The sequence below is a fragment of the Comamonas sp. genome, assembly GCF_009360615.1.
Taxonomy (GTDB): domain Bacteria; phylum Pseudomonadota; class Gammaproteobacteria; order Burkholderiales; family Burkholderiaceae_C; genus Comamonas.
Genome location: NZ_SPEY01000103.1, coordinates 1 through 56,000 on the forward strand (window position 1 = coordinate 1; position 56,000 = coordinate 56,000).

Annotated in this window: 53 protein-coding genes (1 of these 53 running past the window's edge); 19 read left to right on the plus strand and 34 right to left on the minus strand. The window is 64.4% G+C overall.

What is annotated here, in order from left to right:
* From E2583_RS22115 to E2583_RS22155, 9 genes are all read right to left on the minus strand, one after another.
* Positions 1-910: carotenoid 1,2-hydratase (locus E2583_RS22115; RefSeq protein ID WP_291598705.1), on the minus strand; the 910-nt coding region annotated here is incomplete at its 3' end.
* Between the two features lie 55 nt (positions 911-965).
* Positions 966-1,403, minus strand: a complete 438-nt coding sequence (locus tag E2583_RS22120) for a VOC family protein (RefSeq protein ID WP_291598707.1) — start codon at positions 1,401-1,403, stop codon at positions 966-968.
* A gap of 86 nt (positions 1,404-1,489) precedes the next feature.
* Complete coding sequence (locus E2583_RS22125) at positions 1,490-4,063, minus strand: FtsX-like permease family protein (protein ID WP_291598808.1); 2,574 nt, start codon at positions 4,061-4,063, stop codon at positions 1,490-1,492.
* A gap of 71 nt (positions 4,064-4,134) precedes the next feature.
* Positions 4,135-4,869: an ABC transporter ATP-binding protein gene (locus E2583_RS22130; protein WP_291598708.1), complete on the minus strand. Its 735-nt coding sequence runs from the start codon at positions 4,867-4,869 to the stop codon at positions 4,135-4,137.
* Between the two features lie 37 nt (positions 4,870-4,906).
* Positions 4,907-5,914 (minus strand): tRNA (adenosine(37)-N6)-dimethylallyltransferase MiaA, encoded by a 1,008-nt coding sequence (miaA, locus tag E2583_RS22135; RefSeq protein ID WP_291598710.1) that lies wholly within the window; start codon positions 5,912-5,914, stop codon positions 4,907-4,909.
* 126 nt (positions 5,915-6,040) lie between these two features.
* Positions 6,041-7,363: a sulfatase-like hydrolase/transferase gene (locus tag E2583_RS22140; RefSeq protein ID WP_291598711.1), complete on the minus strand. Its 1,323-nt coding sequence runs from the start codon at positions 7,361-7,363 to the stop codon at positions 6,041-6,043.
* Positions 7,364-7,379: 16 nt separating this feature from the next.
* Positions 7,380-8,378: a tripartite tricarboxylate transporter substrate-binding protein gene (locus E2583_RS22145; RefSeq protein WP_291598712.1), complete on the minus strand. Its 999-nt coding sequence runs from the start codon at positions 8,376-8,378 to the stop codon at positions 7,380-7,382.
* A gap of 116 nt (positions 8,379-8,494) precedes the next feature.
* Positions 8,495-9,670, minus strand: coding sequence for a multidrug effflux MFS transporter (locus E2583_RS22150; RefSeq protein WP_291598713.1), 1,176 nt, complete (start codon positions 9,668-9,670; stop codon positions 8,495-8,497).
* A 158-nt stretch (positions 9,671-9,828) separates the two neighbouring features.
* A complete protein-coding gene (locus E2583_RS22155) occupies positions 9,829-10,692 on the minus strand; it encodes an alpha/beta fold hydrolase (protein ID WP_291598714.1) in 864 nt (287 codons plus the stop codon).
* Between the two features lie 184 nt (positions 10,693-10,876).
* Here E2583_RS22155 and E2583_RS22160 point away from each other — a divergent pair, with 184 nt between their 5' ends.
* Positions 10,877-11,752: a methylglyoxal synthase gene (locus E2583_RS22160; protein ID WP_291598716.1), complete on the plus strand. Its 876-nt coding sequence runs from the start codon at positions 10,877-10,879 to the stop codon at positions 11,750-11,752.
* A gap of 16 nt (positions 11,753-11,768) precedes the next feature.
* Here E2583_RS22160 and E2583_RS22165 read toward each other — a convergent pair whose 3' ends face one another.
* The 4 genes from E2583_RS22165 to E2583_RS22180 all read right to left on the minus strand — a co-directional run bounded on the left by E2583_RS22165 (position 11,769) and on the right by E2583_RS22180 (position 15,631).
* On the minus strand, positions 11,769-12,134 hold the full coding sequence (locus E2583_RS22165; RefSeq protein ID WP_291598718.1) for a DUF5329 domain-containing protein: 366 nt from the start codon (positions 12,132-12,134) through the stop codon (positions 11,769-11,771).
* 210 nt (positions 12,135-12,344) lie between these two features.
* Complete coding sequence (locus E2583_RS22170) at positions 12,345-13,511, minus strand: GGDEF domain-containing protein (RefSeq protein WP_291598720.1); 1,167 nt, start codon at positions 13,509-13,511, stop codon at positions 12,345-12,347.
* A gap of 536 nt (positions 13,512-14,047) precedes the next feature.
* Positions 14,048-14,500 carry a cupin domain-containing protein gene (locus E2583_RS22175; RefSeq protein ID WP_291598722.1) on the minus strand — a complete coding sequence of 151 codons (453 nt, stop codon included), beginning with the start codon at positions 14,498-14,500 and terminating at the stop codon, positions 14,048-14,050.
* Between the two features lie 189 nt (positions 14,501-14,689).
* A complete protein-coding gene (locus tag E2583_RS22180) occupies positions 14,690-15,631 on the minus strand; it encodes a Bug family tripartite tricarboxylate transporter substrate binding protein (RefSeq protein WP_367158608.1) in 942 nt (313 codons plus the stop codon).
* Positions 15,632-15,784: 153 nt separating this feature from the next.
* Here E2583_RS22180 and E2583_RS22185 point away from each other — a divergent pair, with 153 nt between their 5' ends.
* Entirely contained in the window at positions 15,785-16,096 is a 312-nt protein-coding gene (locus E2583_RS22185) for a hypothetical protein (protein ID WP_291598725.1), read from the plus strand.
* Between the two features lie 18 nt (positions 16,097-16,114).
* Entirely contained in the window at positions 16,115-18,820 is a 2,706-nt protein-coding gene (locus E2583_RS22190) for an HAD-IC family P-type ATPase (RefSeq protein WP_291598727.1), read from the plus strand.
* Positions 18,821-18,920: 100 nt separating this feature from the next.
* On the opposite strand, the gene gdhA is transcribed toward E2583_RS22190, so the two are convergent.
* On the minus strand, positions 18,921-20,267 hold the full coding sequence (gdhA, locus tag E2583_RS22195) for an NADP-specific glutamate dehydrogenase (RefSeq protein ID WP_291598730.1): 1,347 nt from the start codon (positions 20,265-20,267) through the stop codon (positions 18,921-18,923).
* 523 nt (positions 20,268-20,790) lie between these two features.
* Here gdhA and E2583_RS22200 point away from each other — a divergent pair.
* Both E2583_RS22200 and E2583_RS22205 read left to right on the plus strand, forming a co-directional pair.
* Positions 20,791-22,284, plus strand: a complete 1,494-nt coding sequence (locus tag E2583_RS22200; protein WP_291598732.1) for an MFS transporter — start codon at positions 20,791-20,793, stop codon at positions 22,282-22,284.
* On the plus strand, positions 22,281-22,982 hold the full coding sequence (locus E2583_RS22205; RefSeq protein WP_291598734.1) for an aspartate/glutamate racemase family protein: 702 nt from the start codon (positions 22,281-22,283) through the stop codon (positions 22,980-22,982). The genes E2583_RS22200 and E2583_RS22205 overlap by 4 nt, the downstream gene beginning before the upstream one ends.
* A gap of 119 nt (positions 22,983-23,101) precedes the next feature.
* Here E2583_RS22205 and E2583_RS22210 read toward each other — a convergent pair whose 3' ends face one another.
* The 3 genes from E2583_RS22210 to E2583_RS22220 all read right to left on the minus strand — a co-directional run bounded on the left by E2583_RS22210 (position 23,102) and on the right by E2583_RS22220 (position 26,627).
* A complete protein-coding gene (locus tag E2583_RS22210; RefSeq protein ID WP_291598736.1) occupies positions 23,102-23,977 on the minus strand; it encodes a MurR/RpiR family transcriptional regulator in 876 nt (291 codons plus the stop codon).
* A gap of 84 nt (positions 23,978-24,061) precedes the next feature.
* Positions 24,062-26,278: a DNA mismatch repair endonuclease MutL gene (gene mutL, locus E2583_RS22215; RefSeq protein ID WP_291598738.1), complete on the minus strand. Its 2,217-nt coding sequence runs from the start codon at positions 26,276-26,278 to the stop codon at positions 24,062-24,064.
* 100 nt (positions 26,279-26,378) lie between these two features.
* On the minus strand, positions 26,379-26,627 hold the full coding sequence (locus E2583_RS22220; RefSeq protein ID WP_291598740.1) for a hypothetical protein: 249 nt from the start codon (positions 26,625-26,627) through the stop codon (positions 26,379-26,381).
* 382 nt (positions 26,628-27,009) lie between these two features.
* On the opposite strand from E2583_RS22220, the gene E2583_RS22225 reads away from it, so the two are divergent.
* Complete coding sequence (locus tag E2583_RS22225; RefSeq protein ID WP_291598742.1) at positions 27,010-27,663, plus strand: DedA family protein; 654 nt, start codon at positions 27,010-27,012, stop codon at positions 27,661-27,663.
* Between the two features lie 106 nt (positions 27,664-27,769).
* Here E2583_RS22225 and E2583_RS22230 read toward each other — a convergent pair whose 3' ends face one another.
* The 3 genes from E2583_RS22230 to tsaE all read right to left on the minus strand — a co-directional run bounded on the left by E2583_RS22230 (position 27,770) and on the right by tsaE (position 30,208).
* Positions 27,770-27,985, minus strand: a complete 216-nt coding sequence (locus E2583_RS22230) for a glycine zipper 2TM domain-containing protein (RefSeq protein WP_291598744.1) — start codon at positions 27,983-27,985, stop codon at positions 27,770-27,772.
* Between the two features lie 184 nt (positions 27,986-28,169).
* The gene (locus E2583_RS22235; protein ID WP_291598746.1) at positions 28,170-29,690 is read right to left on the minus strand and encodes an N-acetylmuramoyl-L-alanine amidase; all 1,521 of its coding nucleotides are present in this window, start codon (positions 29,688-29,690) and stop codon (positions 28,170-28,172) included.
* Positions 29,687-30,208, minus strand: a complete 522-nt coding sequence (gene tsaE / locus E2583_RS22240) for a tRNA (adenosine(37)-N6)-threonylcarbamoyltransferase complex ATPase subunit type 1 TsaE (protein ID WP_291598748.1) — start codon at positions 30,206-30,208, stop codon at positions 29,687-29,689. Before tsaE ends, E2583_RS22235 begins: the two co-directional genes overlap by 4 nt.
* Before the next feature lie 12 nt (positions 30,209-30,220).
* Between tsaE and queG the strand changes: the two genes are divergently transcribed.
* Positions 30,221-31,261: a tRNA epoxyqueuosine(34) reductase QueG gene (queG, locus tag E2583_RS22245; RefSeq protein ID WP_291598750.1), complete on the plus strand. Its 1,041-nt coding sequence runs from the start codon at positions 30,221-30,223 to the stop codon at positions 31,259-31,261.
* Between the two features lie 55 nt (positions 31,262-31,316).
* Here the strand turns inward: queG and E2583_RS22250 are convergent, their stop codons facing one another.
* The gene (locus tag E2583_RS22250) at positions 31,317-32,225 is read right to left on the minus strand and encodes an AEC family transporter (protein ID WP_291598752.1); all 909 of its coding nucleotides are present in this window, start codon (positions 32,223-32,225) and stop codon (positions 31,317-31,319) included.
* 235 nt (positions 32,226-32,460) lie between these two features.
* Between E2583_RS22250 and E2583_RS22255 the strand changes: the two genes are divergently transcribed.
* Entirely contained in the window at positions 32,461-33,441 is a 981-nt protein-coding gene (locus tag E2583_RS22255; protein ID WP_291598753.1) for a tripartite tricarboxylate transporter substrate binding protein BugE, read from the plus strand.
* Between the two features lie 81 nt (positions 33,442-33,522).
* Here E2583_RS22255 and E2583_RS22260 read toward each other — a convergent pair whose 3' ends face one another.
* Complete coding sequence (locus E2583_RS22260; protein ID WP_291598755.1) at positions 33,523-34,563, minus strand: NAD(P)H-quinone oxidoreductase; 1,041 nt, start codon at positions 34,561-34,563, stop codon at positions 33,523-33,525.
* 111 nt (positions 34,564-34,674) lie between these two features.
* On the opposite strand from E2583_RS22260, the gene E2583_RS22265 reads away from it, so the two are divergent.
* A complete protein-coding gene (locus tag E2583_RS22265; protein WP_291598757.1) occupies positions 34,675-35,559 on the plus strand; it encodes a LysR family transcriptional regulator in 885 nt (294 codons plus the stop codon).
* A 106-nt stretch (positions 35,560-35,665) separates the two neighbouring features.
* A complete protein-coding gene (gene xerD / locus E2583_RS22270) occupies positions 35,666-36,622 on the plus strand; it encodes a site-specific tyrosine recombinase XerD (protein WP_291598758.1) in 957 nt (318 codons plus the stop codon).
* 6 nt (positions 36,623-36,628) lie between these two features.
* Here the strand turns inward: xerD and E2583_RS22275 are convergent, their stop codons facing one another.
* A complete protein-coding gene (locus E2583_RS22275; RefSeq protein ID WP_291598761.1) occupies positions 36,629-37,285 on the minus strand; it encodes a molybdopterin-dependent oxidoreductase in 657 nt (218 codons plus the stop codon).
* 223 nt (positions 37,286-37,508) lie between these two features.
* Between E2583_RS22275 and E2583_RS22280 the strand changes: the two genes are divergently transcribed.
* Positions 37,509-38,513, plus strand: coding sequence for a tripartite tricarboxylate transporter substrate binding protein (locus tag E2583_RS22280; RefSeq protein WP_291598762.1), 1,005 nt, complete (start codon positions 37,509-37,511; stop codon positions 38,511-38,513).
* 82 nt (positions 38,514-38,595) lie between these two features.
* On the opposite strand, the gene E2583_RS22285 is transcribed toward E2583_RS22280, so the two are convergent.
* The 3 genes from E2583_RS22285 to E2583_RS22295 all read right to left on the minus strand — a co-directional run bounded on the left by E2583_RS22285 (position 38,596) and on the right by E2583_RS22295 (position 42,145).
* Positions 38,596-39,882 (minus strand): EAL and HDOD domain-containing protein, encoded by a 1,287-nt coding sequence (locus E2583_RS22285; RefSeq protein WP_291598764.1) that lies wholly within the window; start codon positions 39,880-39,882, stop codon positions 38,596-38,598.
* 35 nt (positions 39,883-39,917) lie between these two features.
* Positions 39,918-41,177, minus strand: a complete 1,260-nt coding sequence (locus E2583_RS22290) for an EAL and HDOD domain-containing protein (RefSeq protein WP_291598765.1) — start codon at positions 41,175-41,177, stop codon at positions 39,918-39,920.
* A gap of 161 nt (positions 41,178-41,338) precedes the next feature.
* Complete coding sequence (locus tag E2583_RS22295) at positions 41,339-42,145, minus strand: ferritin-like domain-containing protein (protein ID WP_291598767.1); 807 nt, start codon at positions 42,143-42,145, stop codon at positions 41,339-41,341.
* 50 nt (positions 42,146-42,195) lie between these two features.
* On the opposite strand from E2583_RS22295, the gene E2583_RS22300 reads away from it, so the two are divergent.
* Positions 42,196-42,720, plus strand: coding sequence for a gamma carbonic anhydrase family protein (locus E2583_RS22300; RefSeq protein ID WP_291598769.1), 525 nt, complete (start codon positions 42,196-42,198; stop codon positions 42,718-42,720).
* Between the two features lie 30 nt (positions 42,721-42,750).
* Positions 42,751-43,758 carry an Hsp33 family molecular chaperone HslO gene (locus E2583_RS22305; protein WP_291598771.1) on the plus strand — a complete coding sequence of 336 codons (1,008 nt, stop codon included), beginning with the start codon at positions 42,751-42,753 and terminating at the stop codon, positions 43,756-43,758.
* Positions 43,759-43,865: 107 nt separating this feature from the next.
* Here the strand turns inward: E2583_RS22305 and E2583_RS22310 are convergent, their stop codons facing one another.
* The 5 genes from E2583_RS22310 to E2583_RS22330 form a co-directional block, all read right to left on the minus strand.
* The gene (locus E2583_RS22310) at positions 43,866-44,408 is read right to left on the minus strand and encodes a hypothetical protein (protein WP_291598773.1); all 543 of its coding nucleotides are present in this window, start codon (positions 44,406-44,408) and stop codon (positions 43,866-43,868) included.
* Positions 44,377-44,655: a septum formation initiator family protein gene (locus E2583_RS22315; protein ID WP_291598775.1), complete on the minus strand. Its 279-nt coding sequence runs from the start codon at positions 44,653-44,655 to the stop codon at positions 44,377-44,379. The genes E2583_RS22310 and E2583_RS22315 overlap by 32 nt, the downstream gene beginning before the upstream one ends.
* 73 nt (positions 44,656-44,728) lie before the next feature.
* Entirely contained in the window at positions 44,729-46,015 is a 1,287-nt protein-coding gene (gene eno / locus E2583_RS22320) for a phosphopyruvate hydratase (protein WP_291598776.1), read from the minus strand.
* Between the two features lie 435 nt (positions 46,016-46,450).
* Entirely contained in the window at positions 46,451-47,308 is an 858-nt protein-coding gene (kdsA, locus tag E2583_RS22325; protein WP_291598777.1) for a 3-deoxy-8-phosphooctulonate synthase, read from the minus strand.
* 151 nt (positions 47,309-47,459) lie between these two features.
* On the minus strand, positions 47,460-49,121 hold the full coding sequence (locus E2583_RS22330) for a CTP synthase (RefSeq protein WP_291598779.1): 1,662 nt from the start codon (positions 49,119-49,121) through the stop codon (positions 47,460-47,462).
* A 113-nt stretch (positions 49,122-49,234) separates the two neighbouring features.
* Here E2583_RS22330 and coaBC point away from each other — a divergent pair, with 113 nt between their 5' ends.
* The 4 genes from coaBC to E2583_RS22350 all read left to right on the plus strand — a co-directional run bounded on the left by coaBC (position 49,235) and on the right by E2583_RS22350 (position 52,440).
* Positions 49,235-50,461, plus strand: a complete 1,227-nt coding sequence (gene coaBC / locus E2583_RS22335) for a bifunctional phosphopantothenoylcysteine decarboxylase/phosphopantothenate--cysteine ligase CoaBC (RefSeq protein ID WP_291598780.1) — start codon at positions 49,235-49,237, stop codon at positions 50,459-50,461.
* A 23-nt stretch (positions 50,462-50,484) separates the two neighbouring features.
* The gene (locus E2583_RS22340) at positions 50,485-51,003 is read left to right on the plus strand and encodes a hypothetical protein (RefSeq protein WP_291598782.1); all 519 of its coding nucleotides are present in this window, start codon (positions 50,485-50,487) and stop codon (positions 51,001-51,003) included.
* Positions 51,004-51,150: 147 nt separating this feature from the next.
* Positions 51,151-51,600: a dUTP diphosphatase gene (gene dut / locus E2583_RS22345; RefSeq protein WP_291598784.1), complete on the plus strand. Its 450-nt coding sequence runs from the start codon at positions 51,151-51,153 to the stop codon at positions 51,598-51,600.
* A 30-nt stretch (positions 51,601-51,630) separates the two neighbouring features.
* Entirely contained in the window at positions 51,631-52,440 is an 810-nt protein-coding gene (locus E2583_RS22350; RefSeq protein ID WP_291598786.1) for a hypothetical protein, read from the plus strand.
* Positions 52,441-52,446: 6 nt separating this feature from the next.
* Here E2583_RS22350 and E2583_RS22355 read toward each other — a convergent pair whose 3' ends face one another.
* Genes E2583_RS22355 through E2583_RS22365 form a run of 3 tightly spaced genes read right to left on the minus strand, consistent with a single transcriptional unit; the run spans position 52,447 to position 54,948 of the window.
* Positions 52,447-53,934, minus strand: coding sequence for a sensor histidine kinase (locus E2583_RS22355; RefSeq protein WP_291598788.1), 1,488 nt, complete (start codon positions 53,932-53,934; stop codon positions 52,447-52,449).
* Between the two features lie 5 nt (positions 53,935-53,939).
* Positions 53,940-54,611 carry a response regulator transcription factor gene (locus E2583_RS22360; RefSeq protein ID WP_291598790.1) on the minus strand — a complete coding sequence of 224 codons (672 nt, stop codon included), beginning with the start codon at positions 54,609-54,611 and terminating at the stop codon, positions 53,940-53,942.
* Positions 54,612-54,639: 28 nt separating this feature from the next.
* Positions 54,640-54,948 (minus strand): PepSY domain-containing protein, encoded by a 309-nt coding sequence (locus E2583_RS22365; protein ID WP_291598810.1) that lies wholly within the window; start codon positions 54,946-54,948, stop codon positions 54,640-54,642.
* A 279-nt stretch (positions 54,949-55,227) separates the two neighbouring features.
* Here E2583_RS22365 and E2583_RS22370 point away from each other — a divergent pair, with 279 nt between their 5' ends.
* Together E2583_RS22370 and E2583_RS22375 are read left to right on the plus strand one after the other, a co-directional pair.
* Positions 55,228-55,611: a PepSY domain-containing protein gene (locus E2583_RS22370; protein ID WP_291598791.1), complete on the plus strand. Its 384-nt coding sequence runs from the start codon at positions 55,228-55,230 to the stop codon at positions 55,609-55,611.
* A 273-nt stretch (positions 55,612-55,884) separates the two neighbouring features.
* Positions 55,885-56,000, plus strand: partial view of a glycine zipper 2TM domain-containing protein gene (locus E2583_RS22375; protein WP_291598794.1) — the beginning only. 505 nt of this gene lie beyond the right edge of the window; only the first 116 of its 621 coding nucleotides appear in the window; the start codon lies at positions 55,885-55,887; its stop codon lies beyond the right edge, outside the window.

Genomic DNA, 56,000 nt, shown 5'->3' on the forward strand with positions numbered 1-56,000 from the left:
CCTGATCGGCGCCAAAGATTTGCGCGCTCTGGTTCGGTGCGCGAAATGAGCCGCCTGCCCAGAGTGCCGATCCATTGCGTCGGCGCAGATGAAAGGCCGTGAGGGCGCTGCCGTCATCGAGATTCATGCCGATCCAGTCCCAGCCTTGGGCTTCCGGGTCCATGATGGCAGCGCTGCATTCATGGTCGAGCCAGGCGCGGTTGTGTGCGCTGGCTTGCACAGGCAGCGACTGGCCGGCCACGGTGATGGAGCCGCCGACCCTGAGCTGGGGCTGGCTGTAGTAATAGCTGGCCTGTTCCTCTCGTGGGCCTTTGCGTGACAGACCGTTGCTCCCCTGCAGCAGCAATGGCTGCGTGCTGTCAAATTCAAGATCCAGCGTGAAGTCCTTGGTTGTCAGCAAAGCCTGGTAACGGCTGGCCTGCGCGGCGCTTTGGCCTTGCACGGGGCGACGCTGGAGATACCAGTCGTTGATACGCACATCGGTATCGCTCTCGCTGGCTCCGGCCAGGCCCAGGCCCGCGCGCGCCATGCGCTGGTCGTGGCGCAGCTTGTGGCCCTCGACATCGCACAAGGCCGCATGGGCAAAGATCAGCTGCTTGGCCGCGAGTGTCGATTGCAGGCTTTGGGCGGCTTCGATGCGCGAGCGAAAGAAGGTCAGCTGAAAGCCCCAGGGCCTGCCGCCGGCCTGCAGCCGGCCGGTGATGTACCACCATTCGGTCTGCAGCTCGGGATGGCTGCCGAAGTCGCGCGGAAACTGCAGGGGCTTGAGCGGCAAGGCCGAGGCTGGCAGAGGCCGGCCGAGGCCGGCCCACCCCAGACCGGCTGCAGCCAGCGTCTGCAGGGACTGCCTGCGTGACAGGGCACGAGACGACGGTTGCGGGAGCTGGGAGGTCGCTGGCTGGTAAGGCATGGCCCATTGTCGCCCAGCCGCATGCCCCAATGCCGGAGCAACCGGTGTTCGGTCCTCAGCCGATATCGATCAGGGGAACGATCACCATCCAGCTGACCCCGAAGCGGTCGGTCACCATGCCGAAACGGCGGGCAAAAAATGTGGTGTCCAGCGCCATCTGTACCGTGCCGCCCTGGCCGATGGCGGCAAAGATGCGATCCGCCTCCTTCTCGCTGGGCGCAGTGATGGACAGCGAAAATCCTTTGAAGTCCGGCTTGCCGCCATTCATGCCGTCGGAGGCCATGATCTGCGTCTCGCCGATCTGGACATTGGCATGCATGATCTTCTCGGGGTCCACCTGTCCCGGCCCGCACCCTTGCTGGCCTGATGACTCGGGCGGCGGAGCATCCTTGTAGCGCATCAGCATGGTGATCTCGGCGCCCAGAGCGGCCTGGTAGAAATCCAGAGCCTCTTCGCAGCGGCCATCGAAAAAGAGATAGGGCTGGACTTGCATACGAACTCCTCGCGGCGTTGAAGGTTTCATTGTGCGCTGCGCCATGGAGCATCTCGTGAAAAACGCTGTCGGGGGCGCAGTTATAGCTACCAGTCTTCCTTCACAGCCAGCACCGCATCGGCACTGGCGGCCCGGCGTCCGGCCAGCCACGCGGTGACGACGCCGGCCAGCACCACGGCAGCGCCCAGTGCCAGCAGGCGTAGCATAGGCAGGCGAAGCTCCATGGTCCAGTGAAAGCTCTGCGGATTGACCACATGCACCAGGATCATCGCCACGCCCAGGCCCAGCAGCGTGCCGGCGATGGTGCCCAGCAGGGTCCAGGCCAGACCCTCGGCGGCAACCACGCTCAGCACATTGCGGCGTGTCAGGCCCAGATGGGCGAGCAGGCCGAACTCCTTGCGCCTGGCCAGCACCTGGGCGCTGAAGCTGGCGGCTATGCCGAACAGGCCTATGCCGATGGCCACGGCCTGCAGCCAGTAGGTGACGGCAAAGCTGCGATCGAAAATGCGCAGAGAGCGTTCGCGCAGCGCCTGGCTGCTGACAAATTCCAGCGCCGGGAGCGGCTGCCCTGGCGTGCCGAGGGCCTGTTCTATCGCCGCTTGCAGAGCGGCGTCAGGCAATGCTCCGGGGGACTCGGGCCAGACGGCAATCTCGCTGACCAGCGCCGCATTGCCTGCTTTGCCCACCAGTGCCAGATAGTCCTGCCAGTCCAGGGCGACGGCACCGAACTGACGCACATAGTCGCGCCACACGGATGCTATGTAAAAAGAAGCTGTTGACGCTTTCTGGTCATTGGTTTGAAGGCTGAAAGCCTTGGAAAGCAGCGGCCAGGTGTCGCCGGGCTTCAGACCATAGAGCTGGGCCACGGCTTCGCTGATGTGCACGGCAATGCCCGGGCGCGTTTCGTGGATGGGGCCCTCGACCCAGGGCAGCTGCATGGCCTGCTCGCCCCGCAGCGGGCGAATCAGGAGGCTGATGGCCGGGCGCTCGGGGCTCAGTACCAGCTGGCTGCTGCGCATGGCCTGGGCACGCGCTATGCCGGGCAGCAGCTTCAGGCGCTGCGCCGCATCGGCCGGCAGCAGGGCAGCATCGACACGGCTGGAGCCGCCTGCCGCGCGTACATACAGGGGAGCGGGCAACACGGCATCCAGCCACTCCATCATGCTGCCGCGAAAGCTGGTGACCATCACCGTCAGGGCTACGGCCAGGCTCAGGCTGGCCACCACGCCGCCTACGGCCACGGTGGTGGCGTGGCGCATGCGCCGCGCGCGCTCCAGTGCCAGCATGGCCAGCGGCTGGCGCGAAAAGGCGTTGGGTACCAGTGCCAGCACCGCACCCAGCAACCAGGGCAGGGCTGACATGCCGCCCAGCAACAGCAGGCCCACGGCCATATAGGCCGCCAGCGGGATATCTGCGATCGGCGGCATAAAGGCCAGCACCAGGCTGGCTGCGAGCAGTGTGACAGCGGGCCAAAGGCGCGGAGCGCTCTCGTGCGTGCTGCCCAACCCCTTGAGCGTGGCCGCAGGTGGCAGATCCATGGCGGCGCGTGCTGGCCACCAGGCGCCGGCCAGCGTGGCGGCAAGGCCCAGCAGACCGAAGATCAGCGCTGCCGCAGGACTCCAGTGCAGGGCGGGCTGTACGCCGGCAAAGAATCCGCCGCCCAGATCGCCGCCCAGCACCTGCAGCGCCAGCCAGGCCAGTGCCGTACCCAGCGCAATACCGGCCAGGCTGCCCAGAGTCCCCAGCGCCAGCGCTTCCAGCAGCACCAGTGCCATGCGCTGGCGCGGTGTGGCTCCGAGCACGGCCAGCAGCGCAAACTGCGGCGCGCGCTGAGCCACGCTGAGCGCCAGTACCGAGAACACCAGAAACGCTCCCGTGAACAAGGCCACCAGCGCCAGCACCGTGAGGTTGACGCGGTAGGCGCGCGACATCTCGCCCACGCGCTGCTGATCGTCGCTGGGCTGCTGGATCAGCATCTGGTCTTGCCAGGCAGCCAATGCGTGCAGGGCGACGCTGACCTGGCTGCGGCTGGCGCTGTCGGTCAGCAATAGATCCAGCCGGTCGATGCGGTCAAACAGGCCGAGCTTCTGCTGTAGTGCGGCAATGTCCATGACTGCGACCGGTGCGCCGCTGGCGGCGACCGTGCCCGCAATGCGCAACTGCTGGGCCTGGCCGTTGAGCAGCCATTGCATGGAGGCGTTGACGGCCTGCTCAGGACTCAGGCGCAGGGCCTGCAAGGCGGCGGCATTGAGAAACACGGCGTCGGGTGCAAACAGATCGAGACGGTCACCGCCCTCAAACAAACGCGGCATCAGTGCCGGGGCGACAGGGGCTAGCTTGAGGGCATCGCTGCCGAGCACGCGCAAGCTCACGCCCTGCGCTGCCCCTTGCGTGCCGCGCGTCTGCGGGTCTGCGCTGCTGCCGGGCAGCCACACCGTGGTTTCGACCCAGGGCACGGCGCTGGCGATGCCCGGGGTCTGCGCCACCTGGGGGTAGAGCGCCAGCGGCAGGCCGCCCTGCATGGCGTGCAGCTGCAGATCAGGCTGGCCGTTGACGCTGCGCACCGCCCTGGAGAATTCGTCCAGTGCGGACTGGTTGATCACATGGACGGCAAAGCCCAGCGCCACGCCCAGCATGATGGCAATCAGCGCCGTGGCCATACGCCAGGGGTGCTGGCGCAACTCCTGCCAGGAGAAGCTGGTCAGCAGCAGAAGAAGCGGGGCGCGTGAAGTCACAGGCTTAGCGCGCTTTGCTGCGATGTCGAGAGCTCGGCCTGCATGCCGCCGGCCGTCAGCCGCAGCACGCGGTCGGCGCGTCTGGCCGCTTCTGCGGAATGGGTGACCAGTACCAGCGCCGTGCCGTTTTCGCGGGTTTGCTGCAGCAGCAAATCCATGATCTGCTGAGCGGTGGACGGGTCCAAATTGCCCGTGGGCTCATCGGCCAGCAGCAGAGGCGGTGAATGCACCAGGGCGCGCGCTATGGCAACGCGCTGCAACTGGCCGCCGCTGAGCTGCTGGGGCAGGCGCTGGCCCAGACCTGCAAGTCCCACGGCTTGCAGCACCTGCTGCACGCGCTGCTGACCCTGGTCATCCATGCGGCCCAGCAGCATCAGGGGCAGGGCAATGTTCTGCGCCACATCGAGATGGGGCAGCACATGAAAGGCCTGGAACACAAAGCCCAGGTGCGCGCGCCGCCAGACAGCGCGCCGGGCTTCATCGAGCATGGACAGATCCGTGCCGCTGTGCAGAATCCGGCCCTGTTGCCAGCTGTCCAGCCCGGCCAGACAGTTGAGAAAGGTGGACTTGCCCACGCCGGAGTTGCCGACGATGGCGACAAATTCGCCGGCCGTGATCTCGCAGCTCACCCGCGCGAAGACCGTGGTCTGGGTGTGGCCGTCGCCGTAGCGTTTGGCAAGGTCGCTGACCTGGAGCAGCGGGCGGGCGTGGGATGAGACGGTGGCAGCCATGCAGCGATCTTAACGATGGACGCCGCTGCGGCCTCCCTCAGCCTGCGGCCTGCCGTGCTGCGTCGATGGCCGCCAGGGCCGCATCCAGCAGCTGCCGCTGGGCGCCGGGCGCATCGCAGGCAATCGCATGGCGCTGGGGCATGGAGCGCAACCAGGTGATCTGGCGCTTGGCCAGCTGGCGTGTGGAGGCGATGCCGCGCTCGCGCAGGCCCGCCATGTCCAGGGGTTTGCCGGGATCGGCCTCCAGAGCGTCCAGCACTTCCCAGGCCTGGCGATAGCCCACGCAGCGCATCGAGGGCAGGTCCAGATGCAGATCCCCGCGCGCGCGCAGGCTGCGCACTTCGTCGAGAAAGCCTTGCTCCAGCATCAGATCAAAGCGCAGCGCAATGCGCTGGTGCAGCCAGGCTCGCTCGGCAGGCTCCAGAGAGAAAAGCGTTGCAAGTCCCATCTGTTCGGCAGGGCCCGTCTTTTTCCTGGTCGTGTGGAAGCTTGAAAGCGGTTGACCCGAGACATGCCAGACCTCGAGTGCGCGCTGGATGCGCTGGCTGTCGCCGGGGGCCAGGCGTGCTGCCGTGACGGGGTCCACCTCGGCCAGTCTGGCATGCATGACGGGCCAGCCCAGCTCGGCGGCCTGCGCGTCCAGCATGGCGCGCACTTCGGGGTTGGCCGCAGGCATATCGTCCAGCCCGTCCATCAGCGCCTTGAAGTACAGCATGGTGCCGCCCACCAGCAGAGGTATGGCCTGGCGGGAACGGATTTCGGCAACCAGGGTCTGCGTGTCCCGCACGAACTCGGCTGCGCTGTAGGCCTGCAGCGGATCGATGATGTCGATGAGGTGATGCGGGACAGCGGCCAGCTCTGCAGCGGTGGGCTTGGCCGTTCCGATGTCCATGCCTTTGTAGACCAGGGCCGAATCCACGCTGATGATCTCGGCCTTCTGACCGCGTTGCGCCAGCCGCTCGGCCAATGCCAGCGCTGCCGCCGTCTTGCCCGAGGCAGTGGGGCCGGCAATGGCGATACAGGGCAGGGCGTGGGCAGCAGTCATGGGGCGGAATCCGTACAGGTCAAAGCACAAGAACCAATGACCGTCGGTCATTGGTTCTTGCGGGTTGTGAAGGATAACGCAGCCTGCCGCCTTGCGGCTGCGGCGGGACTTAGTGACCTGCCTAGCCTAGCCCTGGCTCAGCCTTTCCGGCACATAGCGGTCTGCCTGGATATCGGGCGAGAGGCCGTGGCTGTAGCTTTCGGCCGTGACGGGCAGCAATTGCTCGTTCCACTCCTCCCATTGCCTGCGCAGACTGGCAAAGATTTCTGGCTGATGCTCCTTGAGATTGGCGCGCTCGCGGGCGTCCTCCTCCACATTGAACAAGAACTCGTTGTCGTTGATCTTGAGGTATTTCCAGGGCCCCTGGCGCACGGCACGCTGGGCCTGTGATTTGTAGCGCCAGAACAGGCTGCGCTCGGTGTGGGCCGCATGGCCCTCCAGGATGGGCAGGATGTTTTGGCCATCGCTGGGGAAGTCGGGATGCGGCCTGGCACCTGCCGCGGCTAGCAGCGTGGGCAGCCAGTCAAAGCTGGCGGTGACCTGTTCCTGAACCTGGGGCTGGATGCGGGCGCTCCAGCGCAGCAGGGTGGGCACGCGGATGCCGCCTTCCAGCAGCTCGGTCTTCTGGCCCGTGAAGGGCCAGGTCTTGGAAAAGCGTTCGCCGCCGTTGTCGCTGGTGAAGATGACGATGGTGTTGTCGGCCTGACCGGTGTCATCAAGCGCCTGCAGCACCTGGCCCACAGCCTTGTCCAGGGCCTCGACGATTTCGCCATATTTCTTCAGGCTGCCGCCGTCATAGTGGAACAGATCCTTGATGCTGTGCGCGACATGCTCGTCGTCGGGCCCTTCCCAGGGCCAGTGCGGTGCCGTGAAATGCAGAGACAGGAAAAAAGGCTTGTCCTGGCCATTGCGCTCATGGACATAGCGCGTGGCCTCGTCCCCCAGGATATAGGTGTAGTAGCCTGTACGCTCCACGGGCTCGTTGCCTTGCCAGAGGTCGCGGCCGAACTCTGCGCCCACGCCGGGCTTGTGCGTGAAGTAGTCGATGGCACCGCTGTGGTTGCCGAAGAAGTAGTCGTAGCCGCTGCGCTGCGGGCCATAGGCAGGCGGCTTGCCCAGATGCCATTTGCCGATCAGTGCCGTGTCGTAGCCGGCCTGCTTGAGCAGCGATGGCAGCGTGGGATGGTCGGCCGGAAGGCCAAGCTGCGCGCCATGACGTGCCAGCGGTTCTTCAAGCCCGGCCTGCAGCCGGTACTGATAGCGCCCGGTGATCAGCGCAATGCGGGTGGCCGAGCAGACGGCCGAGTTGGCATAGGCCTGATTGAAGCGCACGCCCTGGGTGGCGAGCCGGTCCAGATGCGGGGTCTTGAAATCGGTGGCGCCATAGACGCCCAGGTCGGCCCAGCCCAGGTCGTCGGCCAGGATGAAAACGATATTCGGTGCGGTCATGAGTGCATCGCCCTGCTTATTCGATGACAAAGCCGGAGTTGGCGATCACGGGACGCCACTTGGCGACTTCGGCCACGCGCAACTGCTCCAGTGCCTGCGGCGTGCGCGGGTCGGGCTGCAGGGACAGCTCCGCCCATTTGGGCTGCAGCTTGGGGTCGAGCAGCGCGTGGTTGACGGCGCGGTTGACGGCGGCAATGGCCTCGGGCGAGGTGCCTTTGCGTGCCCACAGGCTGTACCAGCCGCTGCCCGTGGCCTTGGGGTAGCCGGCTTCGGCAAAGGTCGGCACATCGGGCAGTTCGCGGCCGCGCTGGCTGCCGAAAGTGCCCAGAATGCGGACCTTGCCTTCCTTGTGCAGCGGCGCCAGCTCGCTGGTGGTCTGGATGGCCGAGGCCAGCTGGCCGCTGATCAGATCGGTCATCATGGCCGGGCCACCCTTGTAGGGCACATGCACGATATTGACGCCGGCCGCTTCGCCCAGCAGCAGACCGAAGAAATGCGGCAGGCTGCCCACGGCGGGGCTGCCGAAGTTGGCTTTTTCAGGGTTGGCCTTGAGCCAGGCCACATATTCCTGAATATTGCGCGCCGGATGCTTGGCGGGGACGGCCAGCCCGAACTGGAAATGCGCGAGCAGACCCACGGGAGAGAAGTCGCGTGCAGGGTCGTAGCCGGGCTTTTTGTAGACGATCTGCGAGAGCACCGGGGTGATCAGCGGTGCGATCAGATAGGTGCCGCCGTCGCTGGGGGCGTTGAGCAGCGTCTGCGCGGCAATCTGGCCGTTGGCGCCTGGCTTGTTGTCCACCACCACATAGTGGCTCTTGCCCAGCTGTGCGGCGATGCTTTCGGCCAGTACGCGTGCCAGCAGATCGATGCCGCCGCCTGCGCCAAAGCCCACCAGAATGCGGCTGGCCTGAGGAACGGCGGAGCTCTCGGCGGCCTTGGCCAGAGAGTGCAAGGAAAAGCCAGCAGAGCTGGCGGCGAGCAGCGATTGCTGCAGGAAGGAGCGGCGGGAATGCATGGCTGGAGATCACAAAAGTGCGGCGCGTGGGCCAGTCCAGGCATTCTCGAAAAATCTCTATAAAAAGAAAAATAATAAAAATTGGTTTTTAAATAACACAATCATCTTATTTCAAATCATGATTTGCTGATGCCAAAACGCTGTACCAGCGTCCATGCGGTGACGGCCGTGCAGACCGACCAGAACCAGATGCCGAAGGCCAGCGGCATGGTCGAGTCTGCATCCAGATGCAGACCCAGCCAATGCCCCATGGCAAAAGCCATGAGCATCATCACCAGGCCGTTGATGGCCGAGGCCGTACCCGCTGCCTGGGGGAAAGGCGCGATGGCATTGCTTTGTCCGCAGGGCATGTGAATGCCGTGGGCGACCTGGTAGAGACAGAAGGGCAGGGCATAGGCCCAGATGCTGCGCAGATCGGCCAGGGCCGCCAGGCCCATGATGGAGCCGGCCGTCAGCGACAGCACCCCCGCTACGGCCACGGCGCGCTTCACGCTCATGCTGCGCAGCAGACGGCGGCAGGCAAAGGTGCCGGCGATGTAGCACAGCGCATTGCCGCCCATCATCATTCCGTACTGCGTGCGATCCATATGCAGCACGTTGATATAGGTGAAGGAAGAGGCCGCCAGATTGGTGAACAGGCCCGCATAGCTGAAGCAGGTCAGCAGGTTGTAGGCCTGGAACATGGGGTTGCGCACAATGCGAGACCAGGTGCGCAGCAGATTGCCCGCCTGCAGCGCCTGCGGGTTGCGCTGGGGAATCGACTCCGTGAAGCGCAGCACCACGAGCAGCCAGGCCAGGCAGCCCATGAAGGCCTGGGCCAGCATGGTGGAGCGCCAGCCCAGCCAGCCCACGAGCAAGCTGCCGCTGATGGGCGCCAGAAAGGCCAGCACGCCCAGGCCCGTCAGTGCCTTGGACATGACTTGAGCGCCCATATGCGGGGCATAGAGATCGCGGACCACGGCACGCGCGCACATTACACCGGCGCCCAGGGCTGCGCCCTGCAGGCTGCGCCAGGCAATCAAGGCTTCCATGCTCTGGGCGCTGGCGCAGCCCAGCGCGGCGATCACATAGCCGCTGATGCCCAGCAGCAGGACGGGGCGGCGGCCCAGCCGGTCCGACAGCGGGCCCCAGAGAATCTGCGAGCAGCCAAAGGCCAGCAAAAAGCCGGTCAGTGTCAGCTGGGCCTGGGAGACATGGGCGCCAAAGCCTTGCTGCAGCTGAGGCAGGGCGGGCAGATAGAGATCGGTTGCCAGCGGCTGAAGGCCTAGCAGCAGCCCCAGTGTGAGAATCACGAAAACTGCAGATTCAGGAGCACTCTTCGCTTGCTCATCAAGGGATTGAGCGGGATTTGGCTTTGAATTAAGGGCAGGCGGAGCAGACATAGCCAGACAGACTATCAGAGCCTGTCGATTGATCCGTATGCTGACGAGACAGTATGTGGCGATGTCGCTCAGCGTGGATTCAGGCCGAACAGCTCATGCAGTGCCTGGCGATATTGCACCAGTGCCCTGGACTGGGTGTTGTGATGGCTGGCGCCCTCGACCAGGATCAGGCGCTTGGGCTCGCGTGCGGCATCGAACAGCTGCTGGCCCAGCCGGGCCGGAATCAGCGGGTCGGCCGTGCCGTGCACGACCAGCAGCGGCGAGCCGATGTCCGCCACCCTGTCGACCGAATTGAAGCGTTGCGTGATCAGCCAGTTCACGGGCAGCCAGCCCCAGCGCATGGAGTCGAAGACATCGGGAATGCTGGTGAAGGTGGACTCGACCAGCACCCCGCTTTCGTCCTTGACGGAGCTGGCCAGATCGATAGCGACGGCGCCGCCCAGCGAGTGGCCGAAGATATAGCGCGGCCTGCCCGCAGCCTTGCGGCCCAGCCAGTCCCAGGCAGCGCGCGCGTCCTCCGCGGCCGAGGCCTGCGAGGGCAGGGCCGCGCTGCTCTTGCCAAAGCCGCGGTAGTCCACGGCGAGCACGGAAAAGCCCATGGCCTGCAGGCGCCGTATGCGGGGCGAGGAGCCTGTCACGTTCCAGCGCGCCCCATGCAGAAACAGCAGCAGCGGGGCACGTGCATCGCTGGAGGGCATCCAGAGGGCATGCAGCCTGGCGGCGCTGCCGTCGCGGCTGCGAAAGTCTATCCATTGCTCCCGCATGCCGGTCGTGTCGGCTCCAGGCCAGCTGCGGTCGCTGGGCTGGAAAATCCAGACCCGCTGCCGGGCATCGATCTCGCGCATGCCCCAGCTCGCAAGTGCCACCGCCAAGGCCAGACCGAGTGCTGTCGCGATGCGGCGGGGACTCCAGAAGCGTGAGGACGTGGGCATGGGAAGGAGAGCGATGGAAGAGGGCGGCTGTCAAGTGCTGTGCAAGTATGGCTGTCTGACCCGGTCCCAGTCATCTGGAGGGCATGAATTGGCGATATTCTTGCAGGTGCTTCAAATCGCAGATGCATAGCGGGTTGCACAGAGTTTGCGAACGTTTGAAGCTTGTCTGAAGGATTAGTTCACTATGCCGATCTGCCTGGGTCTTGCCGCCAACAAACTCCACCACCAAACCGAGGATGCGGCGCTGTTTGCCCTGCTGCGCGCCTGCGAGGCCGGGATTCGCGAGCTCAAGCTGGGCTTTCATACCGTAGGCCGCACCTATGACGCCATCACGGCGGCGAGCATGCTCCAGGGCTACAAAGGTCTGGTGCGCTACCCCTATGGCCGCGAGGGCGGTCTCATGAGGCTGGTGGCCGAGGTGGTCGGCATGGAGGGGGACGAGCGCACTCTCGATGGCGCCATTTACCTGATGGACCCGGTGGACCCCTCGTCCATCTTCCCCGAAGCCCTGGCCTTGAAGCGCCAGTGCGTGATTCACGGCAAGCCTTTTCTTTCCACCGTCGCCTCCACGCGGGACTGGATCGAGATGGAGCGCATTCACGCCGGTCTGGTGCGTGACCGCCATGCCGACCGTTTTCACGACTATGAGAACCAGACGCTGGCGCTGATCGCCCACGATGCCATGAAGCCCACCATGCTGGACTTTGCTGCGCGCAACTTCGAGCTGCTCAGCCGCTACCGCCGCCGCGTGGGCACGGGCACCACGGGTCAGAAGCTCAACGAGATGGCCTGGAGCAAGGGCTGGCCTGCCGACAAGCCCTGGGTGGATCGTTACAACAGCGGCCCGCTGGGCGGCGATGCGCAGATTGCCGATCTGGTGCTGGAAAAGCGCTGCCACCGCGCCATCTTCTTCGAAGACCCGCATGTGGCACGCCAGCACGAAGCCGATATCCAGCTGCTGGAGCGCGCCGTGACCACGGTCACGCACGATGCCGTCTGCAGCACCTCGCCCCAGGTGGCGCAGCGCTGGTGCGATGCGGCCGTCAAGCGTGCGGGCTGAGGCGAGCCGCTGAGCGCTACTGGCGGCTGCGGTAGCGCTTGAGTTCGGCCTGCAGCCAGCTGGCGCTGGATTCAGCTTCCTTGCCGCTGCAGCGCACCAGATAGGGCTTTTGGCTGATGCTGCTTTGCGTGCCTGCGCGGGCAATGAAGTCCTCGGCCGTCTCCACCCAGCCCTTTTTGAGCAGGTAGTCGTATTTGCTGCGCAGATGCTCGGCGGCCTTGTGGCTGTCATGCCAGCTGCCGTTGCGCTGGAACTCGCAGCCCGAGTTTTCGAGATGGCCGATCAGGTGCTCGATCTCCTGAGTGGCCCCAGGTGCGGGCGATGCGGCAAGGCTCAAGGCGCTGACTGCAGACAGCAGCAAGGCGATCATGGTGTGCTTCATGGAGCATGATCGTACAAAAGTCGGGATGGCGCATAGGCCCTGATACGGGGCGCGGGCCTCCGGCACCGTTTCACATGGCCTCGTACATTGCCGGATGTGTGCCCGCACGGCTGTCTCGCAAGCCTCCGGGGCGATCTGGAGAGATCCTGGCGGGACCCCGCCGTACCCTGCAGCACGTGACGGACATCGGCGTTTGCCGGGGCCGGGGAATCATTCGTGCTGCGGTGCAGAGGGAAACGGGGTGAGCTCCATCCGGTCTCGCCCCTTGCGCTTCGATGCGTAGAGGGCCTCGTCGGCCCGCTTGAGCCAGTGCGACAGCTCCATGTCGGGCTGATCGAACAGGGAGGCGCCGATGCTCAGTGAGACCGGCTCCGGCGTTGCGAACAGCGTGCGCGCCTGCTGCGCGAACGCTTCGCGCAGGTCCCGGCCCAGTGCCTGAGCGGCGGCACCGGAGGCGCCGCTCAGCAGTATCACGAACTCGTCACCGCCCAGCCTCGCGGCCAGCGCGCCGTGAGGCAGCGCGCTGCGGATGAGGTCGGCAAGGGTGACCAGCAGACGGTCTCCGGCATCGTGACCGTGCAGGTCGTTGACCTGCTTGAAGTGGTCTATGTCTATCAGCAGCAGGGCGCCAGGACTGGCCGGCGAGGCCTGCTTGAGCCGCTCCGGAGCGCGCAGATAGAGCGCGCGACGGTTATCCAGGGCCGTCAGCGGATCCCGGGCGGCGATCTGGGCAATGCGTTCCTCGCGGCGATGGCGCTCGGTGCCGATCATGGACATTGCGAGCAGCATGATGGCCATCGCTCCTTCCACCAGCGAGACCAGGATCACGGTGCCGCGAAAGCCGGCCAGGTGGACAAAAGTGTCCAGGACCACGGGCGAGGCGGCCTTGAGCAGGTAGAACAGTCCGTGCGCCAGCAGCACGAAGCGCAGCTGCGCTGCCCCCACGCTCAGCGTACCGTCCTGCGGGCGCAGAAGCAGGCCGGCGCGCAAGGTGATGATGGCGATGAGCAGCGACTGTATGCCCAGCATCGCCCGGGACCACCAGGGGCCTTCGGGCAGAAACAGCACCGCCAGCCAGACGACGACCAGCAGCCACCAGGCGCGCGGCAGCCGGGTATGTGTGAATCCGGCGACGCCGGCCAGGAACAGCCAGTGGGCGGCGATCAGCATGCCGTTGGGAAACCAGATGCCGAACAGCACATGGCCGCGCGAGCGCAGCAGGGCCAGCACGCAGCCCACGGCGATGATGGCAAACCCGGCGCTCCAGAGGATCAGCGAGCGTTCTCGTACACTGGTCCATTCGGAGGCCAGGTACAGCGCCGAGGCGGCAGCCATGGCCGAGGTGAGGACGAGCAGGGTGAAGGGGTCGAGAGCCATGGACGATGAATGTACCGGCGCAGGCGCCCCCGTGCGAGAGACCGCTGGCCGGAATCCATGCGCGGGAGCGTATGGCCGGCACGCCGAAGGACAGGGCATTGCAAGGCAATGGCGCCACACGAGCCGAATTGTCGCAGGGGGATTCTCAGGCATCTCCTGTGGGTCGGGGAAAGCCGGGGGAATCGGGTCGAGCGGGTCTGAGAAGAGGACGCCCGGCACTGCTCCCGAGGCGTTCCGCAGGTCTTCCTCGCTGACGGGGCGCATACGGGCCGCCTGCGCTATGGCTGCGCCAGGCACCGGGGCGCTAGCCAGGAACCCGCGCGGCGTCGGCAGACAGGCTCCGTCCACGGCTGCCGCGCAATATCCGCGTGCGGTGCGCAGTGGCGTACGCTGCCGGGAACCCGGGAGCCGTGATGCAGGCGGCGAGAGTCCCGCGATAGCGTTCTGACACCGTGCATGCCGCCAAGGATAAGGATTCGACCAGGACGGAACATGGATGCCGTGCCGCTGCGCTGCTGATCACCGCCGTGCGGCGCTCAGGGGGCCGGCGTGGCCAGCGGCTTGCCCTTCTCCACCACATACACGCCAATCAGCCTGACCGTGCCATTGCCGGCATTGTGCGCGTCATGAATCACGCCAGCCGGAACGATAAAGCTCTCGCCGGCCTTGAGCGTGCGCGGCGGCTGGCCGTCGATCAGCAGATCGACCTCGCCCTCGCTGATATAGCTGATCTCGTCGCCGGGGTGGGTATGGCGGCCCGCGCGCGAGCCGGGGGCAACCTCCACCTTGGCCACCACGGCTTCGCGGCCCGGTACCGACACATCGGCCTTGCCGACCATGGTCCGGGACAGGCCTCCGGTCTGGGTCACACCTGGCTGGGCCGCACCCGGCTGGGCCGTACCCGCCTGGGCCAGGGCGCTCTGGCTGAACAGCATGAAGGCGCTGCTGCAAAGCAGGCTGGAAAAGCTGGCGCGGCGAATCAAGGACATGAAATGACCCTCCAAGGTTTTTGACGGAGACAAGTGGTGAAACCTGTCACTTGTACCGGGAAGGCGTGCCGCAATGCCATGGGGGCAGCCCTAGTCGAAGGGCCACCGAAAACCAGCCCGGGTGCCATGACACAAAAGCATCCGGGCGGGAAGGCGCCTGGCGTCGCAGGCCGCCGCTTTAGCGCCGCTTTAGTTGTCTGCGCTGATCCTTGCGAACTTCACCAGCTCGGCGTATTTGTCCATGTCTGTGCGCATCACCTGGGCAAGGCTTTCATTGCCCTTGGCAGGCGGGGTTCCCGCGGCTTCCAGCTTCTGGCGGATGGCCGGGTCGGCAAGACCTGCCTGTATTGCCTTTTGCAGCTTGGCCAGCACTTCCGGAGGCAGACCCTTGGGGGCGGCCAGGGCGAACCAGCCGCTCAAGGCATAGCCCTTGAGCGCGGGATGTTCTGCCAGCGGCGGAATCTCCTTGAGCGTGGCGATGCGGGTGGCCGTGGTGGCGCCCAGAATCCTGATCTTTCCGGACTGCGCCAGCGGGGCGGCAGCGGTGGGCGAGAGGATGGCGAAGTCCAGATTCCCGCCGCCCAGATCGCTGGTCATGGCAGGAGATCCCTTGTAGGGGATGTGAACCAGGTAAACGCCCGCAGTCTTCTTGATCAGTTCGCCCGAGAAATGCGGTGTCGAGCCAATGCCGGGGCTGCCGTAGCTGTATTTGCCGGGATGGGCCTTGGCCAGCTTGACGAAGTCATCCACGGTCTTGACGGGGACATGCGCTCCTGCCACCCAGAGGTTGGGGGCCAGGGCCGTCAGGCTCACCGGAGTCAGGTCCGCTGCCGGATCGTACTTTTGCGCCGCATTCACAAATTTGGTGCCCGCCATTTCGTTGCTGGAGCCGGCCAGCAAGGTGTAGCCATCGGGCTTGGCTGAGACCACGCGCTGCGCTCCCACCACGCCCGCGGCACCCGGCACGTTCTCCACCACCACGGTGGCGTTCAACTGCCTGGCCAGTATGTCCCCGACCACGCGGCCGACCATGTCGACCGAGCCGCCCGGAGCATAGCCAATCACGATGCGGATGGGCTTGCTGGGATAGGCATCCTGTGCCTGCGCCGCGACGGTGATCAGGCTGGTCATGGCACAGGCGATGCAAAGGCGGCGGGAAAGAAAGGCGCGATCTGGATTCATGGGGTTCCACAGAAGTGTGGCTGAGGTTAATTCGGTGATTGATGTTGAATTGCTCAACAAAATTAAACGAATTGTCATGAAATCGACGCCAAGAAAGAATCCATGAAAACCAGCAGTTCGCATGATTTCCAGCTCGTGCCCGGTGCCGCAAAGCCTGATCCGGGAGGCTTGCAAATTCAGAATTCGCTGCCGCTGCCCTGGGCGGTGAAGCTCTGGTCAGCAGTCGAACCGTCCTTCAGAACCGCCAGAAAACCAGCCCTTGCAACCGTGCTGGCAGGCGGCACGAGACAGTCCCAGGCAGCCATCGAGCTATCGAAAATCCTGCATATAGTCGGTTGCAAAGCGTTTCAAGCGCATACCATGCAAGCGTCAAGCCAACCGGGCGCAGATCCGGCTCACAAGCGTTTCAGTTGAATCGTCAGGGAGTCTCAGATGCAGGAACAGACCCGCGTTGCCGCCTGGCACGCGTTGCCGACCGATGCCGTACTCACTCAATTGCAATCGACTGCCGCCGGACTGAGCTCCGACCAGGCCCGCGAGCGTTTGCAGCAGCAGGGCCCCAATGCCTTGCCTGCCGCCGCTTCACGCGGCATGCTGGCCCGCTTTCTGTCGCAATTCAACAATCTGCTGATCTATGTCCTGCTGGGCTCGGCCGTCGTTACCGCACTGCTGCAGCATTGGGTCGATACGGGGGTGATCCTCGCAGTGGTGCTGATCAATGCGGTCTTCGGATTCGTGCAGGAAGGCCGCGCCGAAAAGGCGCTGGATGCCGTGAAGGCCATGGTTTCCAGCCGCGCCAATGTGCTGCGCGACGGTTTGCGCATGGCGGTGTCTGCAGAGGAGCTGGTCGCCGGCGACTGCGTGCTGCTCGAAGCCGGCGACCGCGTCCCGGCCGATGTGCGGCTGCTGCGCGCCAGCAGCCTGAAGCTGGACGAAGCCATGCTGACCGGTGAATCGGTCGCGGTCGACAAGTCGGTTGATCCGGTGGCCGCCGATGCTGCTCTCGGTGACCGCTTCTCCATGGCCTATTCCGGCACCCTGGTGGCTGCCGGGCAGGGCCTGGGTGTGGTGGTGGCCACCGGCCCGCGCACCGAGCTGGGCCTGATCAGCACCATGCTGGGTTCGGTGCAGACACTGGCCACCCCGCTGACGCGGCTCATGGACCGTTTCGCGCGCCAGCTCACCATCACCATACTGAGCCTGTCCGCGCTGATGTTCTGCTTCGCACTATGGGGGCGCGGCTACGACACGGCCGACGCCTTCATCGCCGTGGTGGGTATTGCCGTATCTGCCATCCCCGAAGGCCTGCCCGTGGTCATGACGATTGCGCTGGCCATTGGCGTGCAGCGCATGGCCGCACGCTATGCCATCGTGCGCAATCTGCCGGCGGTGGAGACACTGGGCGCGGTCTCCGTCATCTGCTCCGACAAGACCGGTACTCTGACGCGCAATGAAATGAGCGTGCGTGCCGTGGTGCTGCCCGGGGCCAGCTTCGACATAGATGGCGAGGGCTATGCGCCCCAGGGGCGTTTCAGCCTGAAGGGCGAGGAGACCGAGCCTGTGCGGCATCCGCAGCTGCTGCACTTCGCCACAGGCGCGGCGCTTTGCAACGACGCCCATGTCAGACATGCCGAAGGCAAGGTCTGGGCGGTCGAAGGCGACCCCATGGAGGGGGCTCTGGTGACGCTGGCAGCACGGGCCGGTCTGGATGTCGATCAGCTGCGTCAGGACTGGCATCGGCTCGACGAGGTGCCGTTTGATGCCGTCCACCGCTATATGGCCACGCTGCACCGGCCGCTGGCTGCTGCTCCCGTGGTGTTTGTCAAAGGGGCTCCAGAGCAGGTGCTGGCCATGTGCCGAGACCAGCAGAGCGCCGAGGGCGTGCAGGCGCTGGATACTGCCTACTGGCTGGAGCAGATCGATGCTTTGGCTGCCAAAGGCTATCGCGTGCTGGGACTGGCCAGCCGTGTCCCGGCAGACGGCAAGGACAGCGTGGACATGGCCGACATCAAGGACCTCAGCCTTCTTGGCGTGCTGGGCATGATCGATCCGCCGCGCGACTCGGCGAAGACGGCCGTGCGCGAATGCCGTAGCGCCGGCATTGCCGTGAAGATGATTACCGGCGACCACGCTGCCACGGCCGCCGCCATTGCCCGGGAACTCGCGCTGGCAGACACCATCCGCGTCACCTCGGGCCATGAGCTGGACGGGCTCAACGATGCCCAGCTGATCGATGTGGCCCGTGCCTCGACGGTGTTCGCGCGCACCAGCCCCGAACACAAGCTGCGTCTGGTGCAGGCCCTGCAGGCCGATCGCAGCGTGATTGCCATGACCGGTGACGGCGTCAACGACGCACCGGCACTCAAGCGTGCCGATATCGGCGTGGCCATGGGCATCACCGGCACGGCCGCGGCCAAGGAGGCCGCAGGCATGGTGCTGGCCGACGACAACTTCGCCACCATCGTCGCCGCCGTCAAGGAAGGGCGCACCGTCTACGAAAACCTGCGCAAGGTCATTGCCTGGACCCTGCCGACCAACGGCGGTCAGGCCATCGTCATCGTCGTGGCGATTCTTCTGGGCCTGTCCCTGCCCGTCACTCCGGTGCAGATTCTCTGGGTCAATCTGGTCACTGCCGTGGCGCTCGGGCTGACGCTGGCCTTCGAACCACCCGAGCCCACGCTGATGCAGCGCAAGCCGCGCTCGCCCGACGAGCAACTGCTGCAGCCCTACCTGCTGTGGCGCGTCGCCCTGGTCTCGCTGCTGTTTGCCCTGGGCTGCTTCGGCATGTTCGAGTGGTCGCTGCGCCGGGGCGACCCGGTCGAGCTGGCTCGCACCATCGTGGTCAACGCCCTGGTGATCATGGAGATCTTCTATCTGTTCAGCGTGCGCTACACGCAGGGAACCTCGCTGAGCCTGCACGGCGTCCTGGGCACCCCGGCGGTGCTGCTGGGCGTGGCCGGCGTCATCCTGGCGCAACTGCTGTTCACCTACACCCCGCCCATGCAGGCCCTTTTCGACAGCCGCCCTGTCGATCTGGAGGCCGGGGTGCTGGCCATGGGGCTGGGGGTGGTCCTGCTGCTGTTGCTGGAGGTCGAGAAGCTTCTGCTGCGCCGGGTGAAACCGGACCTGCGGGCCTAGAGGTCCGGGCGCGCAGCAGCTGGCGGCTGCCGCAACGCGGACCGGCAGGCGTGAAAAAAGGCCCCGAAGGGCCTTTCTTGCGATTGACGAGCGCTGGCGCTCAGATCACGCCTTGTGCCAGCATGGCATCGGCCACCTTCACAAAGCCGGCGATATTGGCACCGTCGATATAGCTCACGGAGCCGTCGGCGCGCTTGCCGTACTTCACGCAGGCAGCGTGGATGCCTTGCATGATCTGCAACAGGCGTGCATCCACTTCTTCGGCAGGCCATGACAGGCGGGCTGCGTTTTGCGACATCTCCAGGCCGGAAGTGGCAACGCCGCCAGCGTTGGATGCCTTGCCGGGGGCGTACAGCACGCCAGCGGCCTCGAAAGCCTTGGCGGCTTCGATGGTCGAGGGCATGTTCGCGCCTTCGGCCACGCACAGCACGCCGTTGGCGATCAGGGTCTTGGCATCGGCCTCATCCAGTTCGTTCTGCGTGGCGCAAGGCAGGGCCACATCCACCTTGATGGACCAGGGGCGCTTGCCAGCCAGGAATTCCACGCCGGGAACCAGCTTGGCGTAGTCGCTGACGCGGCCGTACTTGTGGTTCTTCACGTCCATGAGAACGGCCAGCTTCTCGGTGGTAAAACCGGCTGCGTCATACACGGTGCCCGAGGAGTCGGACACGCTCACCACCTTGGCACCGAGTTCCATGGCCTTCTCGACGGCGTACTGGGCCACATTGCCCGAACCGGACACGGACACGGTCTTGCCGGCGAAGGACTGGCCGCGGGTGGCCAGCATTTCCTGCGCGAAGTAGACGGTGCCGTAGCCGGTGGCTTCGGGACGGATCAGCGAGCCGCCAAAGGACAGACCCTTGCCCGTGAATACGGATGCAGCCGTGTTCGACAGCTTCTTGTACATGCCGGCCATATAGCCCACTTCGCGGCCACCCACGCCGATGTCGCCTGCCGGCACATCGGTGTCGGGACCCACGTGGCGGAACAGCTCGGACACGAAAGCCTGGCAGAAGCGCATGACTTCTGCAGGGCTCTTGCCCTTGGGGTCGAAGTCGGAGCCGCCCTTGCCGCCGCCCATGGGCAGCGTGGTCAGTGCGTTCTTGAAGGTCTGCTCGAAAGCCAGGAACTTCAGCACGGACTGGTTGACCGAGGGGTGGAAGCGCAGGCCGCCCTTGTAGGGGCCGATGGCCATGCTGTGCTGGATGCGGAAGCCGCGGTTCACCTGCACCTGTCCCTTGTCGTCAGTCCAGCTGACGCGGAACTGGATGATGCGCTCGGGTTCCACCAGACGCTCCAGCAGGGCGTGCTCGGCGTACTTGGGATTCTTCTCGATGAAGGGCCACAGGCTTTCCATCACTTCGGTGACGGCTTGCAGGAATTCGGGCTGACCGGGGTTGCGTTGTGCCACTTCTTCCAGGAATTGGCCTACGGACTCGTACTTCATAGAGAACTTTCTGACAGGGACAGGGGAATGCGCTGAAACTCGCGAAACCAAAATTATGCCAAAAAGTTATGCCGTCATGCATGGATTCGGTGCGTGATGGCGCAATTGTGGTGCGTCAATGCCCGAATTTGGAGCAATTCTGCTGTATTTGTTCTTAGTTTTCAGGCACTTAGATGGTGCATTTGAAGTAAAGGATTTTTCATTCTGGTGTCGTAAAAACATTTTTGCGGCTTGTCACACAAGTGTTTTTCTTCCGTGACGTCCGGCTTCATCCACCCGCAATGTCTTATCTGTGATAGCACCATCGTGGTGCATGTGATTTCAGGCACGAAATCTGCAATCGTGAAAACTGGTTTTCATGAACCCAGGCGCACGACTTAGTAGGCAGACTGCGCAGCCAGCTTCAGGGCCTGGGTAAATCTGGATTTGAAATTTAAATTTCATATTTTTTAATAAGAAAACAAGATTTCAATCGGCTTGCCGGCCCAGCGCCAGGCCAGCCCTCAACCAAGAGGAGGTGGATATGGCAGCTGAGATTCCCGTGACGCCCTTGGCGTCAGGCAAGGCCAGTGCGGCGCAGATGCAGCAGCTCGAAAATGCGCTCAACCAGATTGGCGTGACGCGCTCGCACAAAAGCATCATCTTTCTGGTGGTCTGCGGCGTGCTCTTCGATGTGTTCGAACAGAACGCGGTCGGCCTGGTCGGCCCGCTGCTACGGCAGCAATGGGGGCTGGACGCGACGGACATTGCCTTTCTCAACACCATCACTTTCTTTGCTGCAGCCATGGGGCGCCTGCTTTCGGGCTACCTGGCCGACCGCATGGGACGGCGCTTCATGCTCAATGTGAACCTGGCGCTGTTCACGCTGGGTGCCGTCGGCTGCGCACTGGCACCCGATTACGCTTTTCTCGCCGTGGCGCGTGCCATCGTGGGCTTTGGTCTGGGCGGCGAAATCACCACGGCCGTGACCATGCTGGCCGAGTTCTGCTCCGCCCGCTTTCGCGGCACGGCAGTCGGTCTCATCAACGTCGGTGGCGGCGGTCTGGGCAATATGCTGGCGCCGGCATTTGCCTTGGGCGTGTTCACGCTGTTCCCTGGCGATGATTCCTGGCGCTGGCTGTTCGGCTGTCTGGTCATGCCGGCCATCTTCATCGTGTTCTACCGCCGCTTCGTGCCGGAGACGCCGCGCTTTCTGCTCTCCAAGGGGCGGGTCGCGGAAGCCAATCAGGTGCTGAGCATGCTGGCGGCCGGCAAGCTGGCCAATGCCCAGTACGAGCTGCGCGAGTTCATCAGCCCAGGCAGTGCGCAGGCGCAGACGGCAGCCGCTCAGACCGTGCAGCGCAGCTCCTTCACCGACATCTTCAGGGGCGGCTATGCGCGGCGCACGATTGCCGTGGGTGTGGCTTCGTGGATGACGTTTGGTGCGCAGCTCTCGGTGCTCACGCTGATGCCGACGATTCTGGTCGCACAGGGTTACTCCATCACCAAGAGCTTCAGCTTCACCATCGTCATGCAGATGGGCAGTCTGCTTGGGGCGATCGCGGCATCGACCATGGGCTATTACTTCCCGCGCAAACGGGTGCTGACGGTAGGGGCGATTGCTGCCTGTCTGGCGGGCCTGGCGTTCGGCAACTTCACCGATAGCGTGGCCATGATCCTGGTCTGCGGTGCGCTGTTCCAGTTCTGCGTGCTGACGCTCAACACCTCCATCTGGATCTTTGCGCCCGAGCTGTATCCCACGCGCATTCGTGCGCTGGGCACCTCCTTCCTGCTGGCGCTGGGCACGATCGGCGGAGCCATGTCCCAGGTGCTGGCGGGCAAGATGTTCGATCTGCACGGCGTCTCGGGAATGTTCGGCATGATCGCCGCCATGTATTTCATCTTTGCGATTGCCGTGCAGTTTGCCCCCGAGACCTTTGGCCGTTCCATCGAGGAAGGTGCGGGCGGCGAATCCCATGCCGAGCAGGAGTCTGCCGCTGCAGGCGTGGTCGCTGCTGGCCAGGAGCGCACGGCATGAAGGCTGGCATGCATATTCTGCTGATCAACCCCAATACCTCGCAGCAGACCACGGCGCTGATGCTCAGGCAGGCGCGGGCCTGTCTGCCGCCCGGCGTGTTGCTGCACGGCGCGACGGCCGAGAGGGGCGCGGCCATGATTACCGACGAGGTCGGGCTGAAGATCGCCGAGCGGGAGGTGCTGCGTCTGGGCCTGGCCTTTGCCCGGGGCGATGACAGCCAGGCAGGCCGGGCCATCATCGTGGCCGCCTTCGGCAATCCCGGATTGGAGTTGCTGCGTGCGGCCCTGCCGCTGCGGATTGCTGCCTTTGGCATCGGCGAAGCCGCCATGCTGCAGGCCGCACGGGATGAGCAGGGCCGCCCGCGTCGCTTCGGCATTGCGACGACCACACCGGGTCTGGAGGCTTCGATTGCCGCCTCGGTCGCGGCGCTGGGCCTGACGCCCTGGTTCAGCGGCACGCACATTGCCCGGGGCGAGCCGCTGGCGCTGGCCGCGGACCCGGCCCTGCAGTGCGAGCGCCTGGGCGATGCCGTGGCCCAGTGCGTGCGCGATGGCGCGCAGGCCGTGGTGATCGGCGGCGGTCCGCTGTCCGAGGCCGCGCTGTGGCTGGCACCGCGCTTTCAGGTGCCGGTGCTGTCGCCGGTGGTGGCCGCAGTGCAGGCGGCGCTGGCGGGCCTGGCGCTCGCCGTCACCCATTGATTGCTGTTGGATGCGGTTGGATGCTATTGATTAAAGAGCTTCTACCGTCAGTCAATCATGGATTTCGGATTGAAAAGTATCTGAAATCTATGAATAAAAAGCGCAACAAGCTTCTGATTTCATAGCATCTCGTCCAGCGCATCGTGGCTGGTCTCGATGGCCGCCATGTGTCTGCGCCCCGGTTGCCCGCTTTGCTGCAAGGTGGCCGTGGCAATCAGGTGGCAGAGCATGAAAAGTGCCGTGTGATTGTCCAGCGGCCCAGGCGCGGAGGTCTGCACGCGCAGCAGCCAGTCCGCCTCGGGGGCCGGGCTGGCATGGTCGGTGATGCAGATCAGGCGGGCGCCCAGCAGCCTGGCCTGGCGTGCGAACTCGCTGACCACGCGCACGCTGCGGCGCAGGGCAAAGATCACCACCACGTCGTGGGCGCCGATCTGGGCCGCATATTCACCCAGGGTTTCGCCGGCACCCGGTATCACCTGGCTGGGCATCTCGAGTGCCTGCAGCAGCTGCCAGCGCAGATAGGCCGCAAAGTTGCGGTTCTGGCGATAGCCGACAAAGAACAGCTGTCGGGCGCCGATCAGGGCCGTGGCGATGTCTTCCAGCTGCTGTGCCGAGATCTGTCCGATGGTGACGGCCAGATTCTCCGAGGCCTGACGCAGATGCGTGGCAATCACATCCTCCGTGGGCCTGCCCTGGGCCGATGCGGCCGCCAGGAACAGCGGCGAGCCATTGTCACCCTGTGCGCGCGCATGGCGGCGCGCATCCTCGTAGCCCTCATAGCCCAGCCGCTGTATGAAGCGCGTGACCGTGGCATTCGATACCCCCGTGAGCTTGGCCATCTCGGCGGCCGCATAGCTGGACAGATTGCCCGGGAAGTCCAGCAGGAATTCCGCCAGCCGTCGCTCCGAGGGCGGCAGCTGCGGCAGGGCCGCACGCACGCGGGCGATGAAGGACTGGGCTTCGGCGGTTTCCGGGGCGGAGGGGCTGGGGTTCATGACGACAGTTGGCCGGCGGGCGTGATCTTGCGGCCCGCTGTTGTGATCGATAGCGGCAATGTAGCGGCTATTGCCGCCGTGCCGTCAGCGCCCGCGCAGAAACAGCGCATCGAGCTCCTTCATGCTCAGCTGCCGCCAGGTAGGGCGGCCGTGATTGCACTGGTCGGAGCGCTCGGTCACCTCCATCTGGCGCAGTAGCGCATTCATCTCGTCCAGCGTGAGCTTGCGATTGGCGCGCACCGCGCCGTGGCAGGCCATGGTGGCCAGAATCTCGTTGCGCGCGCGCTGAACCACGGTGCTGGCGTCATGCTGGGCCAGCTCGGCCAGCACGCTGCGCGCCAGCTCCACGGCGTCGCCCTGGGCCAGCGTGGCCGGCACGGCCCGCACGGCCAGCGTCTTGGGCGAGAAGGGCGAGACCTCCATGCCCAGGGTCAGCAGGGTCTCGGCATGGGCCTCGGCCGTGGCGACTTCCTCGGGGGTGGCGGCAAAGGTGGCGGGAATCAGCAGCGGCTGGCTGGGAATCTGTTCGTCGCCATTGACGGCATGCTTGAGCTGCTCGTAGACGATGCGCTCATGGGCGGCATGCATGTCCACGATGACCATGCCCTGGCTGTTCTCTGCCAGGATGTAGATGCCGTGCAACTGGGCTACGGCACGGCCCAGCGGCCAGACCGGGGCCGAGTCAGCTGCGGCGGTTGCGGGCTGCTGTGTTGCAACAGCGGCGGGCACGGCGGCTTCTGCCGTCGGCCTGGCCGTCGCTGATGGTTGCGCAGCGGCGACGATCACTGTGGCGGCTGGCGCTTCCTGCATCTGGGGGGCAGGCGCTTTGCGCTGAAAGTAGCTGGACTGGCCCGAAGGGCGCAGTCTGATGCCTTCGTCCTCGGGTTGAGGCACGGGGCTTGGCATGGCCGTGGTGTTGGTGATCGTCGTCGTGCCGCAGTCCGATTCGGTGGGGGCCGGTGTGGCGCCTTCGGGGGCGGGGGCCGCAGTCGTCACCGTTGGGGCGGCCTCAGCAGTGGTCTCTCGCATGGGCTCCCAGAGCTTGGCCAGATCGCTCACCGGTTTGCCGATGGCGGGCTCGCCAAAGCTCATGCGGGTTTGCGGCCAGGAGGGGGCTGCAGCGGGCTTGCTTGCGGCCTTGGCCGCGGCCGGTGTCGTGACGGTGCTCTCGTCGATCAGGCCGGCCTGGCGGGCCGCATCCTGCGCCGCCGCTTCGACCACGGCTGCGGCACGCGGCGTGGCCAGCGCGCTCTCGATCGCGTGGCGCACCGCCTGGTGGACTTCGCGGCTGTCGCGAAAGCGCACCTCGATCTTGGTGGGGTGTACGTTCACATCCACGCGCGCGGGATCGATCTCGATGTAGAGCGCGTAGACCGGTTGTTTGTTGCCGTGCAGCACGTCCTCGTAGGCTGCTCGGGCCGCATGCGTCAAGACCTTGTCGCGCACAAAGCGGCCGTTGACATAGCAGAACTGCTGGTCGGGACGCGAGCGCGCAGCGTCCGGGATGCCGGCGCGCCCCGTGACGTGGACGGGGCCGGCCCAGTGATCGACGGCGACTGATTGGTCGACAAACTTGTCGTTCAGCACGTCGGCCAGGCGGCGAGCCAACGCATCGTCCGAGGGGCCGCCGGCAGCGCGCCATTGCTCGACCAGCTTGCCTTCATGCCAGATGGCAAAGCCCACATCGGGGCGTGCCAGCGCATGGCGGCGCACGGACTCGATGCAATGCGCGAGTTCGGTGGCATCGGTCTTGAGGAATTTGCGGCGCGCGGGCGTGGAGAAGAAGAGCTCCTTGACCTCCACGGTCGTGCCCTGGTTGCGGGCGGCGGGACGCAGCTCGCCGCTGCGCGCATCCAGCAGATAGGCCGAGTCCTGACCTGCGGGGCGCGAGAAGATGGAGGTTTCCGATACCGAGGCAATGGCGGCCAGCGCCTCGCCGCGAAAGCCCATGGTGGCCACGGTTTCCAGATCGTGCAGATCGCTGATCTTGCTGGTGGCATGGCGGCGCAGGGCCACGGGCAGCTCGTCGCGCGGGATGCCGCAGCCGTCGTCTTCCACCGCGATCAGGCGCACGCCGCCGGCCAGCAGGCGTACGGTGATCTGGCTGGCGCCCGAGTCCAGGGCGTTGTCCACCAGTTCGCGCACCACGGAGGCGGGCCGCTCCACCACCTCGCCAGCGGCGATCTGGCTGATCAGCTCGTCGGGCAGATCGCGAATCGGCCTGCGCATGGGGGCAGCCTGTTCGGGGGCTTCGGCAGGGGAGGGGGAGAGTTCGGGGCTTGATGCGTTCACGGCAATCATTCTAGGCGTGCGCACAAACCGGCCGGCGAGTGAGTTTTTTGGTTGCCTGAAACACCAAGAGCCGCCAATGGCAGCTCTTGTTCACTCTGAAAGACAGGACTTAGCGGTGGTTGCGGTAGCCGCCCTTGGTGAGTTCGTTGCCGATCAGCGCGCCTGCGGCGGCACCGCCGATGGTGCCGACCGGGCCGCCGAACAGCACGTTGCCCACGGCACCGCCTGCCACGGCGCCTGCGCCGATGCCGACTTGCTGACGGCTGGGGCCGTGAGCGCAGCCACCCAGGGCCAGAGCGCCGGTCAGTGCGGCCGCCAGAGTCAGGGCCTTGCCATAGCGCATGGTGAATGTCTTCATGTTCGTATTCCTCTCGTCGTGCTCATTATGGAAAGCGGTCTGGTCTCTGTATCCACTCCTGCATTTGCGGGAGGCTGGAGACGCCGGACTGTGTTGGCCAGGGGGCCGATGTCGTGATTTGCAATGCACGGCTTGCGGCGACACATCGCTACTGTGCCAGCAGATTCGGCAAGCTGACGTATTGTTGACGTTTAGTTTTATCAAAACTTGTAACAAACTGCCGTTGGCGCGCCACTCTTGTTGCAGTCTGCAAGCAGCTGTGAGTTTGCTCTCGAAAACATGGCACTCCCGCGAAGGCAGGAGGGTCTGCAGGCCTTGCGGTGCGCAGTACATTACTGGCCGGCATACGCCGGTATGCCAATCCACTTTCGAGGACCATGTTTTGGAAATCATTCAGTTCCTGATCGACTTCATCCTGCATATCGACAAGCATCTGGAGGCCTTTGTCGTGGCCTACGGGCCCTGGGTGTATGCCCTGTTGTTCGTCATCGTGTTTGTTGAAACCGGTGTGGTCGTCATGCCTTTTCTGCCTGGCGACTCGCTGATGTTCATCGTCGGAGCGCTCTGCGGAGCAGGCTATATGAGCTATCCGCTGGCGGTGGTGGTGCTGCTCGCGGCGGCAATTCTGGGCGACCAGAGCAATTACACGATTGGCCGCTACCTGGGCCCCAAGGTGTTCCAGTGGGAGGATTCGCGCTGGTTCAACCGCAAGGCCTTTGACCAGGCCCACAACTTCTATGAACGCTATGGCGGCGTGACCATCATCCTGGCGCGCTTCATGCCCTTCATCCGCACCTTTGCACCGTTCGTGGCCGGTGTGGCCCACATGAGCCGCGCCAGGTTCAGCCTGTTCAATGTCGTGGGGGCCGTGCTGTGGGTCGTGGGCATCAGCGCCGCCGGCTACTTCTTCGGCAATATGGAGTGGGTGAAGAACAATCTCGAGAAAATCATCTGGGGCCTGATCCTGGTGCCGGGCCTGATCGCCATCTTCGGAGCCTGGCGCGCAGGCAAGGCCGAAAAGGCCAGGGCCGCCTGAGCTGCGCTCTGGACAGCGCTGCGCATCCACCCTCATGGCGACGGCCCATGAAAAAGCCCCGGCACGCCGGGGCTTTTTGTTGGGCATTCCTCTCGGATCGGGGCGCTTACTTGCGCTTGCCGACCTCGTTGCCGATCAGCGCGCCTGCTGCAGCGCCGCCGACTGTGCCCAATGTGGAACCAAACAGTGCATCGCCGACCACGCCGCCGGCGACGGCGCCCACGCCGGTGCCGATCTGGGCATTGGTGGGCGAAGTGGAGCACCCTGACATGGCAAGCGTGAAGGCTGCAGTCACGGTGATGGCAAGAGTTCGCAGTTTCATAGGTCTCTCCTGTAGAGCGGCCAAAGAGGCCTGCTTTCATAAGAACACCGCTTGATCTTGAACCTTTTGCCCCCGCTTTCAGGTAGGAGAGAGGGCCAAGCCCGTGTCATTCAGGCTTGGCGACTGTCATCAAGCCGGCTTGGCCGCTGACAGCCAGGCAAGATGAATTTGTGTAAGCGCCTACTCAGACGGACCGGCTGCGCGCCAGCGGCGGGTTGTGGGCGAAGTACTTGCGGATGCCCGTCATCAGCGCATCGGCCAGTTGCTCGCGATAGGCGGCAGAGGCCAGCTTGGCCTCTTCCTCGGGGTTGCTGATGAAGGCGGTTTCCACCAGCACGCTGGGTATGTCGGGGGCCTTCAGCACGGCAAAGCCGGCCTGCTCCACGCGGGCCTTGTGCAGCTTGGCCATGCTGCCGATCTCGCCCAGCAGCGAGGTTCCCAGCTTGAGGCTGTCCTTGATCTGGGCCGTTGTGCTCATGTCCAGCAACATGCGCTGCACATGCTGATCCTGCAACCCGCCCACGTTCAGCCCGCCCACCAGGTCGGCCTGATTTTCCTTGTTGGCGAGCCAGCGTGCAGCCGTGCTCGATGCCCCGCGTTCGCTGAGCGCGAACACGCTGGCACCGCGCGCCGACGGCGTGGTGAAGGCATCGGCATGGATGCTGATGAACAGATCGGCCTGAACGCGGCGGGCTTTTTCCACACGGGTGGCCAGGGGCACGAAAAAGTCGGCATCGCGCGTCATGAAGGCCCGCATGGGGCTGCCACCGATGCGCGAGTTGTTGATGCGCTCGCGCAGCAGATGGGCCACCTTGAGCACCACGTCCTTCTCGCGCAGACCGCTGGGGCCGGTGGCTCCGGGGTCCTCGCCGCCATGGCCGGGGTCCAGGGCCACGATGATGATGCGGTCCGTGCTCTGCGAGGTGGCGATATTGGGTGCCGGCCTGGGGGCCGGTGCCGGGCGAGGCGCGGGTGCCGGTGGTGGCGGAACGGGCGCCGGCGCCTGTGCAATCGCCGCGGGAGCCGGCGCAGGAGTGCTGGGGCGCTGGTTGCGCTGGGCAATCAGGTCGCCGAGAGGGTCGGCCTGGGGCGCGGACGCAATCGCAGACGGGGGCGGCGTCGTGATGGCCGGACTGTGCGCAGCCGACGCGGCGGCCGTGCTGCCGGCATCGCGCAGGCGCTCGCTGATCAGGGCTTCCAGTGGATCCACTGCCTTGGCGGGGTAGAGGTCCAGCACCAGCCGGTGTTTGTAGGGGGCAATCGGGGCCAGCGTGAAGACCTGGGGCCTGGCTTCCTGCTTGAGATCGATCACCAGACGCACCACGCCGGGAGCAAATTGGCCGACGCGGATGCTGGCGATGTTGGGGTCGTCGGAGCGGACCTTGGCCACCAGCTCCTTGAGCGCCGGATTCAGGTCCAGACCCTCGATATCGACGGCCAGCCTCGGCGGACTGGGGACAAAGACCGGCTTGGCCGTCAGTGGAATATCGGATTCCAGCGTGACGCGCGAGTAGTCGGGGGCGGGCCAGACGCGCACGGCGACGATGCTCGCGCCCTGCGCAATATGCTGGCGTCCCAGCAGCAGAACCACGGCACCTGCCTGCAGCAGATTGCGGCGGGAAAGACCCGGTCGGGAAGGACCCGGTCGGGAAGGACCCGGTCCGGGCAGATCGGAAAAAGCCTTGGAGGAAGTTGTTTTGCTCATGCCGTCAATGCTTCAAGCACGGTGCAGCCTGCGGGGGTGCCAGCCTTGAGCGTCACCTGCCGCTGCACATCGTCAATTGCTTCAATATGGATAGCTATATCCGCAACAGGTGTGACCGCTGCAGCCTTTTCGGGCCATTCTGCCAGCTTGAGTCCCTCACTGGCGAAAATGTCACGAAAACCTGCATCTTCCCATTCGCGCGGATCGTCGAAGCGGTAGAAGTCGAAGTGCCAGATCGACAGATTGCCGGCCACGTGCGGCTCCACCACGGCATAGGTGGGGCTCTTGATGCGGCCCTGCACGCCCAGGGCGCGCAACCAGTGGCGCACCAGCGTGGTCTTGCCTGCACCCAGATCGCCATGCAGGGTCACATAGGCGTTGCGCAGCCCTGGCAGGGCGGCCAGCTGTCGGGCGAAGCGCTCGGTATCTTGTTCGCTCTGCCAGACTATCTGGCGCTGCGCCAGCGCCGCTGTGGGCTCGCTTCCTACAATTCGGGGTGTATGTTGAGCAGCAGTCAATTGGTTCCTTTGATGCAAGCCTGGGCTCGCGAGCTGGGATTTTCCCAAATCGGCGTGGCGGGCGTGGATTTGTCCTCGGCAGAGCCCGGCTTGCTGCAATGGTTGGCACAGGGCTTCCATGGCGAGATGCATTACATGCAGGCCCATGGTTTGAAACGAGCCCGGCCTGCGGAATTAGTTCCCGGCACGGTGAGCGTGATCACCGCGCGCATGGATTATCTGCCGCGCCAGACCGGGGACGGATGGCAGGCCGTGGAATGGGACAGGCTCCAACGTCCCGAAGAAGGCGTTGTCTCCCTCTATGCCAGGGGCCGCGACTATCACAAGGTGCTGCGCAACCGCCTGCAGAAGCTGGCCGAGCGCATCGCGCAGGAAATAGGTCCGTTCGGCCACCGTGCCTTTACCGACTCTGCCCCGGTGCTGGAGGCCGAGCTTGCCAGCCGCAGCGGCCAGGGCTGGCGCGGCAAGCACACGCTGGTGCTGAGCCGCGAGGCCGGGTCGATGTTCTTCCTGGGCGAAATCTATGTGGACCTTGCGCTGGAGCCCACGGTCCCCGTCACGGCGCACTGCGGCAGTTGTACTTCATGCATCGATGCCTGCCCCACGGGGGCCATCGTCGCGCCGCACCGGGTCGATGCGCGGCGCTGCATCTCCTATCTGACCATCGAGCATGCGGGCAGCATTCCCGAAGAAATGCGCCCTCTGATGGCCAACCGCATCTACGGCTGCGATGACTGCCAGCTGGCCTGCCCCTGGAACAAGTTTGCCCAGCCCAGCGCCTTGCCCGACTTTGACGCCCGCGCCGGCCTGGCCGGCACGCAGCTGGTGCATTTCCTGGCCTGGGATGAAGCCACGTTCTTGCGGGTGACCGAAGGCAGCCCCATTCGCCGCATCGGACATGCGCGTTGGCTGCGCAATGTGGCCGTGGCCCTGGGCAACGCCTGGAGAGAAACCGGCCACCCTGAAATCAGGGCCGCGCTGCAAGGCCGGGCAGATCATCCTGATCCCATGGTGGCCGAGCATGTGGCATGGGCGCTGGCGCAGCGTGGCTGAACTCTCGTGAAAAGGCATCAGAGGCGGATCCAGCCATCGCAGGCAGCGACCCTGGTCAAATGCCTATCAGCCAGAGTCCGAAGGGCAGGCTGAGCACGCCCAGCAGGGTGGACAGAGAAATCAGGCTGGCCACAAACGATCCCTCATAGCCCATGCGCACGGCCAACACATAGCAGGACGAGGCGGTGGGCAGGCTGGAGAACGCCATCAGCGCAATCGCCTGCGGCTGGTTCAGGTGGAACAGCTGAACCATGGCAAAGGCGATCAGCGGCTGGATGGCATGACGTATCAGCAGCAGCTCGCTGGCCAGCAGCTTGTTGCTGGCCAATGCACTGAACTTGAGGCCAGCGCCAGCGGCCATCAGGCCCAGTGCGATCGAGGCCGCACCGATACGGGCCACGGGGGCTTCCAGCAAGGTGGGGATCTTCAGTCCGGCGGCATTGAACAGCAGGGCGCCGACAGTGGCGATGATCAGCGGATTGCGCAACAGGTGGCCAACGAAATGCTGGCCGCTACCGCGTGTCATGGGCCAGACGGCGGCCACATTGAACAGGGGCACGGACACGCCGATCAGCACCGAGACATACAGCAGCCCGTCCGGCCCTGCCAGGCGTGAAACCAGCGCCAGCGCAATGAAGGAGTTGAAGCGAAACGCCACTTGCGCCGCGCCTGCGTAGCTGCGGGTATCGATGCGCCGGCCGAAAAACGGCAGATACGGCAGGCAGTACGTCAGTGCGATGCCCAGCAGGCCGGCCAGCACGCCGGCAGCCAGCAACTGGCTCGCCTCACCCCATTGGATGGGATTGCGCGTGATGGAGTGAAACAGCAGTACCGGAAACAACAGGTAGTAGACGAGCTGCTCCACGGGCTGCCAGACGCTGCGGTTGATGGGGGTGAAGCGGCACAGCACGTAGCCCAGCACGATGAGCGCGAAATCGGGGAAAAGCAGTTCGAGATAGTTCACGGCCTGCAAGCATAGGGCCGGTCGCGGTTTTCAGGGGGCAAAGCGTTTGCGGAGTTTCTATGTAGTACTACTTACAGGGGGCTTCCGATTTATTTGCGTTGCTCTTTGGATTTGTCAAGGAAATTGCAGAACTCTAGGGTAAATACCAATAAATCAGGGCTAACAAGAATATGTCGGGTTTTTTGCGCCACGTACTATCGACCGTTGATTTCAGAACTCATAGGGAGACCCCTTCATGAATCGTCGTATGTGCATGGGCCTGACAATGGCCCTGGCAACCGCAGGTTTTTCCACTGCCGTCATGGCCGAGGCCAACTACCCCACCAAGCCCATCAAGCTGCTGGTGCCCTTTGCTGCAGGCGGCACGACCGACATCATTGCGCGTGTGATTGCCGAGCCTCTGAGCAGGGAGCTGGGCCAGTCCGTGGTGGTGGACAACAAGGGCGGTGGCGGCGGCGTCATCGGTGCACAGGAAACCGCGCGTCAGAAGCCCGATGGCTACAACCTGGGCATTTCCACCCTGTCGACCATGGCCACCAACCCGGCCATCAATCCCAAGACCCCCTACAACCCGCTGACCGACTTCACGCCCATCATCAACATTGCGGCCACGCCCAATGTGATCGCCGTGAACCCCAAGTTCCCCGGCGCGGCCAGCTACAAGGCTTTCGAGGCCGAACTCAAGGCCAATCCCGGCAAGTACTCCTATGGCTCGTCCGGCACGGGCGGCATCCAGCACATGTTGATGGAGCTGTACAAATCGCTGACCGGTATCCAGATGACCCACGTGCCCTACCGCGGCGCGGGCCCGGCCCTGAATGACGCGGTTGCCGGCCAGATCCCCATGATTCTGGACAATCTGCCTTCGGCACTGCCTTTCATCAAGGACAACCGCCTCAAGGCCATCGCCGTGGCCGCTCCCCAGCGTCTGGCGGTGCTGCCTGACGTGCCCACCTTCAAGGAAGTGGGCCTGCCCCAGGTCAATCGCATGGCGTCCTACGGCATCCTGGGTCCCAAGGGCATGGACAAGGCCATGGTGGAAAAGATCAACGCCGCCGTGAAGAAGGTGCTGCAGGACCCCGCAGTCAAGAAGCGCATCGAAGACACCGGTTCGCTCGTGGTGGGCAACTCGCCTCAGGAATTCGCCAAGGAACTGAAGGAAGAGTACGAAACCTACAAGCAGGTCGTGGCCAAGCAGAAGCTGACACTGGACTAAGCAGCTGATCCGCTGCTGGTGCAGTAGCGGACGCCGCAAGCCCGAATGGCCGTCGAGGCCATTCGGGCTTTGTTTTTTATATTATTTGCCGCTTCCGGGCAGCAGCAGAATCTTGCCGATGCTGACTCCGGACTCCATATGCCTGTGTGCCTGAGCCGCATCCGCCAGGGCAAAGGAGCTATCGATCACGGGCCGTATCGCTCCACTCTCCAATGCACCAAGCCATCGTTGGGCAAAGCGCTGGACCATCGCCTGCTTGACTTCGGGCGAGCGTGACTTCATCACGGTTCCGAAGATCCGCAGATGGCGGTACAGCACCAGGTCCATGGGCAATGCAGCACCCTGGGAGCCGCCCAGCAGGCCCACCATCACCATGCGCCCGCCGACGGCCAGCGATCGCACATTGGGCTCCAGGTAGGGGGCACCGACGAAATCGATCACGATATCCACCCCTTTGCCGCCCGTGGCCTGGGCCACCACGGCCTGGAAGTCCTCGCTGCGATAGTCGATGAAGACACCGGCTCCGAAGCCCAGGACGGCTTCGCGCTTGTCCCCGCTGGCCGTCGCAAAAACCCGGGCACCGGCCGCATGGGCCAGTTGAACGGCGGCCGATCCGACACCGCCCGCCGCCGCATGGATCAGCACGGATTCGCCGGCCTGCAAGCCAGCCAGATGGAACAGGGCTTCGTGTGCCGTCACGAAGACCTCGGGTATTGCACCGGCATCCACCAGGTCCAAGCTCTCGGGGACATGCATCGCCATGCGGTGGTCAATACGCGAGAGCTCGGCGTAGGCTCCACCGCCCACGATGCCCATGACCCGGTCGCCCACGGAGAAGCCCTGTACCAAGGGACCGGCCGCGATCACGGTTCCGGCGATCTCCAGGCCCATGGTGTCTGCGTCACCAAAGTAAGCTCGGCCGTAGGCGCCCTTGCGGTGGTAGAGGTCGGCACGATTGACGCCGATGGAGGCGTTGCGCACCAGCAGGTCGTGGGGGCGAAGCTCGGGGGCCGGCTGCTCGCGGGCCACCAGCACCTCGGGCCCGCCAAAGTCGTCAAAAACAATGGCCTGCATGGTCGCGGGCTTTGCTGCGGTGATGGAGTCTGTCAAAAAGGTGGGCATATGCGTCGTGCTCGGAATATCCTGGAGCGCTGAAGATTACGACGCAAACCTTTGTTTGCAACGCAGCAATTTCGCTCTACATTGATGCAAATTTGCATCAACTTATGAGCCATGAATTGGGACGATACCCGCATCTTTCTCGCCTTGACCCGCACCCACTCCCTGCGCGCCGCAGCGCGCAGCCTGGGCGTCGATCAGGCGACGGTCGGGCGACGGCTGAATGCGCTGGAGTCCGAGCTGGGGGCCAAGCTGTTTCTGCGCGCCAAGGATGGATACCTGCTCACGGCCGCTGGCGAGACGGCGTTGGCTGCGGCGCGGCGCATGGAGAGTGCGGCCATGGATCTGCGCAGCAAGATTGAGGGGCAGGACGAAAACCCCAGCGGCATCGTCCGTGTGACCGCCACCGATTCGATCGCCATCGACCTGTTGCTACCTGCCGTCGAGCGTTTGCAGCAGCACTGGCCAAACATCCGCGTGGACCTGGAAGTCTCCACCCAGCTGCTCAGCCTCGGTCGCAGGCAGGCGGATATCGCCTTTCGCAACGTCCGGCCCGAGAGTCCTGAACTGGTGGTTCGCCGCGTGGCTTCGTGGCCCGTGGGGTTGTTCGCCAGCGAGGGCTATCTGGCCCGTTTTGGCGAGCCAGTTGTCGACGACGAGTTGCGCGGCCATCACCTGGTGGCCTACGGGCCTTATCTGGAACAGGGGCCATTCCTGAGCATGGCCGGAGTGCTTGCACGTCAGGCCAGGATAGCCATGTCGGTCCGTTCCAGTCTGCTGGTTCGCGAGGCAGTGGCCGCAGGCATAGGCCTGGGTGAAATGCCGGTGTGGATGGGGGAGCGGGAAGGTCTGGTGCGTATCTGGCCGCAACGCCGGCGACCGAACGACTACGAAGTCTGGCAGGTCATGCATCCTGATCTCCAGCGCACGGCCAGGGTTAGAGCTGCGGCACAGTTTCTTGGAGATGCGTTTGACGTTCAAGCGGTCGGCATAGGATGAAGCAGGTGGAACACTCTCCCCTGCCAGCAACTGGTTCATGGCTTCCAAGGGGCATGGACTTTATATTCAGGTCGGCTGGCCTCCAGCCAGCGTGTACGCTAGCCCCATGCCCGAAAGTCCTAAAAAAGTTCGCAAGTCTCAGATCCCCGAAGACTGGCCGCAGCCCTTGCCGCAGAGTCAGGAGGCGCTCGATCAGTTCATCGATGCCCTGCTGCTGGAGGACGGGCTTTCGCGCAACACCCTGTCCGCCTATCGCCGCGACCTGACGGCGGCTGCGCGCTGGCTGGCGCAGTTGCAGCCGCCCAAGGCGCTGGATGCAGCGCTGGAAGCGGATTTGCAGGGCTACTTCACGGCCCGAGTGGAGGGCACCAAGGCCACTTCCTCGAACCGGCGGCTGACGGTCCTGCGTCGCTACTTTCACTGGGCGCTGCGCGAAAAGCGCATCGCTGCCGACCCCACGGTGCGCATGCTGGCGGCCAAGCAGCCGCCGCGCACGCCCAAGACCCTGACCCAGGAGCAGGTCGAGGCCCTGCTTGACGCACCCGATGTGGAGACTGCGCTGGGTCTGCGCGATCGCGCCATGCTGGAGCTGATGTATGCCAGCGGTCTGCGCGTCAGCGAGCTGGTGGGTGTGCGCATGCATGAGCTGGACTTGCGCTCAGGCGTGCTGCGCGTGACGGGCAAGGGGCGCAAGGAGCGGCTGGTGCCGTTCGGTCAGGAGGCGCAGCACTGGCTGGAGCGCTATCTGCAGCAGGCGCGGGCGGCGATTCTGGGAGGGCAGCAGACCGAAGAGGTGTTTGTGACCCAGCGCGGCGCGGGCATGAGCCGCGTGATGTTCTGGGTCATCGTCAAGAAATGTGCGCAGATTGCGGGGATCAACTCACCTCTCTCACCGCATACGCTGCGCCATGCATTTGCCACGCATTTGCTCAACCATGGCGCCGATCTGCGCGTAGTGCAGATGTTGCTGGGACATGCCGATATCTCCACCACCACCATCTATACCCATGTGGCGCGCGAGCGGCTCAAGGCCCTGCACGCCGAGCATCACCCACGCGGCTGAGCAGGTCTAGACAGCCGGGCTGGCCAGTTGCAGGTGGTAGAGCCCCCAGACGGCGGCAGGAAAGCGTTGCTTGACGGGCAACTGGCCGAGCTCCGGAATCTGATGGGCAGCAAAAATGGCCCAGAGCGGGCCCACGCCGCCCATGGCCAACGGCACGCCGTCCAGCTGAGTGGCGATCAGCATGCGCCAGCGCACGGCCTGGGCGAGCGGTATCTGGCTGCGATAGCCGTCTATGCCCTGCAAGGTCAGCTGCAGGCCTTGAGCCATGGCCTGGCCCACATCCACGCCGGCGGCCTGCAGCACCTGCTCCAGCAGCGGGCCTTGCAGGCTGTGCTCGGCTTCGTCGTATTCAAGCGTGGTCCTGAGCGTCTGCTGCTCCAGGCTGTTGAGCGCATCCATGCCGCAGGACCAGGCTGCATCGAACAGATAGCCATGCATGATCAGCATGCGGTCCGCCACGGGCTGAGGCTTGCCACGATTGGCTTGCACGCCGGGGCCGCTGATGGTGAGCACCGCGGGTTGCAGACCATCGAGCACGCAGGGACGCGAGGCCTTGCGCGTGGTTGTGGCCGATGCGGGCAGGGCCATGGCGCCCAGTGCAGCGCCCGCAGCACCGCCTTGCAGCAGCAGGGCGCGACGTGATAGAGGGTTTTGTTCTGCCATGGGTGCTTTCTCTGTGGTGATGGCTGCAGTCTAGCGAGAAGGCCTGCGGACGTCATTGCGGCACGCTGGCGAAGACGCCTGTCTGCTGCATTCTTGGTCTATATGAGTGTTTGAAGTTTTATTTTGATGTTTTCTGTCCAATGAATTGACGAATCGTCGTTCAAATCAACCTGGGAATTCACTTTGGTCAAAAATGCAGGTCTTGATTTTTGGATTTCGAGTGATGACTAACTTTCTGCGTCGCAGCATGCTGACCTGTGCCCTGGCAGCCGTGCTGCCTGCCACCCTGTCCCTGAATGTCCAGGCGGCCGACAAAGCCGACGCGGCTGGCTGGCCCAGCCGTCCCATTCGTCTGGTGGTGTCCTATCCTGCCGGGGGGGTGAGCGATGTGGTGGCCCGTGCCCTGGGTGAAAAGCTGTCGCAGTCGCTGGGCCAGTCGGTGGTGATCGACAACAAGGCCGGTGCGGGTGGCGCGATTGGCCTGGATCAGGTCGCCAAGTCCAATCCCGATGGCTACACGCTGGGCTTTTCGTCCATCAGCCCGCTGACGCTGAGTCCCCATCTGGGCAAGCCGCTGTTCGATCCGCACAAGGATATCGTTCCGGTGGTCAGCGTGATGTACTCGCCCGTGCTGCTGTTGGGAACGACCCGTCTGACTGCCAAGAGCTTTCCCGAGCTGATGACCCAGGCCAAGGCCCATCCCGGCGATGTGCGCTGGGCCACGGCCGGTCTGGCGTCGCTGGGACACATCATGCTCGAGCAGATTGCCGATCAGGGCAAGGTGCAGATCACCCATGTGCCCTACAAGGGCGGCGGCCAGCAGCTCAATGACGGCCTGAGCGCACAGTTCGAGGTGCTGTCCACGAATGCCGGCCCGGCCGTGATGCAGCATATCAAGGCCGGCAAGTTCAAGGCCCTGGCCGTGGGCGCTCCGGCGCGTCTGGATTCGCTGCCTCAGGTGCCCACGCTGGCCGAGCTGGGTTACAAGAACGCCAACACCACATCGGTCTTCGGCATCTTTGCTCCTGCGGGTGTGCCCGCAGCCGTGCTGGCTCGACTGAATGCCGAGGTGAACAAGGCGCTGGCGCTGCCCGAGATTCGTCAGCGTCTGGAGGCCACGGACAATGTGCCGACCGGCGGCAAGGCTGCGGACTTTGCCAGGCAGATCGAGGCCGAGTCCAGGTCCAACGCCCAGATCATCAAGGCTGCAGGCATCCAGACCAACTGATCGGGACACTCTGCAATGACAAAGGGCTTGCGGTCACATTGGCCGCAAGCCCTTTGCCGTTATGCGCAGCAAGCGCATCGACTCAGATCACTTCGCTGGTCAGGTTGTCGGCCCAGCTCAGCGCCTGCAGATGGGCCCAGTTGACCTGATGGTTGGACAGCTGCAGCGCATTGGCAGCGCGGGCAAAAGCCGCTTCGTCGCCGGACTCGCAGGCGCGCGTCAGTTCCAGGAAAGGCGCAAAAACGCCCTGGTTGTGTACCAGAGCATCGACCACGGACTGGGGCAGGGCGACGGATTCCAGGGCCTTGGCCATGGGCTGGCTGAGCATCACATCGAGCAGCGAGAAAACGCCTACGACGAATGCGTGGTCGCACTCTTCGGGGGGCAGCAGCTCGGCGGTCAGCAGTTCCATCAGGCGACCGCGCACCACGGCTGTCTGGCCCACGGCCGGCGGTGTGCCGCCGGCGCGCGAGGTGGTCAGCAGCAGGGCCGCCCAGCGGAACAGCTTTTTGAGTCCCAGAATCATTACCGCGTGCCGGAAGGAGGTGATTTCGCAGGACAGGCCAAAGCCCGAGCTGTTGATGAAGCGCAGCAGGTTGAAGGACAGTGTGGGGTCCTTCTTGAGCAGCTCTTCGATCTCTTCCGTGGTGGCCTGCTGGCGCACCAGGTTGATGAGCTGGATGATGGTGGTCTGCGTGGGGCGGATGGTGCGCGCCTGCACGAGCTGGGGCTGGGCGAACCAGTAGCCCTGGAACAGCTTCACGCCCAGACCCCGCATGTGCTCGAACTGCTCGGCGGTCTCGACCTTCTCCGCCACGATCTGGGCACGCGTGTAGGTCTGCGCAAACTTCACCAGTTTTTCGGCATGCTCGAGTGCAAAGCTCTGCATGTCCAGTTTGACGAAAGACGCCATGGGCAGCCAGGACGCGTAATTGCGGCGCAGCAGGTTCTGGTCAAAGGCCAGGCGAAATCCGCGTTGGCGCAGAGCTGCGAACGTGGGCAGGCAGGCCTCGATGTTTTCCTGCGTGGCATCGGCGGGCAGTGCCGGCACTTCCAGCACCACGCGGTCGGGGTGGATCAGCTCCAGGTGGCCGCCGCTGAGACTGTCATGGGTGCAGTTGATGAAAACCGTCTTCTTGCCCACCAGAGCCTCGGCACCGGCGTAGGACAGGGCGTTGAACAGCAGCGCTGCATCGGATGCCGCCGTATGGGCGTTATGTGCCACCGAGCGGTCAAACAGCTCGTAGCCATACACATCCCGTTTTTCATCGACGATGGCCTGGCGCGCGATGCTGGCCATATTGGCCTCGTCCCTGTCTGTGACGGGGCCGGCAGGCGGTGAAGAGGCGTTGGTGTCAGATGTATCCATGTCGGTTGTCGCTTGGGGGTGAGGGGAGGGCGCTGTCACTCGGACAGGCACTCCGTCCAGCTCAGCGCCTGCAGGTGTGCGCGATTGATGTCCCGGTGCTCCAGCTCCAGGCTGCAGGCGCTGCGGTCGAACTGCTCCTGGTCATGGCTCTCGCAGGCCTTGGTGAGCATCAGCAGCTCGCCCAGAATGCCCTCGTGATGCAGCAGTGCGGCAGAGACCGACTCGGAGACCGGAATCAGTGCCAGTGCCGCAGGCAAGGGCATGCCCAGCATGCGGTCCAGCATGGAGAACATGCCGCAGATAAAGGCAAGGTCGGCGTCGGTGTCGGTCAGCGAGTGCCTGGCCAGCAGCTCCATCAGGCGGCCGCGAATCACGGCGGTCTGGCCCACCGCCGGTGGCGGTCCGCCATCGCGGGCGGCTGTCAGCAGCATGGCGGCCCAGCGAAACAGCTTGTTCAGGCCCAGCAGCATCACCGCCTGCTTGAACGATGTGATCTTGCGATGGGCCCCGAAGCTGGCCGAGTTGATAAGGCGCAGAAGGTTGAAGGCCAGCGCTGCGTCCTTCTTGAGCACTTCCTCGATCGCGTCGGTGCTGGCCTGCTCGCGCACCAGCGTCAGCAACTGGATGATGCTTTGCTGCGTGGGGGTCAGCAGGCGGGTCTGCATCACGGTGGGGCGGGCGAACCAGAAACCCTGGAACAGCTCGATGCCCAGGCGCTGTCCCAGCTCGTGCTGGTGGGCGCTCTCGACCTTCTCGGCAATCAGCTCGGCGCGTGTGTGGCGATTTGCAAACTTGACCAGCACCGTGAGCTGGTCCGGCGCAAGCGTGGAAAGATCGAGCTTGATGTAGTCGGCCAGCGGCAGCCAGGCCGCGTACACCGACTCCAGCACCGTGTGGTTGAAGGCCAGATGAAAGCCCTGGTCCTTGAGTGCCAGCAGCGTGGGCAGCCGGGCCACCACTTCGTGCGCGGCAGCATGGCCCAGTGGGGGGATCTCCAGCACCACCTTGTCGGCCGGCAGCAACTCCAGATGCTCGCCGGTCAGTCCTTCGTGGGTGCAGTTCACGAACATGAGCTTGGTGCCGACCAGATCCTCTTCGCCCGCATGCGTGAGGGCCGCGAAGATCAGCGTCGCGTCTGAGGCCATGGTGTGACCATAAGGCGAGCGCGAGCGGTTGAACAGCTCGTAGCCGATGATTTGCTGCAGCCCGTTGACAATGGGCTGGCGTGCAATCATGCCTTTGGACAGGTTGCGCGGCGAGGCGAATGCCTGGTCCTCTATGGTTTGTTCACTCATTGCTGCATGACATCTGTGTGAGAAATGGTTGGCGGTACCGGTTATTGTAAGAATGAGCCGATCATAGTGTCAGCTGCATCCGTTCAGGCAGTTTGCGCGAACAACTTCGGCAGGCGGCCCCGAACAGGCGGTTGATTCTTGATTCGAGTCAAGAAAAAAGCCTAGATCTGCTGCAGCCAGGCGATTTCGGTCGCGGTGAAGCCTGCGGCGCGGCGTGCCCTCTCATTGAAGGGCGGACGAAGGCGCGGTGCTTCATAGCGCTGCGTCAGCTCCAGGTACAACGATTCGGGATCCAGACCGTTTTTCTCGCACAGCCAGCGATACCAGTGGTTGCCGATGGCGACATGGCCGACTTCCTCGCGCAAGATGATGTCCAGGATGTCGCAGGCAGCCAGCGCGTCGGGCGCATGGGTGTTGCGCAGCTTGTTCTGGATCTGCGGCGTGGCGTCCAGGCCGCGCGCTTCCAGGGTTCTCGGCACCAGGGCCATGCGGGCCACGATATCGCCGGCCGTCTTTTCGCACATGGTCCACAGGCCCTGGTGGGCCGGGTGGTCGCCATAATCCTGTCCATGGTGCTGGCGCAGATGGTTGCGCAGCAGGCGGAAATGCCTGGCTTCCTCGGCTGCCACCTGGAGCCAGTCGTGGTAATACCGCTCGGGCATGCCGTCGAAGCGCCAGATGGCGTCCAGCGCGAGGTTGATGGCATTGAACTCGATGTGCGCAATGGCGTGGATGAGGACGGCCCGACCTTCGAGCGTGGCCGGTGAGCGGCGCGCCACGGCCGTGTGGTGCCTGAGCTCGGGCCTGGCCGGGCGACCGGGCAGATCGGCTTCGGCAAGGCCCAGCACAGGGGCGGTTTCTGCGATTGAATAGAGAGCTTTTTGCGTATACAGATCAATGGCTGCAGCCGCTTTTTGTTCAGGGTCTGCAAAGCACAAGACCTCCAGCGCGCGATGACGTAACTCCATCCCTACAATTCTAGGTTCTATAAAGAGACAAGCCACTGGGAGACAAGCACATGGCAATTTACGAGCTCGACGGCGTTGCGCCGCAGATTGACGAGACTGCCTGGGTGGCCGACAGCGCCGAGGTCATGGGTCGCGTCACCCTGGACAAGGATGCCAGCGTCTGGTTCGGAACCGTCATTCGTGGGGATGCCGAAAACATCCGCATCGGCGCGGGATCCAACATCCAGGATGCCAGCGTTCTGCATGCCGATTTCGGCAAACCGCTGACGGTGGGTTGCAATGTGACGGTTGGCCACCAAGTAATGCTGCATGGCTGCACGATTGGCGATGGCTCGCTCATCGGCATCGGTGCAGTGGTGCTCAACGGCGCCAGGATCGGCAGGAACTGCCTGGTGGGCGCAGGCTCGCTGGTGACCGAGGGCAAGGAGTTCCCCGACGGCTCGATGATTCTCGGCAGTCCTGCCAAGGTCGTGCGCGAGCTCTCGCCGGAGCAGATCGAAGGTCTGCGCCAGAGCGCCAGGAACTATGTTGAAAATGCTCGCCGCTTCAAGCGCGGCTTGCGCAAGCTGGGCTGAGAGCCCGGCTTTTTACCGGAATCGATTAGCGTGTCTGAACTGCATAAATTCATTTTTGACGGCCTGCCCGTGCGTGGTGCCATCGTTCGCCTGACTGAGTCCTGGCAGGAGATCCTGAAGCGCCGCGCCGGCAACCAGGATACCGGTGCCTATCCCGAGGCCGTCAGCACCTTGCTGGGCGAGATGACGGCAGCCGGCGTGCTCATGCAGTCCAACATCAAGTTCAATGGCGCGCTGGTGTTTCAGGTCATGGGGGACGGTCCGGTCAAGCTGGCCGTGGCCGAAGTGCAGTCGGATCTGAGCCTGCGCGCCACGGCATCGCTGGTGGGCGAAGCCCATCTTCCGCTGCGCGGCCAGCTGGCTCCGCTGGCGGAACTGGTCAATGCCCATGGCGGGGGCCGCTGTGCCGTCACGCTGGATCCCAAGGACCGTCAGCCCGGCCAGAATCCCTATCAGGGCGTGGTTCCGCTCAACGATGCCGCCGGCGGCCGCTTCGAGCGTCTGTCGGATGCGCTGCAGTTCTACATGATGCAGTCCGAGCAGCTCGACACCGTGATGGTGCTGGCCGCCAATGACCAGATCGCTGCCGGCCTGATGCTGCAGCGCATGCCCGTGAAGGGCGAGGCGAATCTGGCCGCCGCCACCGAAAGCGGCGAGTCCGAGCACGATGCCCAGGGCCTGAACGAGGAGTACAACCGGATTGCCACGCTGGCCTCCAGTCTGACGCAGCAAGAGCTGCTGACATTGGATGTGGAAACCATTTTGCGGCGCCTGTTCTGGGAGGAGAAGCTGCTGCGCTTCGCTCCGCAGGCCGACGATCAGGCTCCGCGTTTCGCCTGCACCTGCAGCCGCGACCGGGTGGCTGCCATGCTGGTGTCGCTGGGCGAGGAGGAGGTGGACTCCATCGTGGCCGAACGCGGCAAGATCGAAGTGGGTTGCGACTTCTGCGGCCAGCAATACCAGTTCGACGCCATCGATGCGGCGCGTCTGTTCACCGATGTGCAAAAGCAGCCTCCCAGCTCCAGCGCCGTGCAGTAAACCTGTCCGGGGGAGCTTGACCTTGCAGGCCCTTGCAGCGGGGGCTGCATGCGGCCAGGGGGCCGGGCACGGGAGCCCAAGGAGGTATCAGGCTGCCTCGGGCATCCTCAGCGGTCGTTTTTCAGGGATTCGAACAGCGCCAGCTCGCACTCGGGATCACCGCACTGCTCGCACGCCTTGCGGCGAATTCTCTGGCTGGAACTCCACGGGTTCTGTCTTGAGATCCAGTCCCAGTCTGCGGTCGGTGCTGTGAATTTGAGAGATGCGGCCAGTTGCTGCCATTGGGCGGACGGCCTGCCGTAGAGCATCACATAGCTCTGTGCGCGTGCGTGCAGCAGTTCACGCCACCGGCTGATCTGCTGCGCGATGGCGGGTTCCGGGTCGGCATCGCGCCAATCCTGTCCCAGCACATAGACCAGGGCATCGGCCGGCCATTCATCACCGGGCACAGGGGCCATGCATTGCCACGGGCTGGTCATGCCCGCATCCAGGCGGGCCTGCAGCAAGCCATGCGCCATGCTGCGCGCCAGGGCATGGGGAGCGCCCAGCAGCAGCACCGTGGGCGCAGGAACAGCAAAGCCAGCGCGGGGCTGGCTTCGGGACGGAGCGGGCGCCGGATCAGCGCCTGGAAACCTGAATATAGATTTCATTGGGTTTGACCATGCCCAGCTCGTAGCGGGCCTTTTCTTCCACGGTGGACAGGCCGTCCTTGAGGTCGTTGACCTCGGACTGCAGCCTGTCGTTTTCCGACTTTTCGAGGGCGTTGGCCGCGTACTGGTCGTCGATCTGCTGCTGCAGCTCGCGCACATAGGCCATGCTGCCATTGCCCAGCCAGAGCTGGGCGTGAATGGCGGTCAGCAAGACCAGCAAAGTGACGCAGACGACGCGGTTGACCATAGAAAAACCTGGTGGAATCAAGGGCAAGCGCCAGGCCGCAACCGGCCTCGGGTGCTTGCTTCAGCCCTGCACTTTAGCGCAGGTTGTAGAAGGCGGCGCGGCCAGGGTACTCGGCCACGTCGCCCAGGTCTTCCTCGATGCGCAGCAGCTGGTTGTACTTGGCGATACGGTCGGAGCGGCTCATGGAGCCAGTCTTGATTTGACCCGCATTCAGGCCCACGGCGATGTCGGCAATGGTGCTGTCTTCGGTTTCGCCGGAACGGTGCGAGATCACGGCGGTGTAGCCGGCGCGCTTGGCCATCTCGATGGCGGCGAAGGTCTCGGTCAGGGTGCCGATCTGGTTGATCTTGATCAGGATCGAGTTGGCGATGCGCTTTTCGATGCCTTCCTTGAGGATCTTGGTGTTGGTCACGAACAGGTCGTCACCCACCAGCTGGACCTTGGAGCCCAGGCGCTCGGTCAGAATCTTCCAGCCATCCCAGTCGCCTTCGTGCATGCCGTCTTCGATGGAGATGATGGGGTACTTGTCGCACCAGCCGGCCAGCATGTCGGTCCACTGCGTCGAAGTCAGCGTCATATTGCCTTCGCCGGCCAGCACGTACATGCCGTCCTTGTAGAACTCGGATGCTGCGCAGTCCAGGCCCAGGGCGATCTGCTCACCGGGCTTGTAGCCGGCCTTCTCGATGGCTTCGATGATCAGCTGGATCGCGGCTTCGTGGTTTTCCACGGAAGGCGCGAAGCCGCCTTCGTCGCCCACGGCGGTGGACATGCCCTTGTGGTGGATGATGGCCTTCAGCGCGTGGAAGACTTCGGCGCCCCAGCGCACGGCTTCACGGAAGGTGGGGGCGCCCACCGGGATGATCATGAACTCTTGCAGGTCCAGCGAGTTGTTCGCGTGGGCGCCGCCGTTGATCACATTCATCATGGGAACCGGCAGCTGCACGCCGCCCATGCCGCCGAAGTAGCGGTACAGGGGCAGACCGGCCTCTTCGGCAGCGGCGCGGGCCACGGCCATGGAGACAGCCAGCATGGCGTTGGCGCCCAGGCGGCTCTTGTTGTCGGTGCCGTCGAGGTCGATCAGGGTCTTGTCGAGAAAGGCCTGCTCGGAAGCGTCCAGGCCCAGCACGGCTTCGGAGATTTCGGTGTTGATGTGCTCCACAGCCTTGAGCACGCCCTTGCCCAGGTAGCGGCCCTTGTCGCCGTCACGCAGTTCAATGGCTTCGCGCGAACCGGTGGACGCGCCCGAGGGCACGGCGGCACGGCCCATCACGCCGGATTCCAGCAGCACGTCGCATTCAACGGTGGGGTTGCCGCGGCTGTCCAGCACTTCGCGACCTACGATGTCAACAATGGCACTCATTGCATTTCCTTTGGGTTTCTGAAATCGGTACGTGCAGGCTGACTTCATTCATGAAATCACGCCCAAGCGCTTGTGCATAAAGCGCAAGCTGCTATCAAAATTGTGAAGCCGACTCTTCTCCACATGCTGCGCGCGCGCCGTGCACGCGACGAGTATGGAAGAGGCTGCGGCGGCTATTGTGCACAAATTTGGTGGGCCGCTTTTGCCTTGACGTGTTGCAGCCGTCGAATTTCTTGCGCAATACGTTTCTGTGCAGGCATTCGGACACAAAAGCGGATACCCAAAAGGCATGACGCCACGCACCATCGTGTCGGGCATGCCGGGGTGCATCATCGGTTCAGGCGCCGGGGGCCGACTGGGGGCGGGCAGGGCGCACGGGCTTGCCCGCCTGCAGCGAGGCCGTCATGCCGGTGCCGGAGCGCTGTGCAAACATGCTCAGGCCTGGAAGTGGTCTTCCAGGAAGCCGTTGCGCTTGGTCACATCGTCCAGCGCCACCAGGGTCTCCAGCAAGGCCTTCATGTGCTTGAGCGGAACGGCATTGGGCCCGTCCGACAGGGCGTTGCAGGGGTCGGGGTGGGTTTCCATGAACAGGCCCGCCACGCCCACGGCCACGGCCGCACGCGAGAGCACGGGCACCATTTCGCGCATGCCACCGCTGGAGGTGCCGTTGCCGCCGGGCAGCTGCACGCTGTGGGTGGCGTCGAACACGACAGGGGCGCCGGTTTCGCGCATGATGGCCAGCGAGCGCATGTCGCTGACCAGATTGTTGTAGCCGAAGCTGGCGCCGCGTTCGCAGGCCGTGAAGCTGTCTGCGGGCAGGCCCGCTTCCAGGGCCGCAGCGCGGGCCTTGTCGATGACATTCTTCATGTCATGCGGAGCCAGGAACTGCCCCTTCTTGATGTTCACGGGCTTGCCCGACTGGGCCACGGCGCGGATGAAGTCCGTCTGGCGGCACAGGAAGGCGGGGGTCTGCAGCATGTCGACGACAGACGCCACATGAGGCACTTCGGCCTCGGTGTGCACATCGGTGAGGATGGGCACGTTCAATTCCTTTTTCACCTTGGCGAGGATCTCCAGGCCTTTTTCCATGCCGGGGCCGCGAAAGCTGGTGCCCGAGGAGCGGTTGGCCTTGTCGAAGCTGCTCTTGAAGATGAAGTGGATGCCCAGCGAGGCGGTGATTTCCTTGAGTTGCCCGGCCACGTCCATCTGCAGCTGTTCGGATTCGACCACGCACGGGCCGGCGATCAGAAAGAAGCGTTGGTCCAGACCAATATCAAAGCCACAGAGTTTCATGGTGGGTTCCTTTTTTGCATGCCGTGCATGCTTCAAAAACTGAAGCTGCCAGCGCTCTTTATTGAATGATTTCAGCATCATCTGATGCTGAAATCATTGATTTTCAAGCGCTGGCAGCTCCTATTCCAGGATCGATTCCGAAGGAGGGGAATCAGGCCTTCTTGCCCGCCTGGGCCTTGTTGTCCATGGCTGCCTTGATGAAGGCGTTGAACAGCGGATGACCATCCCAGGGGGTGGACTTGAACTCGGGGTGGAACTGCACGCCGATGTACCAGGGGTGGACCTTGGCGGGCAGCTCGACGATTTCGGTCAGCTGTTCGCGCTGGGTCAGGGCCGAGATCACCAGACCGGCATCGCGCAGCTGGTCCAGATACTGGGTGTTGGCTTCATAGCGGTGGCGGTGACGCTCGGTCACCACGTCGCCGTAGATGCTGTGCGCCAGCGTGCCCTTCTGCACGTCCGAGGACTGCGCGCCCAGGCGCATGGTGCCGCCCAGGTCGGAGTTCTCGTCACGCGTCTTGATCGTGCCGTCAGCGTCCTTCCACTCGGTGATCAGTGCGATCACGGGGTTGGGTGTGGCGGGGTCGAATTCCGTGGAGTTGGCGCCTTCGAGGCCGGCCACATGGCGGGCGTACTCGATGGTGGCAACCTGCATGCCCAGGCAGATGCCCAGGTAGGGCACCTTGTTTTCGCGGGCGAAGCGGGCCGTCGAGATCTTGCCTTCCACACCGCGCGAGCCGAAGCCGCCCGGCACCAGGATGCCGTCGTAATCCTTCAGCAACTTGGTGGCATCCGCGTCGTGGATGGTCTCCGAGTCCACATGCGTGATCTTCACGCGCACATGGTTGCGCATGCCTGCGTGCTTGAGCGCTTCATTGACCGACTTGTAGGCATCGGACAGTTCCACGTACTTGCCCACCATGGCAATCTTGACTTCGCCCTGGGGGTGCTCGGTCTCATAGACCAGATCGTCCCAGCGCTTGAGATTGGTGGGAGGCGTGTTCAGGCGCAGCTTGTCGCAGATCAGGCCGTCCAGACCCTGTTCGTGCAGCATGCGCGGCACCTTGTAGATGGTGTCCACGTCCCACATGGAGATCACGCCCCACTCGGGGACATTGGTGAAGAGGGAAATCTTGCTCTTTTCCTCTTCAGGCACCTGGTGCTTGGCGCGGCACAGCAGTGCATCGGGCTGGATGCCGATTTCGCGCAGCTTCTGCACGGTGTGCTGGGTGGGCTTGGTCTTGAGCTCGCCCGCCGTCTCGATGAAGGGCAGGTAGGTCAGGTGCACAAAGGCCGAGTTGTTGGGGCCGAGTTTGAGCGCCAGCTGGCGTGCTGCCTCCAGGAAGGGCAGCGACTCGATGTCGCCCACGGTGCCGCCGACCTCGCAGATGGCCACATCCACTTCGTGGTCGGTGCCCAGGCCCGCGCCGCGCTTGATGAATTCCTGGATTTCGTTGGTGACATGGGGAATGACCTGCACGGTCTTGCCCAGATAGTCGCCACGGCGTTCCTTTTCCAGCACGGACTGATAAATGCGGCCCGTGGTGAAGTTGTTGCTCTGACGCATGCGCGTTTCGATGAAGCGCTCGTAGTGGCCCAGATCCAGATCGGTCTCGGCTCCGTCATCGGTCACGAACACTTCGCCGTGCTGGAAGGGGGACATGGTGCCCGGGTCCACGTTGATGTAGGGATCGAGCTTGATGAGGGTGACTTTGAGACCGCGCGATTCCAAAATCGCAGCAAGGGAGGCTGAGGCGATTCCCTTACCTAGGGAAGACACCACACCGCCGGTGACGAAGACGAACTTGGTCATGTCTTTTTTTGGTGGTGGTAAAACAGGATTATAGGTGCGCCACGAATTTCGGCGTGGCGTACAGGGATGCTTCTGCGGCGGCAAAGCCGCTCAGGTCTGATAAATTGCGCAGCATGAATGACGTGTTCGCAGGCAAACATCTGGTGCTGGGTCTCTCCGGGGGCGTGGCTTGTTACAAATCGGCCATGTTGTGCCGCCTGCTGGTTCAGGCCGGTGCCACGGTGCAGGTGGTCATGACGGAGGCAGCCGAGCAGTTCATGACGGCCGTCACCATGCAGGCGCTTTCTGGGCGCGCAGTCTACACCTCCCAGTGGGATGTGCGCGAACCCAACAACATGCCCCATATCAATCTGAGCCGGGAGGCCGATGCCATTCTCATCGCGCCCTGCAGCGCGGACTTCATCGCGCGCCTGGTGCAGGGACGCTCGGACGAGCTGCTCAGCCTGATGTGCCTGGCCCGTCCCATGGAGAGCGTGCCCCTGCTGCTGGCTCCGGCCATGAACCGCGAGATGTGGGCCCATCCTGCCACCCAGCGCAATCTGGCCCAGGTTCAGGCCGATGGGGCCCTGGTGCTGGGCGTGGGCAACGGCAGCCAGGCTTGCGGCGAGACCGGCGACGGCCGCATGCTGGAGCCCGAGGAGATCATGGAGGAGCTGGCGGCTCATTTCACGGCCAAGAGCCTGCAGGGACACCATGTCCTGGTGACGGCCGGCCCGACCTTCGAGGCCATCGATCCGGTGCGCGGCATCACCAATCTGTCCAGCGGCAAGATGGGCTTCGCGATTGCCCGTGCGGCGCGCGAGGCGGGTGCCCAGGTCACGCTGGTGGCCGGCCCCGTTCATCTGCCCACCCCGCGCGGCGTGACGCGCGTCGACGTGCAGTCGGCACGCCAGATGCAGCAGGCCGTGCAGTCCCTGGTCGCGGGGGCGTCGATTTTCATCGCCACGGCCGCCGTTGCCGACTGGCGGCCGGCCGAGTGTTCCGACCGGAAGATCAAGAAGGACGGCTCGGGCGAAGTTCCGACCCTGGACTTTGTCGAGAATCCCGACATTCTTGCCGGAGTGGCCCAGTCCGAGCAGGCCCGCTCGGGCAGACTGTATTGCGTGGGCTTTGCGGCTGAAAGCCATGACCTGCTCAAGCACGCCAGTGCCAAGCGGCTGCGCAAGAGCGTGCCGCTGCTGGTGGGCAATATCGGCCCCGCCACCTTTGGCAAGGACGACAATGCCTTGCTGCTGATCGACGATCGGGGCTCCAAGGAGCTGCCCCATGCCGGCAAGGACGTGCTGGCGCGTCAGCTGGTCGATGAAATTGCGCAGCGCCTGAGCGCCCAGCGTGCCTGATCCGTGACCCCAGGAGTCCGAACATGAATCTCTCCAGCTATGAAGGCCCTCGCAATGGCGACTATGTGGCCTATGTGGACCAGCTGATGCGCGCCAGTCCCGAGTACCGTCGCACGCTGCGCAGCATCGACGGAGCGATTCAGACTGCGGTCGTCACGCCGGGCTCCCAGGGCGCTTCGCCCATGTCCCAGCTGCGCAACGGCTTGCAGAAGGCGCGCGACATGGCCGAGCAGGCGCAGCAGATGCAGGGTGCGCGCAGCACGGCGGGCGGCAGAGCGGTCCAGCGCCCGGCGGCTGCACGGCGCCAGGATGCCGCAGTGACCAAGCAGGAGGCGCAGCAGCGCTTCAAGACCATGGAGCGTGAGATCGAGGCGCAGAAGGCCGGTACCGGCCGCAAGCCCTGGGTGTCTCCGGGCTCGCTGGCGCTGATTGTGGGCGGGGTGATCCTGTCGCAGTTCATCCAGGGTTTTGGCGTGCTGCTCGCCCTGATGGGCCTGATGTCGGCGGTGGGCGGCGTCCTCAGGCGCCTGCAAGGCCGCTGACAGGCGTCCAGCGCCGGCACCTGCCCGGCAGCGGGCACAATGGCGCCCTTCAGGAAAACCGCCGGCGGTTGCACGCAGCTGCCGCATGGAAGGCAAGGCCCGTCCCTCGGGCCTTGTTTCAGCACAGACAAAACGAGCCAGATCCCTATGAACGTTGATGTAAAGATTCTCGATGCGCGCCTGCGCGACAACCTGCCCGCCTATGCCACTCCCGGCAGCGCCGGCCTGGACCTGCGTGCCTGCATCGATGCGCCCCTGACCCTGGAGCCCGGTCAGTGGCAGCTGATTCCCACCGGCATGGCCATGCACCTCAAGGATCCCCATTACGCGGCGCTGATCCTGCCGCGCTCGGGCATGGGCCACAAGCATGGCATCGTGCTGGGCAATCTGGTGGGGTTGATCGACTCCGATTACCAGGGGCAGCTCATGGTCAGCGCCTGGAACCGCTCGCAAACCGCCTTCACGCTGCAGCCCATGGACCGTCTGGCCCAACTGGTCATCGTGCCCGTGGTGCAGGCCCGCTTCAACCTGGTGGATGACTTTGACCACGCCAGCGAGCGCGGCGAACGTGGCTACGGCTCCACCGGCAAGCAGTAAGCCTGCCAAAAGGCACGGCCCTCGCGCGACATGAGCCGCAAGTCCCGCAACCGCTCTGCTGCCTGGACCCAGGTGCAACTGGGCCGCGACCAGCACATGCGGCGGTGCCTGCAAAAGCGCCACTGGCTGCGTCTGCATGCCGCACTGACCGGCGGCCTCAGTCTGGCTGCCATGTCCCTGATCAGTCTGTGCCTGCTGCATGCCGGCGTGCACAGCATGGGGCTGCGCTACGGGCTGGCGCTGGCCTGCGGCTATCTCCTCTATCTGCTGTTGGTCCGCGTGTGGGCAGGCTGCATGCTGCGCCGTGACTGGAATACGGGCGATGTGCCGTCCGATGGCCCGGGCTTCGGCGGCGGATCGGGCAGTGCCGACGCTGGGGCCCTTGAAAGCGGGCAGGGGGGCTCCTACGGCGGCGGGGGCGCCGGCGGCAGTTGGGAGGCGGGCGCTGCTGTGCCCGAGGTCGCGCCGGTGTCATCGGGCGTGGAGCTGCCCGATGTCGATGTGTCGGGTCTGGACGCGCTGGATGAAGGTGCCGTCGTGATCGTTCCGGTGCTGCTGGTTTTTGCCGCCCTGTTGGTCGCGGTCACGGGCATGGGCTCGCTGGTGTGGCTGGTGTTCGGTGCCGATCTGTTCCTGACTGTGGCCGTCGAGGTGGCGTTCGCGCTGCTGATGACCCGCACCCTGTATGTGGTGGAGCGCGAAGGCTGGCTGCCGGCGGCGCTGCGCATCAGCTGGAAGCCCGTGCTCGGGGCCCTGGTCACGGCCGTGGCGCTGGGGGCTCTGGCCGATTGGCTGTTTCCCGAGGCCGATACGCTGGCGCAGCTGCTGCGCAGCCTGTGATCGACTTCAGTCGTGGTGCCGGGCACCAGGCAGTTGCAGCTCCATGCGCAGCCCGCCCAGAGGGGATGGCAGTGCACGGATGCTGCCCCCGTACGTCTGAACCAGATCGCGCACGATGTCCAGACCCAGACCGGCGCCGGGACGCTGTTCGTCCAGCCGCTCGCCGCGCGCAAAGATGCGCTCGCGCAGCTCGGGGGCGATGCCCGGGCCGTCATCATCGATGCACAGCGTCAGCGGCCGGCCCTCCCCGCTTGCCGGCTCGACCCTCAGCACGACCTGCCTGCGCGCCCATTTGCCGGCGTTGTCCAGCAGATTGCCCAGCATCTCCATCAGATCCTGGGAGTCGCCCTTGAAGTCCCATCGGGAGGCATCTCCGTGCATCTCGAAGCGTATGCCGCGCGCTGCATGCAGCTTGTCCATGGTATGGACCAGGGCGTTCAGCGGGCCTGCCAGCGGAGTTCGCAGGCCATGACCCTGCTGTGCCGCAGCGGCGGCAGCACGGGCGCGCGCCAGGTGATATTCGACCTGCCGGCTGGCAATGGCGACCTGCTCGCGCACCAGGGTCGCCAGCGCGCTGTCCTGCTGCGCCGCCGCGTTGCCCATGATGCTCAGCGGCGTATTGACCGCATGCGCCAGATTGCCGGCCTGGGTGCGGGCCCGCTCCACCATGTCCGCATTCATGCGCAGCACATGGTTGAATTCCTGCACCAGGGGCATGATCTCGGCAGGGTGATCGCCCCTGATTTCCGGGGCGTCCCCCTGGCTCACGGCGGCCAGCTGGCGGCGCAGGGCGGCCAGCGGTGCCAGCGCCAGCTGCAGCTGTACAACCACGGCGGCGATCAGCCCTGCTGCCAGCATGCACAGTGCGGCTACCAGCATCTTGGTGAAGCGCTGCAGCGGCGTGGCCAGCATGGCTGCGTCGGCAGCAATCATCAGCCGCAGCGGTGGCGCATCGGCCTCGGGCAGCTGCACGGTACGCGTCACGATCACCAGGGTGTTGCCGTTGCCGTCCGACATATGGCCGTAGCTGGCCGGTGCGTGCAGCGGCAGGGTGGGCTCCCAGACCTTGTCGGCCTGGAAGAAAGGCCAGTCCAGGGTCTGGTCCCAGAGCGAGCGCGAGCGCTGGATGCCGGCCTGCACCGTCTGTCTGCCGGCAGCATCCAGCTGGTCCACCTGCCAATACATGCCGGACAGGGGCTGCTGCAGCAAGGGGTCACCGGAGAAGGGCGAAACCGTGACCGGGACGGCCTGGTCCGGGTGGTAGTTGACGGCGCCGCTGAGGCGGTCCAGCTTGGCCACCAGCTGGCTGCGCAGCTGCTGGGTCAGGTGCTCGGCAAACAGCGTGCGCAGGCCCCAGCCCGTGAGCAGAAGGGCTGCCAGTACCCAGATCAGGGTGCCGGCCAGCAGCCGCAGGCGCAGCGAGTTCTTCCAGGAGCCTGCATTCTGCGGAGGCGGCTGTGGGGTCATGGGGGAGGTCGGAGTGTGCTCGGACATAGGGTTTACGCATGGTTGGTCGGCGGGACCAGGCGATAGCCCAGACCGCGCACGGTTTCGATCGAGCCAGCGGGCAGCTTTTTCCGCAGGCGTCCGACAAAGACCTCGATGGTGTTGGAGTCGCGGTCGCTGTCCTGCGGATAGATATGCTCGGACAGCTCGGTGCGTGAGACCACGGCCCCCATGCGCTGCATCAGCAGGGCCAGCACCTTGAATTCATGGCTGGTCAGCGCCAGGGCCCGGCCTTCGACGGTGACGCGCGCCTGGCGCGAATCCAGCGTGATGGCACCGCATTGCCAGAGTGCGCTGGCATGCGGGCTCAGGCGCCGCAGCAGCGCGCGCAGGCGGGCCAGCAGTTCTTCCATATGGAAGGGCTTGGCCAGATAGTCATCGGCTCCGGCATCCATGCCTGCGACTTTTTCATGCCAGGCGGCTCTGGCGGTGAGGATGAGCACCGGCATGGAGCGGCCCTGAGCGCGCCAGGCGCGCAGCACGCTCAGCCCGTCGCGCACCGGCAGGCCCAGGTCCAGCACTGCAGCGTCGAAGCTCTCCACCTCGCCCAGGTATTGCGCCGTCTCGCCATCGGCGGCCGTCTCCACGGTGTGGCCGGCCTGCAGCAGGGCCTGATGCAGCTGCTCGCGCAGCGTGGGTTCGTCTTCAATCAGCAGGATTCGCATGCTCTATAGCCTTCCTGGGTGCCGGGGTTCACTTCTTGCGCTTCATGCTGATCAGCTTGCCGCTGCCGGCATCGATCTCCAGCTTGACCACCTTGCCATCGCTTTGCAGCAGCCGGATCTCGTAGACAAAGCGGCCGTCCTCACGGTCGAACTCCACCTTGATGACCTGGCCCGGGTACTGCTGCTCGACCAGATCCAGGACCGTGCGCAGCGGCAGCACCTGGCCCTGGCGCAAGGCCTGGCGGGCGAGTTCATGATCGTTGTCCCCGGCATCCGAGGTCGCGGGCCACAGGCTCAGTACGGCAAGGCTGGCCGTGGCCAGCAGCATGGCCAGCATGGCATGAACGGCGCGACGGCGCGGGCGCGGCAGGGATTGCGGTGCATTCGAGGCGTTGTAAGAGGTCATGGCGAAGGGGCTGGAGTGGAAGTGATGCGGCCTGGCGGCGCTCTGCAGTCGAGGTTATAGGCCGGCATCGATGAATGGAAGCTGAATGGCGGCTTCAGACACGGTTCAGCCTGCCTTGCGAACAATCGGCCCCATCCCGCTGCACAGGGCCTGTGCACTGGCGGGCCGTGTTTTGTCCCTCTCTTTGACCCAGCGACTGCAGGAGTTTCCATGTCCCATCTTCCCCGCCCGGCTTTTCCCGTGTCCCCAGGCCCCCTGTCCGTATCCCGATGCCTGCGGCGTCGCAGCGGCACGGTCTTGCTCGCTGGCGCGGCCCTGCTGTCGGCCTGCACCTGCCTGGCCGCCGCAGGCAACGCTGTGGCGGATCGTGCCTCGGCCTCGGTGGCTGCCGTGCGCGGCATGACTCTCGGGCCCGCTCTGTCTATCCGCGAAGTCTGCGAGCGGCTGGAAAAGGCCGGCTATCGCGAATTCCAGGAGGTGGAGTGGGACGACGGACTCTACAAGGTCAAGGCCACGGCCGGTGACGGACGCCTTGTGAAGCTCTATGTGGACGGCCGCAGCGGCGCAGTGCTGCGCGTACGCACCAGAGACTGATGCTGTTCTTGTTCTGATCGTGGCTGAGCCGGCCTGGATGATGGTTTCTGCAATATGGTCTTGGACAGGGTCACTGCGAAGGACAAGGGCTTGATTTGACCCGTTGTAAACGGTTTCGCGGGGCGTCCGGTATTGTGAGCAAATGTGAAACCTGTCGTCCTGGCGAGCGGGTGCTGCGTTGCATGGGGGAGGCAGACCATGCAAGGTTTGCAGAGCCACTCATAACAGGGACTGCGGCGCATGCGGTGTGCGTGCGCCATTCAGGAGATTTCCATGCAAATCAATCAACGCTGGGGCCGCATGGCCATGGTGAGCGCAATCGTTGCGGTTCTGTCGGCCTGCGCGGCCTATCCTCAAGGCGGCTATCAGAATAGCGGCTACCAGAATAG

Bases quoted from the DNA above. Each gene is read 5' to 3' on its own strand.
- E2583_RS22120 (WP_291598707.1), bottom strand. From the start codon at position 1,403: ATGCAAGTCCAGCCCTATCTCTTTTTCGATGGCCGCTGCGAAGAGGCT.
- E2583_RS22125 (WP_291598808.1), bottom strand. From the start codon at position 4,063: ATGGCCACGGCGCTGATTGCCATCATGCTGGGCGTGGCGCTGGGCTTT.
- E2583_RS22130 (WP_291598708.1), bottom strand. From the start codon at position 4,869: ATGGCTGCCACCGTCTCATCCCACGCCCGCCCGCTGCTCCAGGTCAGC.
- miaA (WP_291598710.1), bottom strand. From the start codon at position 5,914: ATGACTGCTGCCCACGCCCTGCCCTGTATCGCCATTGCCGGCCCCACT.
- E2583_RS22140 (WP_291598711.1), bottom strand. From the start codon at position 7,363: ATGACCGCACCGAATATCGTTTTCATCCTGGCCGACGACCTGGGCTGG.
- E2583_RS22145 (WP_291598712.1), bottom strand. From the start codon at position 8,378: ATGCATTCCCGCCGCTCCTTCCTGCAGCAATCGCTGCTCGCCGCCAGC.
- E2583_RS22155 (WP_291598714.1), bottom strand. From the start codon at position 10,692: ATGCCCACGTCCTCACGCTTCTGGAGTCCCCGCCGCATCGCGACAGCA.
- E2583_RS22160 (WP_291598716.1), top strand. From the start codon at position 10,877: ATGCCGATCTGCCTGGGTCTTGCCGCCAACAAACTCCACCACCAAACC.
- E2583_RS22165 (WP_291598718.1), bottom strand. From the start codon at position 12,134: ATGAAGCACACCATGATCGCCTTGCTGCTGTCTGCAGTCAGCGCCTTG.
- E2583_RS22170 (WP_291598720.1), bottom strand. From the start codon at position 13,511: ATGGCTCTCGACCCCTTCACCCTGCTCGTCCTCACCTCGGCCATGGCT.
- E2583_RS22175 (WP_291598722.1), bottom strand. From the start codon at position 14,500: ATGTCCTTGATTCGCCGCGCCAGCTTTTCCAGCCTGCTTTGCAGCAGC.
- E2583_RS22180 (WP_367158608.1), bottom strand. From the start codon at position 15,631: ATGACCAGCCTGATCACCGTCGCGGCGCAGGCACAGGATGCCTATCCC.
- E2583_RS22185 (WP_291598725.1), top strand. From the start codon at position 15,785: ATGAAAACCAGCAGTTCGCATGATTTCCAGCTCGTGCCCGGTGCCGCA.
- E2583_RS22190 (WP_291598727.1), top strand. From the start codon at position 16,115: ATGCAGGAACAGACCCGCGTTGCCGCCTGGCACGCGTTGCCGACCGAT.
- gdhA (WP_291598730.1), bottom strand. From the start codon at position 20,267: ATGAAGTACGAGTCCGTAGGCCAATTCCTGGAAGAAGTGGCACAACGC.
- E2583_RS22200 (WP_291598732.1), top strand. From the start codon at position 20,791: ATGGCAGCTGAGATTCCCGTGACGCCCTTGGCGTCAGGCAAGGCCAGT.
- E2583_RS22205 (WP_291598734.1), top strand. From the start codon at position 22,281: ATGAAGGCTGGCATGCATATTCTGCTGATCAACCCCAATACCTCGCAG.
- E2583_RS22210 (WP_291598736.1), bottom strand. From the start codon at position 23,977: ATGAACCCCAGCCCCTCCGCCCCGGAAACCGCCGAAGCCCAGTCCTTC.
- mutL (WP_291598738.1), bottom strand. From the start codon at position 26,278: ATGATTGCCGTGAACGCATCAAGCCCCGAACTCTCCCCCTCCCCTGCC.
- E2583_RS22220 (WP_291598740.1), bottom strand. From the start codon at position 26,627: ATGAAGACATTCACCATGCGCTATGGCAAGGCCCTGACTCTGGCGGCC.
- E2583_RS22230 (WP_291598744.1), bottom strand. From the start codon at position 27,985: ATGAAACTGCGAACTCTTGCCATCACCGTGACTGCAGCCTTCACGCTT.
- E2583_RS22235 (WP_291598746.1), bottom strand. From the start codon at position 29,690: ATGAGCAAAACAACTTCCTCCAAGGCTTTTTCCGATCTGCCCGGACCG.
- queG (WP_291598750.1), top strand. From the start codon at position 30,221: ATGCAAGCCTGGGCTCGCGAGCTGGGATTTTCCCAAATCGGCGTGGCG.
- E2583_RS22255 (WP_291598753.1), top strand. From the start codon at position 32,461: ATGAATCGTCGTATGTGCATGGGCCTGACAATGGCCCTGGCAACCGCA.
- E2583_RS22260 (WP_291598755.1), bottom strand. From the start codon at position 34,563: ATGCCCACCTTTTTGACAGACTCCATCACCGCAGCAAAGCCCGCGACC.
- E2583_RS22265 (WP_291598757.1), top strand. From the start codon at position 34,675: ATGAATTGGGACGATACCCGCATCTTTCTCGCCTTGACCCGCACCCAC.
- xerD (WP_291598758.1), top strand. From the start codon at position 35,666: ATGCCCGAAAGTCCTAAAAAAGTTCGCAAGTCTCAGATCCCCGAAGAC.
- E2583_RS22275 (WP_291598761.1), bottom strand. From the start codon at position 37,285: ATGGCAGAACAAAACCCTCTATCACGTCGCGCCCTGCTGCTGCAAGGC.
- E2583_RS22280 (WP_291598762.1), top strand. From the start codon at position 37,509: ATGACTAACTTTCTGCGTCGCAGCATGCTGACCTGTGCCCTGGCAGCC.
- E2583_RS22285 (WP_291598764.1), bottom strand. From the start codon at position 39,882: ATGGATACATCTGACACCAACGCCTCTTCACCGCCTGCCGGCCCCGTC.
- E2583_RS22290 (WP_291598765.1), bottom strand. From the start codon at position 41,177: ATGAGTGAACAAACCATAGAGGACCAGGCATTCGCCTCGCCGCGCAAC.
- E2583_RS22295 (WP_291598767.1), bottom strand. From the start codon at position 42,145: ATGGAGTTACGTCATCGCGCGCTGGAGGTCTTGTGCTTTGCAGACCCT.
- E2583_RS22300 (WP_291598769.1), top strand. From the start codon at position 42,196: ATGGCAATTTACGAGCTCGACGGCGTTGCGCCGCAGATTGACGAGACT.
- E2583_RS22310 (WP_291598773.1), bottom strand. From the start codon at position 44,408: ATGAAATCTATATTCAGGTTTCCAGGCGCTGATCCGGCGCCCGCTCCG.
- E2583_RS22315 (WP_291598775.1), bottom strand. From the start codon at position 44,655: ATGGTCAACCGCGTCGTCTGCGTCACTTTGCTGGTCTTGCTGACCGCC.
- eno (WP_291598776.1), bottom strand. From the start codon at position 46,015: ATGAGTGCCATTGTTGACATCGTAGGTCGCGAAGTGCTGGACAGCCGC.
- kdsA (WP_291598777.1), bottom strand. From the start codon at position 47,308: ATGAAACTCTGTGGCTTTGATATTGGTCTGGACCAACGCTTCTTTCTG.
- E2583_RS22330 (WP_291598779.1), bottom strand. From the start codon at position 49,121: ATGACCAAGTTCGTCTTCGTCACCGGCGGTGTGGTGTCTTCCCTAGGT.
- coaBC (WP_291598780.1), top strand. From the start codon at position 49,235: ATGAATGACGTGTTCGCAGGCAAACATCTGGTGCTGGGTCTCTCCGGG.
- E2583_RS22340 (WP_291598782.1), top strand. From the start codon at position 50,485: ATGAATCTCTCCAGCTATGAAGGCCCTCGCAATGGCGACTATGTGGCC.
- dut (WP_291598784.1), top strand. From the start codon at position 51,151: ATGAACGTTGATGTAAAGATTCTCGATGCGCGCCTGCGCGACAACCTG.
- E2583_RS22350 (WP_291598786.1), top strand. From the start codon at position 51,631: ATGAGCCGCAAGTCCCGCAACCGCTCTGCTGCCTGGACCCAGGTGCAA.
- E2583_RS22355 (WP_291598788.1), bottom strand. From the start codon at position 53,934: ATGTCCGAGCACACTCCGACCTCCCCCATGACCCCACAGCCGCCTCCG.
- E2583_RS22360 (WP_291598790.1), bottom strand. From the start codon at position 54,611: ATGCGAATCCTGCTGATTGAAGACGAACCCACGCTGCGCGAGCAGCTG.
- E2583_RS22365 (WP_291598810.1), bottom strand. From the start codon at position 54,948: ATGCTGGCCATGCTGCTGGCCACGGCCAGCCTTGCCGTACTGAGCCTG.
- E2583_RS22370 (WP_291598791.1), top strand. From the start codon at position 55,228: ATGTCCCATCTTCCCCGCCCGGCTTTTCCCGTGTCCCCAGGCCCCCTG.